Genomic DNA, 57,671 nt, shown 5'->3' with positions numbered 1-57,671 from the left:
GCAGCGTGGTGGGTTTTGATTTAGATCAGGTCTTTGATTATTTACTCAGTATTGATGCACCACTGCCAGCATATAATCTACTCAACGACCATTTACGTGGTCATCATCCCAATCTCAATATGATTAAAAAGTTACAACAGCTCGGCTATAGCGCCGATCAAATGAGTCTTAAAATTATTAATGATGTCGAATATCAGCAAAAACGTCCTGAAATTTATCAATATTTAAACAAGTCAAACTGATGGACTACTATGCCTACTATGAGCTTCATTTTAGCGTGTCACTTTTGATGAAAAAATACTATTCATGCACATATTTTGGCAGAAAAAATCAATTAACGCGAATTTAAGAATTTTATCAAGCTAAAATCTCTATTTTTAGCTTCTATATTCTTTCATGCAAACTCCCACACATTCCAATCCGCAACTCAAGCGGGCCATGACTTCACGTCATTTAATTATGCTGTCTTTAGGCGGTGCTATTGGTACGGGCCTATTCATGGGCTCAGGGCAAGTCATCTCTCAAGCTGGCCCTTTAGGTGCAGTCCTTGCCTATATTATTGGGGGCTTAATTGCCTATATGGTGATGTTGTGTTTGGGTGAATTAGCAGTTCATTTACCAGTTTCAGGGTCATTTGGTGCTTTTGCTGCACAATATATTGGCCCTGGTACTGGCTATATGGTGGCATGGATGTATTGGCTAGGCTGGTCAGCCACCTTAGGCACGGAATTTACTGCTGCGGCCATCTTAGTCCAAGAATGGTTTCCCCAAACTTCCATTTGGTTATGGACTTTAATTTTTGCCAGTGGGGTCTTAATTTCAAACTTAAGCTCGACCCGTGCCTTTGCCGAATCTGAGTTTTGGCTGTCTTTTATTAAAGTTGCCACAGTTTTGCTGTTTATTTTACTGGGCTTTAGCTGCATTTTTGGCATTGTACCTTTCCAAGGTTATGCATCTGCACCCATGTTTCATCATTTAACCGAATATGGTTGGCTACCCAACGGCTTAATTCCATTGTTTACTACGCTCTTAATTGTTAACTTTGCCTTTAACGGTACGGAAATGATTGGTATTGCGGCAGGTGAAACAGAACATCCTGAAAAAAATATTCCTAAAGCTATTCATGCTGCAGTATGGCGACTGATTATTTTCTTTGTTGGTACCATTATTGTCATCAGTTCTTTACTCAGCTATAGCGATGCTGGCTTAAATGTGGGTGGTCATGGCGGTTTAAGTAGTAGTCCATTTGTATCGGTATTTAATTTAATGGGCATTCCTTATGCTGAGGATATGATTCGTTTTGTGATTATTACCGCACTTTTATCTACCGCTAATTCAGGTCTTTATGCAGCCTCACGTATGATGTGGGCTTTATCTGCCAAAAAACAATTGCCACGCGTCTTTAGCAAATTGAGTCAATCGGGTGTGCCTTATGTAGCTGTTTTAGTCACCATGATTGGTGGCTTACCAGGTTTATTGTCTGAACAATTTGGCGCCGATGTCATTTTTAAAAATTTAATGGGCGTTGCCGCGTTTACCATGGTGATTGTGTGGATGAGTATTTGCTGGAGTCAGTTTAATTTTCGTCGCCAATGGCTTAAACAAGGACATACTTTAGCCGAACTAAAATTCCGTACACCGCTCTATCCTCTAGTTCCTATTTTAGGTTTTGTTTGCTGTAGCGCAACAGGTTTAAGTATGGCGGCTGACCCTGAAATGTGGTCTGGCTTTATTGGCTGCTTGTTGTTTATGGCAGGCTGTTATGCGGCTTATTATGCTTTTTACCATAAAAAAGACCACTAAATATGTTGAAATAAAAGGCACTACGGTGCTTTTTATTTCGATTATGTTTGAATTAGTTGATTGAAAATACATCACTTTTTAAAAAATATGCTATTTTTTAGGCAGTCAAACTTAAAATTAAACTTTATCGTAGATTTAAATTTGACAGCCTTTAAAAAAATCCATACTATAGCCATCACCTCAAAACGTCCCTATCGTCTAGAGGCCTAGGACATCGCCCTTTCACGGCGGTAACCGGGGTTCGAATCCCCGTAGGGACGCCATCTATCACGCTTGTGATTTATAAATAAAAGTTTTCTTATTCATTATTTTATTGCAGATTTGCAGTTTTACACTACAATAGCCCGTTCCTATTCTTTTTTATTTTTCTGTTATGCAGCCATCTATGCAGCAGGGCAATTCTGCGCCTTTAAAACGCGCTATGAGTACCCGTCATTTGGTCATGATCTCACTCGGTGGTGCGATCGGGACCGGCCTATTTTTAGGCTCGGGTGAAGTCATTGCACAAACTGGACCGATTGGTGCCATTCTCTCCTATTTTCTTGGTGGTATTATCGCCTACATGGTGATGCTATGTCTGGGTGAACTCGCTGTACACATGCCAGTGTCAGGCTCATTTGGGGCTTATGCCAAACAATATATTGGCCCCGGCACAGGCTATACCATCACTTGGCTGTACTGGCTGACATGGTCCGTAACCCTTGGAACCGAATTTACCGCAGCTGCACTCTTAATGCAGGAGTGGTTCCCTGACAGTTCTATGTGGATGTGGACCTTATTCTTTGGGGCATTCGTATTTAGCTTAAATATGATTTCCACCAAATGGTTCGCAGAATCAGAATTTTGGTTAGCTTTAATTAAAGTTGTTACCGTGGTTGCTTTCATTTTGCTGGGTTTATTGGCAATTTTTGGATTCATTGGCTATCAAGGTCAAGAAACTGCGCCATTATTCACCAACTTGACTGCACAAGGTTGGTTCCCTGAAGGTTTATTCCCTATCTTTGCAACCATGCTGATTGTGAACTTTGCCTTTTCAGGGACTGAATTAATTGGTGTTGCTGCTGGTGAAACCAAAGATCCTGCGAAAAATGTACCCAAAGCCATCAATACAGCGATCTTCCGTTTATTGATCTTCTTTGTTGGTACAATTATTGTTGTGACGTGTCTTTTGCCACATCAAGATGCAGGTCTTGGCGGTGGTGGCATCAGTAGTTCACCATTCGTTGCCGTGTTCCAGCATATTGGTATTCCATATGCTGAAGATGTGATTCGTTTTGTCATTATTACCGCACTTCTTTCTGCAGCAAACTCAGGTCTATTTGCAGCATCACGCATGATGTGGTCATTGTCTTATAACAAGCAACTGCCTGCGGTGTTCTCTAAAGTAAATAAACGCGGTATTCCCTATGTTGCTGTTTGTGTAACGATGATTGGTGGTATGCCGGGTCTATTATCTGAACAGTTTGCACCTGAAACCATTTTTACTAACTTACTGGGTATTGCCGCATTTACCATGGTGGTGGTGTGGATGAGTATTTGCTTAAGCCAATTTAACTTCCGTCGTCAGTGGTATAAACAAGGTCGTAAGAAAGAAGAGCTTGGCTTTGCCGCACCATTGTTCCCAGTCGTACCCATTTTAGGCTTTATGTTCTGTTTCATCACTTGTATGAGTATGGTGTTTGATCCAACATTACAAGTCAGCTTTGTTTTGTGTCTGCTTTTTATTGCGGCATGTTATGCAAGTTACTATGCCTTCTATCACAACAAAGCTTAATTTTAATTCAGATACCAAAAGAGCAACCTAGGTTGCTCTTTTTTATATGCTGAAAAAATATGCACCATCTTTAACACATTGCTTAAAAAAACCACAATCAAATATTGCAGCAGTTTTAATTTGAAAATTTAATTTGGATAAAAAATAGCTATTTTCGTATTATTTTTCAGCAAAAATAAGGATTTCGTTTTATTTTTATACGAACAGCAATAAAATACTTAAATAAGTGCTAAAAAGCGTTTGACACACCTCCTTTCTCACCCTATTATACGCCCACCTCTGAAACGTCCCTATCGTCTAGAGGCCTAGGACATCGCCCTTTCACGGCGGTAACCGGGGTTCGAATCCCCGTAGGGACGCCAATTTCAGAAGTAACTATTTTATTAAGTCCCTATCGTCTAGAGGCCTAGGACATCGCCCTTTCACGGCGGTAACCGGGGTTCGAATCCCCGTAGGGACGCCATAAAATTCTTTAAGAATCAAATGGTTTAAAATAGATTACTTCACACGACGTCCCTATCGTCTAGAGGCCTAGGACATCGCCCTTTCACGGCGGTAACCGGGGTTCGAATCCCCGTAGGGACGCCATCTTAATTTTAAGATGCTGAAATTGAAATGCTTTATCTGTCCCTATCGTCTAGAGGCCTAGGACATCGCCCTTTCACGGCGGTAACCGGGGTTCGAATCCCCGTAGGGACGCCATATTCGAGCGTCAAGCTCTAAAAAAAGCCCAAGCATTACGACTTGGGCTTTTTTATCTCTATACAATTTAGATTCATCACTTAGGTTTAAATGTTTAAATGATGAATCTAAGTTTTAATTGAGCGTATGAGCATATTGACTGGCTTGAATCAACGCTTGGCTATAAGTCGTTTTGGGCTGAGTAAATAAGTCCTCCGTGTTTTGCAGTTCCATGACTTTGGCATGTTGCAAAACCAAGACTTGCTGACACAGCGCCCGTACCACATGCAAGTCATGACTGATAAACAGATAACTCATGCCATATTCAGCCTGTAAGCGCCTAAGCAGCGCCACAATAGCGCGTTGGGTGCTACGGTCTAGGGCAGATGTTGGCTCGTCTAAAATGATCAGTTTTGGCTTAAGGACCAAGGCACGTGCCAATGACACGCGCTGGCGTTGTCCACCAGAGAGTTCATGCGGATAACGCTGTGCAAATTCAACGGGTAACTCAACCTCAGTTAAGGCATGCTGAATACGCTGCTGAATTTCATCATTAGATAAACGCTGCAGACTTAAACCCTCACCAACAATTTGCCCAATGGTCATACGCGGATTTAAGCTACTAAACGGATCTTGAAACACAATTTGTAATTGACTACGTAAGGGACGTAATTGCTTTTGACTATAACCATTTAAGTCTTGCCCCAATAATACAATTTTACCGTCACTGGCAATCAGGCGTGCAATCGCTAAAGCCAACGAACTTTTGCCGGAACCACTTTCGCCCACAATTCCCAAGGACACACCTTGTGCTAGGGTTAAATCTAAAGGCTCAACCGCAACCACATAGTCTTTGACGCGATTGAGTAAACCTTGCTTAATTGGAAATTTCACCGCGACTTGTTGTAGTTCAAGTAAAGTGTCTTGCTGGTTTACCTGTAAAGCCTGACCAAAATCGTGATTGAGTAAGTTTTGGGTATAGGCATGTTTAGGCTGCTGGAAAATATCCTGCACGCTGCCCTGTTCAACTACCTGACCCTGCTGCATCACCACCACTTGTTGGGCATAACGGCGCACCAAATTTAAATCATGGCTAATTAAAATCATCGCCATTTGGCGCTTTTGTTGTAAATGCTGCAGTAAATCTAGAATTTGTGCTTGTAAGGTCACATCGAGCGCGGTGGTCGGTTCATCGGCAATCAGTAGCTCAGGATCTTGCGCCAATGCCATGGCAATCATGACACGTTGTCGTTGTCCCCCTGAAAGCTCGTAGGGATAGCGTCTGAGCTTATCTTCAGGCTGCGGGATACCAACATCCTCTAAGAGCGCAATCACGCGCTGACGCGTCTGTATGGCGCTTAAACCTTGTAGTCTTAAACTCTCACCAATAATTTTTTCCACCCGATGCAGCGGATTAAGCGCGGTCATCGGCTCTTGGAAGATCATGGCAATTTTTTTGCCACGAATTGCACGTAATTGTGTGGCGTTTAATCTAAGTAAATCTTGCCCTTGAAACAGCGCCTGACCAGAAATGCTTAAGGTACTGGGTAACAAACCGAGCAGTGCCAAACTACTGATGGATTTACCCGAACCACTTTCACCTACAATCGCCAGCGTTTGTCCGCGTGCGAGCTGAAAGTTTAAGTCTTGTACTAACGTCTGCGTGGCCGTTTTAATGTGTAGGCCACGTACATCAAGTAAATTATTGACGTCTTGGGTCGAATGCATCGCGGGTTGCCTCGCCAATATAAATCAGTAGAGATAGCACAATCGCTAAAGTGAAAAAGCCAGACAGCGCGAGCCAAGGCGCATTCAGATTGTTTTTACCTTGTAATAATAGCTCGCCTAATGAGGCTGCATCTGGGGGTAAGCCATAACCCAAAAAATCCAGTGCCGTGAGTGCCGTAATATTGGCAGTGAGCATAAACGGCAACTGCGATAAACTTGAGCTCATGGCATTGGGTAAAATATGCCGCATCATAATGGTGTGATCGGATACGCCTAAACTGCGTGCTGCACGCACATAATCTAAATGTCGTGCCCGTAAAAACTCGGCTCGTACCAAACCCACCAACGTTGGCCAACCAAACAGCAGCATAATTAAAAACAACCAATACACATTGGGGGTAAACATACTGACCAAAATCATCACCATAAACAGCATCGGTAAACCGCCCCACACTTCTAAAATGCGTTGCCCAATGAGATCGACCCAACCGCCATAATAGCCTTGGATCGCACCCACCAAAATACCAAGAGCTGCCGAAGCCAAAGTTAAAGCAAAACCAAATAACAGTGACACACGTAAGCCATATAAGATTCGTGCCAGAACATCACGGCCTTGGTCATCTGTACCTAACCAATTATCGGCTGTGGGTTTGGATGGCACCGGCACGGTTAAATCTAAATTTGGAGTTTGATAGGAATAGGCAATCATCGGCCAAATCGCCCAACCATTGTTTTGAATTAAAGCCTGTACCGCAGGGTCTTTATAATCAGCTTCGGTTTCAAATACCCCACCAAAGGTGGTTTCGGGATAAGTTTTTAACACCGGTACATAGAATTCCTGCTGATATTTCACCAATAAGGGTTTGTCGTTGGCAATTAACTCTGCTGCTAAGGACAATACAAAGATCAAGCTAAAAACAATAAAGCAGCCAAAGCCCAATTTATTGGCTTTAAAACGTTGTAATCGCGCCTGCATGATGGGTGACATTATTGATCCCCTCGTGCATCAAAGTTAATCCGTGGATCAATCACTTGATACAGCACATCACTCAATAAGCGCAGCAATAAGCCCAATAAAGTAAATAAAAACAGCGTACCAAAAATCACGGGATAATCGCGTTGTACAATTGCCTCAAACCCGAGCAAGCCCAAACCATCTAAGTTAAAGATAATTTCAATAAATAGATTCCCCACAAAGAAAATCCCCACCAAAGCCTCGGGTAAACCGGCAATGACGATGAGCATGGCATTACGAAACACATGCCCATACAACACTCGCGATTCGCTTAAGCCTTTAGCACGTGCCGCCAATACGTATTGTTTAGACAGTTCTTCCATAAAAGAATATTTGGTCAGATAAGTTAAACCAGCAAAGCCACCAATCACCATCGCCAATAACGGCAAGCTCATATGCCAAAAATAGTCTTTGATTTTACCCAATAGACTCAGCTCGCTAAAGTTTTCCGATACTAAGCCTTGTAACGGAAACCACTGTAAATAGCTGCCGCCGGCAAAAAATACAATTAATAAAATTGCAAAGACAAAGGCCGGAATCGCATAACCAATGGCAAGCAGCATAGAAGTGGATTGATCAAACACGCTGCCATGTTGACGGGCTTTTTTAATGCCTAAAGGAATAGAAATGCAGTAAATCAGCAAGGTGCTCCACAGACCTAAGGACAACGACACTGGCATTTTTTCCCACAGTAATGTGGTCACCGGCTTGTCTTTAAAAAAGCTGGTGCCAAAATCAAAACTGAGATAGCTTTTGATCATCAGCAAAAAGCGCTCATGCATCGGTCGATCGAAGCCATATTGCGCTTCAATTTTGGCCACCATTTCATCGCTTAAACCTTTAGCGCCTTGATAAGCGGTATTGGTTACTGCGGTTTCGCCGCCGGTTTGCCCCATCCCTGCAAAACTTTGCGCCTGTTGAATCGCTTGCTCAACCGGCCCACCCGGTGCAATTTGAATCACCACAAAATTAAGTAGCAAAATAAAAAATAAGGTGGGAATGATCAACAGCAGTCGCTTTAAAATATAAGTGCCCATGTCACTCCTAGCTGTTTGTTATTTCTGACCTAAATATTGGCGTACTTTGCCGGCTTGTTGGGCATCGCTCCACCAATAATCAATGCCGGTTGATAATTTTGGTTTTTGTTTAGGTTGTTGATACATATTCCAATACGCCAACCAGTTTTCGCCTTTGCCATAGGTTGGAATTTGGTAAAAACCTGCCCGTAATAAACGATCCAGTACCTTAGTACGTAACACCAACTGTTCACGATTGGGTGCACGAATCAGCTGTTGCACCGCATCATCAATCACCGGATTTTTAATCCCTGCATAATTGTAATTACCCGGCTCATCGGCTGCTTTGGAACTCCAAAATTGCGCTTGCTCATTACCCGGATTTAAAGACTGCGGCAACACATTGGTGGTCATATCAAAATCGCTACGGCGCATGCGTTCGATATACTGCGGTACATCAACATGGCGAATATTGACTTGAATACCTAAACGCTTCAAATTGCGTACAAATGGCATTAAAGTGCGCTGCAAACCATCTTGATGAATTAAAAATTCTAAGACAATCGGCTGACCTTTCGGATCAAGCAGTTGACCGTTTTGGAAACGATAACCGGCTTTTAATAATAAGCTGCGCGCGGTAAGTAAATTATTGCGGTTAAAGCCACTCGCATCCGAAACCGAATAGCGCCAATTGGCAAGCACACCTTGGCGTTGAATAGGATGCAATTTGCTTAAATAGGGCTTTAAAATCGCAAGTTCTGCCGGACTTGGCGTGCCTTTGGCCTCTAACTCACTATTGCTAAAATAGCTTTGTAGTCGTTTATATTGCCCATAAAACAAGGCTTTATTTTGCCATTCAAAGTCATAGGCATAGGTAATCGCTTGACGGAAACGAATATTTTGCATGGCTTTACGGCGGGTATTAAACACAAAACTTTGCGTTGCAATGGGGTTTTGATGCTGAAAACGATATTTCACCACCATGCCTTGTTTGATGGCAGGAAAGTTATACTCTGTCACCCATTTACGCGCGGTATATTCTTCGTGCAAGGTATATTGACCGGATTTAAAACCTTCAAATGCCACATCTAAATTGCGGTAATAGACATACTTAATTCGGTCAAAGTTGTAACGGCCTTTATTGACGGCTAAATCTTTGCCCCAATAGTGCGGATTGCGTTTATAGCTAATACTCCGTCCAGCATCAATTTTTTCAATTAAATAGGGCCCTGAGCCTAAAATCGGCTGCATGGTAATGCGGCTAAAATCGCGTTTTTGCCAATCTTTAGCAGCATAAATCGGTAATTGCGCCAAAATCAGTGGCATTTCACTGTTATTTTTAGATTTAAGGTGCATGCGTACCTGATGCCGACCTAGCACTTCAACCCGTGCCAGATCCGACAAATACATCTGTAAACCGGGATTAGACTTGGTTAAATAGGCATCAAAGGTAAATTTAACGTCCTGCGCTGTTAAAGCTGAACCGTCACTAAATTTGGCTTTAGGATTTAAATCAAAAGTGACTGTGGTTAAATTTTTCGGATCAAAACTGACCCGTTCAGCAAGCAGTGGATACATCATCCCCGGCTCATCTAAGGATGAACTCATCAGGCTATCAAACAGATAGTTGACGCCATCTGCAGCACTGCCCTTACCATTCATGCTATTGAGATTATCAAAAGTGCCATTGGCAGCGGTGCTTAAGTAGCCACCTTTGGGCGCATGAGGATTGGCATAAGGCATGGCATTACGCCCGCTATATTGCGGCTGACCATGCAGCGCGATATAAGGTGTCGTTTGCATGGCAGCCTGCAACGGTGCTGCCATAAACACTGCCCAAAAGGCAAACAGACGCATGTTTAGCCCTTACAGGTTTGGAACTTGAATCACTTGACCAATACGCAACTGCGCATTTGGAGTCAAATTATTCAACTCAGCCAACGCCGATTGATCTAAACCATATCGCCCAGCCACACCAATTAAGGTGTCACCGCTTTTGACACGGTAATCACTGAATTTTTTCGGAATGTGAATGGATTGACCGACACGTAAACTGGCATTGCTGCTTAAATTATTTAAGCTCGCCAATTCAGATGCCGACATGCCTAAACGACTAGCAATGCCATATAACGATTCACCCGCTTTCACGGTATGGGTTTCAGTGTTGGCGCTTTTCACTACAGTTTTGCTTAAAGTTGGCGTTGCAGCTTTTTCGGCTTTGCTTTCAGTCTTGTTTTCTGCTTTCGCTTCAATCTCGCCATCTAACTTTAAGCGTTGTCCAACACGAACGCTGCTAGTCGTTAGATTATTGAGCTGCATTAAGTAGCTCACTTGTAGATGATATTTGGCAGCAATACTAGAGAGGTTATCACCTGCTTGCACCACATATACATCCGGCATTTTTACCTGACTTGAGGTTTTCGTCGCCACTGTAGTTTTGCTTGCAGTATCTACTTTTACAGGCACATCGCCCGTTAAAGCCAAACGCTGCCCGGCACGTAAACCACTGTTACGGTTAAGTCCATTCACATTGGCAATATAATCAATCGTCAGATTATAACGGCTAGCAATCGCACTTAAAGTATCACCTGATTGCACAGTATAGCTTTCAGGTACGCTATAACCTGCCGGTACTTTCAAGCTTTGCCCAACACGTAAACTAGTATTGGTAGCGATTTGATTTAAGGCTGCCAATTCAGTCACTGAAATTTTGGCTTGATTAGCAATGCTATATAAGCTGTCACCACGCTGTACGCTATAGCTTTCGACTTTATAGCTCGGCTCAAACTTGGCTTCTTTTGCAGCCTCTTTAAGCGTAGATTTATCTTCTTTGCCTGCTGTGACCACTTCATTCAGCGGTACATTAATTTTCTGACCTGCCATTAAACTACTGCTCGCAGTTAAGCCTGAGGTTAAGTTGGCAAGTTCTTGATTGGTTAACCCATAACGATCCGCCAATGCACCTAAGTATTCACCACGCTGCACGGTATAGACTTTGGTTTTGATGTTATTGCTTTTAGTGGCAAGTGCTTTTTCTACTTCTACTTTTTTGGTTTGCGCACTTGGTTTAAGTTGTAACTTTTGACCGGTATATACACCGCTGGTCACAGTCAAGTTATTGTAATCAGCTAGATCTTTAAGGCTCAAACCATATTCATTGGCAATACCACTTAAGGTGTCATTGGCACGGACGGTATAAGTATTTGGAATCGTTTTTGGCTTAGGCGCTTCTACCACTGGCGCAACAGGTTTAGCATCATATAAATAGATGGTTGTGCCCACATACAATACAGCGTTGTCAGCAATTTGGTTCCATTTCGCTACATCACGCCAATTCACACCATGCTTCATGGCAATCATTTGCAGGTTATCACCCGGCATCACCACATAAGTGGAACGCTGACCTTTTGGTGCTACAACAACCACATCAGACTCGGTCTTAATGATATTCTTGCCTTGGTTTAACTGTGCTTCTACAGAACTTGGACTGGTATTTTCGGCCACCCCTTTTGGATAAGAGAAACCTTTGGTCACCTCTTGCCCACTTTGTTCGGCAATTGATTGACTGGTTTGTAATGCAGTTAACTTAATTTTACCATCTACAGGATCGACGATTTCCGTGCCTTGTGGTGCCAGTTGTTTCAGCTCGGCAACCACTTGGGCTTGTTCAGCTTGTGAAGCGACAGGTTTTAACACCTCATCCACAGTTTTATTGTCACCTTCAGCGCGTACTGCCGCTAAGATTTGTTCACGCTCTGCTGCACTAATCGCAGGTTCGATACGCACTGGCTGCACATTGGCCGCAGGCGTCACCGCAACCGGAATACGTGGTGCGCTTGGAATATCCGTATTGCTCGCAAAAGCAGCCAATGCAGCTGCGCCTTGTGGCGTTACAGTACGCGTATTGGTGGTGACTGACGCTGTGGTACTTGGTTTAGGTGTAGCGGATGCCGTGACAACAGGTTTGCTTGGTGTGGTTGCAGCAATAACAGGCGGTGTGGTTTTGCTTGGCGTAACCACTTTAAATGAACCACTTGGTGTCGTTGATGACGTGCTGGCTAATAAACTGCCAGTATGTAAAGTTTTTAAACGTGCATCAACGGCCGGGCTTAAATCAGCTGGAATTAAAATCCGCATTGGGCTACTGGCATCAATATATTCCCCACGATGCCCTGGGTTTAATTGATACAGTTCAGCACGGCTTAAACCGGTAATACGGGCAATGTCATTTAAAGCCACAGGCCCCACTTGAATTTCTCTAAAGTGTGGACGGTTGGCAATCGGCGGTAAACTCACGTTATAGGCACTTGGATTTTTAATAATTTGTGCCACCGCGATAAAACGCGGTACATAATACATGGTCTCCTGTGGGAGCTTTAACGACCAATAATCGGTCGGCAAACCTGCTGCTTTGTTACGGTTAATGGCTTGCTGAATACGGCCTGGGCCTGCGTTATAAGAAGCTAATGCCAACTCCCAAGAACCAAACTGGTTATATAAGCTACCTAAAAATTCATAAGCTGCACGGGTCGACTCGACCACATCACGACGCCCATCATATTGGCTGGTTTGTTTTAAACCATAAATTTTACCGGTACTCGGAATAAATTGCCACAGCCCTGCTGCTGCTGCCGAGCTGGTGGCTGCTGGGTCGTAGGAACTTTCAATAATCGGTAGTAAAGCGAGTTCTGTAGGTAAACCACGACGTTCTGCTTCCTTCACCGTGTGGTACAAATAACGTGATGCACGCGCACTTAAACGATCAATGTAGGGTTGACGCGAAATAAACCAGCCACGCTGGGCATTAATACGTGCATCGCTACGGCTTAAATCCATTTTAAAGCCCACTAACATGCGCTTCCACACATCACCATGCTTGAGCACCAATAAACGGTCGCCCTCTACTGCACGCATGTCCGTCGCAGAGAGTAAATCTTCTAGGCCATCCATGCCTGTGGCACCAAGCAGCTGAGATTGTTGGTTTTTACTTGCTGATGCTACAGGTGACGATGAACAGCCGCTGATTCCCAATGCAACCAACGCTGAACCTAATACGGTCAGTTTAAAAAAAGGTCCTTTTGACTGCCACAGGTGCGTGGTTGCTTTATACATAAACAAGAATCCAAAACTACGACTAAAATTATTGTTGAGAGTGGTCATTGTAGAGGAGCATGTCCCAGACTCAAGCGGATAATTTAGCGCGATTTTAGGATTAATGTTACAAGAATTTAAAAAAACTCCGCTGAACTGTACACAGGCACAACATGCAGTGACTTTTCGGTTTACAATGCTGCTCTCGAAATTCTGCTGTTTTTGCCTACGGATCAAGTTATGACTGAAACAATCACCTTATATGTAGATGGCGCATGTCGCGGCAATCCAGGCCTTGGTGGCTGGGGTGCCTATCTCATTTATGCTGATCAATCAGAGCAAAAACTGTGTGGTGGCGAACACGATACCACCAATAACCGCATGGAACTCACCGCTGCCATTGAAGGCATTCGTGCCTGTCCCAAAGATGCCAAGCTGATCATGTGGACGGACTCGACCTATGTGCAAAAAGGCATAACTGAATGGATTGTGGGCTGGAAAAAGAAAAACTGGAAAGGCGTTAAAAACCCAGATCTTTGGCAAACGTTAGATCAATTGTGCCAAGGTCGTGATATTGAATGGCATTGGGTCAAAGGTCATGCTGGACATGCTGGTAACGAAATGGCCGATCAACTGGCCAATTTAGGTGCTGACCAAACTACACAAGCTAACAGCACTATAACGTCCACAACGCAAACAACACCTGCAGCTGAACAGGATTGGCTACTCGATGACCCTTTTGGCTTTGATTTAGCAGAAGATGCGTTTGATGCCGAAGACGAATTTGAGCCAGAAACCGAAACCGAAACCGAAACCGAAACCGAAACCGAAACCGAAACCGAAACCGAAACCAAAACCGAAACCGAAAACGAAACCGAAACCGAAACCGAGCCTAAAACAACTTTAGCCATTCATCCAATGATTGTAATGACTGAAGCAAAGTTAGACCTACATGGCCCGCGTCAGCTCATTCTAGATACCGAAACTACTGGTTTTTATTTCCAAGATGGCGACCGCATTGTCGAAGTCGGTGCGATTGAAATGATCAACCGCAAACTGACTGGTCGCTCGATTCATATCTATATTAATCCTGAAAAACCTGTAGGTGAATCTGAAAATATTCACGGTATCTCGGATGAGTTTTTACAAGACAAACCTAAATATGCCGAAATTGCCGATGTTCTGTATGACTATTTAAAAGGCGCAGAAATCATCGCCCATAACGCCACCTTCGATATGAACTTCCTAGATATGGAGTTTGAACGCGCAGGTTTAGGTAAGTTATCCAAGGTATGTAGCGTTACTGATACTTTAGCCATGGCCAAAGCCAAACATCCGGGGCAAAAAAACTCCCTCGATGCCTTGGTACGCCGTTATGAAATTCCAGAACGTGACCGTACTTTCCACGGCGCTTTACTGGATGCCGAAATTTTAGCAGATGTCTATTTGGCCATGACCGGTGGTCAAGTCTCTTTTGATATTGAAGCCTTGTCTCATAGCGAAGAATATAATGCCGGTGGTGGTCGCGTGGTAGAAGGTGATGGCTTAGCCGTGATTTTACCTTCTGCAGAAGAATTACAACAACATGAGAACTGGGTCAATAAATACCTAGAAAAACATGGCGAAAACTGCCTTTTTGCAAAATAAAACTGCAATATTTGTAACTCTTTTGTATTTAAATACAAAAGAGTTACGTTATAGTGAAAGCAATAAACAATCAGTATGTATACGCATACCTTTACGGATAAAACTTTTAGGATAGGTGCAGATCCATGTCTTACCAAACCTCTATTCACTTCGACCCAACAGCCCTACTAATAATAAAAAATGAAGTAGATAGCTCAATTGAGCTCGTTGAATCCGCTGTTAGTAGCTTAGTTGAAGATCAAAGCTTACCTTTTGGCATTGAAGATGCCCTGAATCAGTTTGAACAATGTGCCCAAGTATTAGCACTTATTGACATGCAAAGCGTGGCAAAAATGGCACAATACTGTGCCGAACTGATGCGCAAAATTATGCAAAGCCCACAAGATATTCATTTACCTGATGTTGTGGCATTAAGTGATGGCACCAGCTTACTTAAACGCTATATTGAGTTTATTTGCCTGCGTGAAGTACAAATTCCACAGTTTTTATTGGTAACGCTCAATCGTTTAGAAATTGCCTTAGGTCATCCTTTGACGCAAGAAGGTCATCAAATTGAACCCTTATTAGCCTGCGTGCAGCCTAACTTTAAACTGCCTGCTGCACCTGACTTAGAAAAATCGGGCTATGTACAGCATTTATACAAATTGTCTTTGGCTAAATTGCTGATGCAGCAACACACTGATTTGGATCTGCAAGCGATTAAAATTGTCGCGGCCTATATGGCCTCTATGAGCAGTCAAAGTCCAAGTCAACAATATTGGCAGTTGTTTGTGGTCGCAGTCAACCAGATCGAACAATTAGCGCTCACAGAACCACGTTTACGTAGCTTGATTCAAATTGAACGTAATATTGCTGCCTTCTTAGCTGCCCCTCAGCACTTTAAAGCAGCTCTAACTGATTTGGCGACGATGTTAAGTTTATGCATCAGCCAAGAAACCCAAATTGCGCAGCATATTCGCGAACAAATTGGCAGCAGCGAAGAGCTTTTAACCGATACACAACTTCAAGTATTTAGTCGCCATTTATATGGCCCAGACTTTGACACCATCCATACGATTAGTGAATTGCTCAGCCAAGAAATTAGCCAATTGCGTCATGATATTGAATACAACTATCAAAATATGTCGCCTGATAAAGCGCAAGAATTACTGGCTAAATTCCATGAGCTGGCCAATGTCTTTATGGTATTAAACTTAAAAGACGCAGCCCAAGAATTACGTCGTCAAGCACAAGCGCTTAATCCAAGCAACTTAAAAGATCCAAACTTTGCACAGCAAGTCATGAATTGTATTCAATCAACCATGAACTCAATTGGTATTTTAGAGCGCCAACATACCTCTAGCCGCTTACAACTGGGCGTCAACAATATGAACATCTCTTTAGATCGTTTAGATGAAGCGCATAGCGTGTTGCTCAATGAAACCAAAGCCTTAATTGATCTTACTAGTCAGACTTTAGTGCAGTATCTCAGTGATCCAGATGTGACGCTGCTGGAACCCATTGCATCACAATTACGCGAAATTGGCGGCGCTTTGTTGTTCTTAAATGCACAAGCGGGGCAACATTCATTAGCATTGGCAGCGGATTTCCTACACGCGCGTTTAAGCAAACAGCAAGCGATTACTGCAACTGAGATGGACCTACTACTTGAGCCTTTAGCAAGCGCAGATATGTTGATTGACAATTTGAAAAATAAGCAGCCTGTTATGCATGCGATGTTTGATGTAGCATTACAAAGTAGCCATAAATTGAAGAATGTTGCCTAATGTCAATCGCTTATATCTTTCATCAACAACAACTGTTAGTCGATCAAAACTTTCAATTGCCTGAGGTTGAAAGACTCAGCAGTGACTTAGATTTAAACACGGGCAAGGATGTGATTGCCCGTGATTTACTGCCCGATGAAGCCATTCCTGCAGGTTTGCAACTGGTGCCCATTCGCCAATTACTCACTGTTTGGAATAGCAAACAATTTGAAGATGCCAGTCGTGCAGTGCAATTGCTAGAATGGCGTCGCAATCATCGATTCTGTAGTCATTGTGGTGACAAAACCGTAGCCCACCACAATGAATTTGCCATGATTTGCCCAAGCTGCAATTATCATCAGTATCCACGGGTTCAGCCTTGTGTGATTACTATTATTACCCGCGGTGAGGATGAAGTTTTACTGGCGCGTAATGCACGTAATCCACGTCCTGTTTATGGTTTGATTGCAGGCTTTGTTGAGGTGGGTGAAACTTTAGAAGAAGCGGTACGTCGCGAAACCCGAGAAGAAGTCGGTATTCAGGTCAAAAACTTGCAATATTTAGCCAGCCAACCTTGGCCCTTCCCGAGCAATTTAATGTTGGCCTTTCGTGCAGAATATGCTGGCGGTGAGCTGCAATTACAAGAGGACGAAATTAGCGACGCAGCCTTCTTTAAATTTGAGCAACTGCCTGAAATTCCATTTGCAGGCAGTATCGCACATGCCATGATTATGCATGTGACTCAAGGTCAGCCTGTCGCAGACGATAGCAAAGCTTGGCTTTAAGCCAACGCCTCATCAATAGCCGCGAGAATTTGCTTTTTAGTGGCAAAGTAGCGGCTAAACAGATGTGCCACAGAACCCATTAAACTAATATGCCCGGTGCGGGCAATATTCACAATCACACTATGATTGCCTTTGGCTTTCAGCGCTTGGTCAAAATCGAGCGCATTTTTAGGATGCACAATCGTGTCATTGGCAGCCACAAACAAATAATGTTTAATGCTATTGGCTTCGACAAAGTAATACGGCATCACATGGCTGTAATGCAGACATTGATCAAAGGCATCGGCACATAAAGGATCACCTTTATAATCAAAATGATATGGCCCAGCCAAACCAATAGCAGCACGAATATTGGCTTTACAATCTAGCGCATAAGGTGTCGGGTGATACAGTGCCGACATGACATTAAATGCCCCTGCCGAATGCCCCAGCAACACGATATTTTGCGTCGAAATCTGATGCTGCTGTTGCTGGGCATGCAAATAGTTTAAGGCCAAGCTTAAGTCATCAATTGAACTTGGAAAAATATGAGATGGTGCGAGATGATAATTGATCACCGCCACATCAAAGCCTTCAGTGGCAAAGGCCTCTCCCACAAAGCGATAATCTTTTTTGTCGCCATGTGACCATGCCCCACCATGCACAAATACAATTAAAGGCTGTCCTTGACGTGGCTGTTCAGTTAAATATAAATCGAGACTATGCCGAGCAGCTTCACCATAGCTCACATCGTGTTGAATACGATAGCCTGTTTTGGCAATAAACCGATTAACTGCATAAGTACCCAAATCATAGACCCGAAATTCCTTGTAGCGTTCGCGTGCCACAGCAAGCTTGTGTTTGACTTGTTGTAAATTTAACTTAGAGCCCATAACTTGGCTCTTGCTGTTCAGGATCAATGGCCACTGGCGTCGCTACGCTTGGCTGAATCAGTGGTGTCGTTAAATTGGCATTATTCTTGGTATTTTCCTCAATATTATCCACCAAAGTCACAATTTTACTGACATTGCCCACTTGCTGTAAGACACGGTTTAAATCTGTAATTTCAGCGCTATTTAAACGTCCCATGACATACAACACACCATTTTCGGTATGCACACGCACTTTAGAATCTGCCACCACAGGGGCTTTCATCAGTAAGCCACGGGTATTGGCGGTCACGGTAGTGTCTTGCATAATGGTGCTATAACCAATTTGGCTTCCCACGCTGATAAAGTTATGCACGGTTTTAACATCAGTCATGGCACGGACATTGTCTTCTGCCAGTTGCTTTAAATGTTGATCTGGCACTTGACCAGTTAAAAGTACATTGCCATGAAAACTTTCGACATTAACGCGGGATTGATGAAAACGCGCATCGAGTTTATATAAATTGATCTTTGCTGTACGCTCAATTGAAGAGTCAATAAATACTTGACCCAATGAACGTGAACCGCTATCTATCCCCACAGGCGCAGTTCCTGTGCCTTGAGAAATAAAACTCGCACAGCCCGATAAACTGGCCACACATACTAAAGTTACAGCAATACGGCTAAACACGCGATCCGTCTCCTCGTTCACTTGTTATTGTTAACATTTTTAAAGCCTAATCAAGTTTGTATCAAAAGTAAAAGCATTTTCAATCCAGGCCAAATCATAAGCGCTGCCTAAAAATGACTGCTGTGGTATTTTTGCAAGCGGTTGTAAAAAGTCGATACAAACCACATCAAAACGCAGTGCATATAGGTTAAATTGTGGATATTGCTGTAAAAAAACCAAAGCCGTGTGCATAATTTTACGTTGTTTAGCCAAAGTGATTACTTCAGTGGCACGCCCCCATGCGTTCGGTTGACGCGCTTTCACCTCGACAAAAATCAGCTCATCTTGTCGCGTCATAATTAAGTCAATTTCACCAAAGCGGCTATGATAATTGCGCTGCAACATCTTAAAACTGTGCTGTTCTAAGTAAGTTTGGGCTTGTTGTTCGGCCCATTGACCCAGCATTTGGTTGAAGCTCATATATTGCTCCTTGGCAATTGCCTGTAATCTGCACCCTTTTTGGCTGGCTTTTCGGGTAAAATAGCCGATTGCCTGTATTTTTATTGTTGAGGAGAGTTCGATGAGTGCTCAGTTATTTGTGGTCGCTACGCCAATTGGGCATTTAGATGACATCACCTATCGTGCGATTGAGGTCCTCAAATCGGTGAGTATTATTGCCGCCGAAGATACCCGCACCTCAGCGCAACTGCTTAAACATTTTAATATTAATACGCCTTTGACCGCCTGTCATGAGCACAATGAAAGCAACAAGATTGATTTGTTGATTCAGCGCTTAGTGAACGGTGAAAATATGGCGCTCATTAGTGATGCAGGAACGCCTCTCATTAGTGATCCTGGTTTTAAATTGGTACGTGCCGCACAAGAAAACGGTATTCGTGTGATTCCTGTCCCTGGGGCATGTGCAGCTATTGCAGCCTTAAGCGCAGTAGGTTTACCAAGTGACCGTTTTAGTTTTGAAGGCTTTTTACCTTCAAAACAATCACAGCGTTTATTACATCTCAATCGTTTAAAAGATGAAACGCAAACTTTAATTATTTATGAAGCACCGCATCGTATTTTAGATTGTGTGCAAGATATGGCGGATGTGTTTGGTGCTGATCGCCCTGTGGGTTTTGCGCGTGAGATTACCAAAACCTTTGAAACCATTAAAAAAATGACTTTAGGTGCATTGGTTGAATTTATTAAAAATGATCACCATCAGCAAAAAGGTGAAATTGTTTTAGTGATTGGCGGTGCGACCGTTGAAAAAGATTTAGAACAAGAAAAACTTGATCAGTTATTAACGCGTTTATTACAAGATTTATCTGTAAAAGCAGCTTCGCAATTGGCAGCAGACTTAACGGGTATTAAAAAGAAAGTCGCTTATCAACGCGCTTTAGAACTGACCGATAAAGCTTAAAAAAAGGCCTCGCAATTGCGAGGCTTCTTTTTAGTCACGTACATTTTCATCGGCAGGCACTTCGGTAATACGACCACCGCGTGCTAAGAATGCTGCAACTTCGTCCTCTAAAGCTTGGCGTTGCTTTTGCTTTGCCGTTACCGTTAATGTTTCAGCTTCTGCAACATCGGTATCGCTTGGTGTATCTTCGCTTACGCTCGCGCCTTTTTCTGCTGCTTGCGCTTCGTCTTCATCTACTGCGGTTTCGTCTACTTCATCATAATCATTGGCATCAGTCATTATAATCTCCCCAGAATGACATCGTCTGTAAATTATGAAGAAATTTAGCAAGCAATTGGCGTTTCGCCTAGTACTATGAGTAACAAAATTGTGCTTTTTTTAATCAAAATCGTAACCATTTCTTGATGACTGCACAAAAAACGAGTGACTTAGGCTATATGGCATAACGGGTATTTTTCAAACTGTTTAAACCTGCCGCTTGTTGCATAAATAAATCTTTAGCCCAAGCAGATTGTTCTACCTGTTTAAGCCCAAAATTACGTGCCCAAACCACAGGCGTCAACTGGGTGGTTTCCAACCAACCTAGCGCAGACATGCTATGCATCATGGCTTCATTTTGGCCTTTACGGCTATGTTCATAACGTCTTAAAGTTTGCACATGCGCCCATACGCCACGCTCAGCATCGCGCAATAAGGCATCACACAGCACGGCAGCATCAAGGCAACCAATATTGACCCCTTGGCCTGCCAATGGATGAATCACATGCGCAGCATCGCCAATTAAGGCTAAACCATCACGCACATACGTTTGAGCAGCACGGGCTTTAAGTGGAAAAGTCGCGCGTGGGGTTGCTTCCAATACCTCACCCAACATATGCTGACTTTCTAAGCTAAGTAATTTGCAAAATGCAGCATCGTCTAATTGGGCATATTCTTCGGCATAATCCTCAGGCAAAGTCCAAACAATGGATTGCCAGTGACCATTCTGTTCAGGCGTTAAACTTGCCATAGGTAAATACGCCAAAGGGCCTGTTTCTAAAAAAATCTGCCGTGCGACATATTGATGCGGCTTTTGGGTACGAATCGCGCAGCTTAAACCAGCTTGCTTGTAATCTAAAACATCTAAGTCAATAAAGGCCTGTTCACGCACAAAAGAGTTGGCGCCATCGGCACCAATCACTAACTTGGTGGTAAGCTTTGTGCCATCTGCTAAATGAATAAACCATACCTCATTGGCCTGCTCAATTCGTAGCACCTTGACTTGCGTACGATAATCCTGCACCGCGCTTTGCATTTGGCTTTGAATCGCAAGGTTTAAAATGCTCGGTTCGACCATGGAACCTAAGATGTGTTCTTGCCATGGCGTACGTGTACTGGCCTGACCAAACATAATCTCGCCATAGCCATTTTTGTTCCACACCTGCATACCGCTATATGGCATTTGACGAGCGATATGCTGCCATACCCCAGCGGTTTTGAGTAGATGAATGCTGGCTTGGCTTAAAGCCAATACCCGTGAATTGGCTTGTGCCAACACTTGCTTGGCATCTAAGACAGGTGCTGCATCTAAAACTGTGACCTGTACCCCGCCCTGCGCCAATAATAGCGCAGTTAAACCGCCGACCAGACCACCGCCAATAATGACAACGTCTAAGACCTGATCTGTCATGCTTTAAGCCCCATCGCATAATTAGCGACCAAAGGTTTAAAGCCCGGAATAGTTTCAAATGCAACCAGACCAGTATTGCGAATCAGTTTTAAAATGATGTTTTGATTGCTAAAACCGCGCACTACTAGATCACAAAAACGAATCACGCGCTGTTGATCTTTAATACGCGCTTGCTCATAAGCTTTGAGCATCTCTGGCTCACCAATATCTTGCTGCTCGGCCAACTGCTCCATCAAGAAGCGGCGTAACACATGCGCATCACGTAAGCACAAGTTAAAACCTTGTCCGGCAACAGGATGAATGGTATGCGCTGCATTACCCATGAGTACCACACGCCCCACCGCTTGTTTTTCCGCTAACACTTGTGACAATGGATAAGTAAAGCGTTTACCCGTTTTTTCAAATTTACCAGCACGATCGCCATAGGTATTTTGTAATGCGCTTAAAAAATGCTGATCATTTTCTTCACCGAGCCATTCATGTTCGGTGCCTTTTTTCACAGGCCAAACCACAGAACGACGATATTCGCCCGGTAAAGGCAACAATGCCAAAGGCCCTAATGCACTAAAGCGTTCAAAACCAATATGTTGATGCGGTTTTGACGTTTGCACGGTAGTCACAATCGCGACTTGATCATACTCATGGGTTGAAAAACCAATACCTAAGGCTTTACGACAAAAGGAATCACGGCCATCTGCAGCAATCACCAAAGGGGCTTCGATGTTTAACAGTTCATCACCGCGTTGAGCTGTAAGATAAGCCATCTGTTGATCTTGCGTTAATGAGGTCACTTGTACCCCATCAATCAGTTCAATATTTGTATGCTGACGTGCTTGGCTGAGTAGAATACGACCAAGCCATGCGTTTTCAATCACTTGACCAAAGCTTTCGACTTTTTCTTTTTCAGCAATTAAACGCGCCTTACCAAAACTGCCTTGCTCAGTAATATCCACTTGTAAAATTGGGGTGGCATATTGTTGCAACACATCCCATAAACCCAATTCTTGATAAATTTGTACGCTACGACGTGACAATGCCGTATTTCGGGCATCAAAACTTGAATGGTATGGGGCTAAATTGGCATCGTCATAATTTGGATATGAGATCGCTTCTAACAGCTTCACTTGAATACCGGCTTTGGCCAGCATGAGTGCCAAACTTAAGCCCACCATTCCACCACCAACGATGACAACCTGTTGTTGCAACATATGCATTCCCTAAAATAAAAAAGTCTTGTTATGCTTGCGCCATCAGCGCTTCGATATCTTCTACTGTTTTTACCACAGCTTGCGTGAGTACCACAGGCCCGTTACCTGTTGCCACCACATCATCTTCAATGCGAATACCAATACCACGCCATTTTTCATCGACTGTCTCATCGTCTGGCGCGATATACAGTCCCGGCTCTACTGTGACCACCATACCTTCTTCGTAGTTACGCCATTCACCATCGACTTTATAACGACCGACATCATGCACATCCATGCCCAGCCAATGCCCCGTACCATGCATATAAAATTGACGATAGGTTTCTTGGGCAATAATTTTTTCTTTGTCGCCTTGCATAATGCCTAGATCAAGTAAGCCTTGCACCAAAATATCGACTGCAACATGATGTGGCTCTTTATAAGAATTGCCAATTTGCACTGCATTAATTGCGGCAATTTGCGCATCTAAGACAAGGTTATACAGGGCTTTTTGTTCTGGGCTAAATTTACCATTCACTGGGAAGGTACGTGTGATATCTGAGGCATATAGCTCATACTCACACGCTGCATCAATTAAAACTAAGTCGCCGTCTTTGAGTTCTTGGTTATTTTCCACATAATGCAAAATACAGCCGTTTTGACCACCACCGACAATACTATTATATGACGGCACACAGCCATGCTGACCAAAAATATAATTCAATTCTGCTTCAAGCTGATATTCCATCATGCCCGGTTTCACCGCTTGCATGGCACGGGTATGTGCTTGGGCAGAAATATCTGAGGCTATTTGCATCAGTACAATTTCTTGCGCGTCTTTATGTAAACGCATTTCATCCAAAATTGCATCCAATTGCATAATTTGCTCTGGGGCACTGGTGCCACGGCGCGATTCACCGTTGGCATTGGCAATCCATTTGGCAACACGCGCATCAAAATCTGCATTTTGCCCAATACGATAAAACAATTGGTCTTTATCGAGTAACTTCTCAATGATTTCCTCATCAAGCAGATCAATGGCATAGGCTTCATCCGCCTCAAAGTCATCGATCGCGCCATCTACACCTGCACGGTAACCATGCCAAATTTCCATTTCACGATCGCGTTCACGGCAAAATAAGCTATAGCTATAGCCTTCTTCTGCATCGTCAAAGGTTTCAATCACTGCCACAGCTTCAGGTTCAGCAAATCCGGTGAGATAGAAAAAGCTACTATCAGCACGGAATTTGTAATCCGCATCACGGTTACGCATATACACCTGATTGGTGGCAATAATCGCAATACTACGTGGCCCCATCTGTTCGGCTAAACGATCACGACGGGCTTGAAAATCAGCTTGAGTCAGTTTTGTCATTGAAAAGTTCTTCTTAAAAAGTAGGAATTGCCTTAGCTTGGACGATGTGGGGTAAACATTTCCACCACGTCTTGTTGCGTTTCACCGTTCATGGCTGCAGCAATACGCGATTTTGCTTGGTAATTTTGTAACAAAGAACTTTCAGCCACTGCAACCTTTTTACGACCCATCGACAAGCTAATTGGAATTAAACGTACAAATTCGTATAACTCTTGATAGCTTTGCTCACCTTCTTCGTCATTATCTGATTCATCAAATTCAACTGCCGCAACATCTTGTAAATGTTCAATCAGTTCTAATTCGTCAGGACGGATATGACCTGAAGCCAAACCAAAGCCAAGTACTACACCTGCTGCCCAATCTGCCAAAGCCTGTACGCGTTCTGCGAGTGGATGCTCGTCATCTGGTAATAAAGGCAAGTAATCTAGCTCTTCTTCCGATAAAGCATGCGCGATATCTTCACCTTCTTGAGCCAATAACTCTAAACCTTCCTCATCCAGTGGCGGTACATTCAATGTGGCTAAGATTTGCTGCCACTCATCCGCTGTTGGCGCTTCAGTCACACAGATCACGCCAGTTACTAAACCATGTAATTCGCTTGGGCTTGAAATTTCTTCAATCTCAGCAAAATTACCGTCCCACTCGTTCCAACCTGAAATATCGTCTTGCATTCGCTTATCCAATCTCTATACTTCGTATATATTACCTTTGTTTGCAATACTGTGCGACTCCGTTATGTTAGAAGAATTACAGCGTCTTCAGGCGCATATTAGTGCGTTAAAGACGCGCCTTGATCACTATGAGCAAGAAAATCAACTGCTGCATAGCGCCAAAGCAACTGAGGCCGAGCAACATCATGCCGAAATTGCGCAAAAAATTGGCATTATCACGCAAAAGCAGCAAGAAATTGATCAGCTCACTGAAAAAGCCAGCCAAAGCAATAAGCAACTGAAGCAGATGACACACGATGCTGCAGCGCTTGCTGATCGATATAATCGTTTAGAAAAAAGCTGTACTGATCTAAAAAACCGCTTTCAAGAAATTTTATCTGAGCGTAATGAGTTACGTACGCTACAAGAAAAGTTACAAAATGAACAACGCCAAAGCCAGTTAGAAATTAACGCGTTACAACAAGAACGTGGACGTTTATTACAAAAAAATGAACTGGCACAAGCCAAAGTTGAAGCCATTATTCAACGCTTAAATATTTTGGGCACCCCTCAAGATAAAAATGCTGAAGAAATTGGCAAGCTTGCTGAACTTAGCGATCAGAATGAGGGTGTATAAATGAGTGAACAAATTCCAGTAGAACTACGAGTACTTGGACATAGCTTTCGTTTAGCGACAACCGCAGAAAAACAGCCTGAGCTTGAACATGCCGTTGAACTCCTAAATGAAAAATATGAAGAGTTTCGTCGTAAAGCACCTCGTATGGAACCTAGCAAGCTGATCATTATGGTGGCTTTAGAGCTAATGCAAGAGGTTTTATCACTCAACAAAAGTGTACAAGAGTATGAGCATTGCGAAATTTTACTTAGCAATGTGTTAGCAGAACTAGATCAATATGTTGCAGAAAAAAATCCGCTGCCGCAGACAGATTAATTTTGTACAAAGTCTAAACAGTTGCAATCTAAGTTTACATTGTTAGCGCGACAAAAAGTTGCCAAGCGCCTAAGTTCAGTTATACTTGCCCTACGTCTGAGGTGTACGCCAGCGGGTCTATTCCCCTGAGCCGATACTTAAACTTACGGATTGCGTTCTGCATATTTAGAGCGTATGCCCACCTCGAGTGGGAAACCCAGCAAGTATGCGTCGCGTCCACCTTGAACTCTTCGGGTTCAAGGGTAATGACATGCAGCGGCACCGTCGGATAAAAAATTCTATAAAAATCCCAGTACGAGATACTGGGATTTTTTTGTCTCAAAGGCAAGTTCAACTTGCCTTTGACGTTTATGCTACCTTAACGACCCATCATACGGTGCTGCTGCGCTTCTGCTTGGCGTAGCTCATCGTAATACACTGGATTGAAACTACATGCGCTAACCAATGCCGCTAATAATGCAACGCAAATTACTTTTAACATAGCTCGAACTTTTTACTTAATTGGGGAGAAGTTTCTTCAATGCGCTTACTATAGCGAGCGATTTAAAATAGGTAAAACTGATAAATTTAATACTTACAATCTAAAAATCAGATAAATTTTTTGCTACATTTTTTTGACGTCATTGCAGCCTCGCATAGCTTAAGATAATAGATCTCTGTAAACACAGCAGAGTATGGAAGGGCGAGGATTGCCTAACCTTAGCCACAACACACAACAACAATCAAACGCTCAATTTCTTACTCTTTACTCAATCAACTTTATAACCCTTGCTATGCTTTGAGCGCTCTTGATACCAACTGTACAGGTGGATCTATGTTGAATTATAAAGCAGCCTTTGTCACAGCAATTATGCTGGCTTTAGTCGGCTGTCATAAACAAGCCAAAGTGCCTTCGTATATTGAAGTACAACCTACTAAACCAACAAAACCGATGCAACCAATGCCACAACCCGTGGAATACATTAACTTAACTTCAGACACCTTATTTAGATTTAATGGTTCAAGCAGCAGTGACTTATTGCCTGCTGGACGTGCGAAGTTAGATGAAATTGCCCAAGGTCTAAAAGCACGCTATGTTTCTATTCAAAGTATTGAGTTAGTGGGTCATACCGACCGCTTAGGTCAAGCTGAATATAACTATACTCTAGGGATGAAACGCGCCAAAACTGTGTATGATTATTTACGCAGTCGTGGTATTCCTGCCAACATCATGTCGTATAAGAGCGCTGGTGAAAATCAACCCGTAACTGATGGCTGTCCAAATGTCAGCCCACGTGCCAGTCTGATCCAATGTTTACAACCTGATCGTCGGGTAAGTATTGGAATACAAGGGAATAAACGTTAATTTTCATATAAAAACTCAGCTATTTTGGCTGAGTTTTTATTTCAATTTTCAAGTAAAGTATTTCACAGCAAACAAACAAAACTGCTTAGCCCATCACAAAAACAACCTTCTTTTTGCATTTTTTGAAATTTTATTAATCAAAATACAATTTTTTTCTTAAAATATTTTTTTATTTTACAGCTACTTATTTAGCCATCTGCACTTTGTTAATCTTTCAGGAGTGTTCATAATTTATACATTGTTCTAGAATAATCCCAAGGTCATCAGACTCTAATCTTACGAGAGCATTTTGTTCAGCCAAGAGCGAGAAAAAATCATTTAAATAATTTAACCATACTTGGCTATAAAATGTACTAAACAACTATAAGCGAATGCGCGCAGCATTGCAGTGTATTCAAGTGAAAATAACAACTATAGGTTGAACTATGTTAAATAAAATCATCATTGCTTCAGCGCTCGTCGTGGGACTGTCTGCCTGTACGAGCAAGCCTTATGACTATAGCCAGCCCCCTAAACCGGCTGATTATAGTAAGCCGGCCAATATCTATCCACCCTTTCAAGTACAACATGCTGGTGCTAAGCCACTTTATGTACAGCGTGATAGTAAACTTTGCCCGCCAGATACTTTAGATAAGCAAAAATGTCCAACTTATTTTTATATCAATGATCACAAAGTTGCTGACTTCTATGCTAACAACACCGGTTCTTTCTACGTAAAACCAGAAACTTACACCTTAAAGGTACGTAATTGTAATACCGGCAAATGCTTGGTTGATGAAGTTAAAATCTGTGTCAATGATGGCCTACGTGACAATAAATTAGTGTTGTCTTTGGACGAAAATAACCGTCCGATTATCAACCATAGCAGTGGTCGTAAAAATATTAACTGTGAAAAACCAGTACCACCGCCACCGCCACCACCAGAGTTCATTAACCTTGCAGCCGATACGCTGTTTAAGTTTGATAAGTTTAAAACTGAAGATTTACTTCCAGCCGGACGTGCTAAACTTGACGAAGTTGCTGATGTAATTCGTAATGGTTATGTGTCTGTGAATTCTATTGAATTGATTGGTCACACTGACCGTCTAGGTTCAGATCAATATAACTATACATTAGGTATGAACCGTGCCAAGACTGTACGTGAATACTTAGTTACTCGCGGTGTGCCTGCCAACATCTTAAGCCACTCAAGTGCAGGTGAAACTCAACCTGTAACCAATGGCTGTCAAGGCGTTACACCTCGTGCGAAGTTAATTGAATGCTTGCAACCAGATCGCCGTGTAACTGTTGCAATTAGCGGTGTGAAAAAAGTGAAATAATACAAAAATCCTGAGTTTAAAGTTAAGCTCAGGATTTTGATTTTACGGATATAAGTTTATATTGCCTTATATCCGTATTTTTATGCGCTTCTTTATGTCTTCATCCTTAGCACAATTACGGCGCCAACTGCGTCAACAACGTCGTCGTGTTTCTAGCTTTAAACAGCGCCAATCTCAGCAGCTCATCTTTGCACGGCTACGTCACCACCCTATTTTTAAACAGCAGCAACGTATTGGGTTGTATTTACATGCCTTTGGTGAAATCCATACCCGTCTATTGATCCTTGAATGCTTTCGTTTAGGGAAACAGGTGTATTTACCGATGATTTGCAATATGAACCAGCATTTGCACTGGGTAAAGATCAACCAACAACAATATTTAACTCGTCGTTTTGCTCAGCATCGTTTGGGCATGCAACAGGCCATGCAAAGCCGTGCCTATTCTGTGCGCCACCTTGATTTGCTGATTATGCCGCTATTGGCCTGTGACCATACGGGTACACGCTTAGGCATGGGCGGTGGTTTTTATGATAAAACTTTATCACGGGCCCATAAAAAACCCTATCGTTTGGGTCTAGCGCACGATTTTCAGTTATTGGATCAACCCTTGGTGCGTGAGGTTTGGGATCAACCGCTAGATGCGTTACTAACACCACAGCATTTTTTAAAGTTTAAGCGCCACACTTCAGCCTAATACGAAGATAAATGTACAATTTTTCTAGTTTTCATAGAAATTATTGGTTTTTACACTTGTATTTTTAAAATTACCCATCACTATTAAATCATGGCAACACCGTTGTCACCTAGGAGTGCCCATGTCTGAAATTATGATGAATGAAGAAACCTTAGCACTAGAGGTGCCAAGCATATTACCTCTTTTAGCGCTACGTGATGTTGTGGTGTATCCACACATGCAAATTGCGCTGTTTGTTGGTCGTGAAAAATCGATCAATGCAGTTGATGTGGCGCGTAACAGTGACAATCTTGTATTTGTAGTTGCACAAAAAGATTCGCTTACAGAAGAAATTGATCACGATAATTTATATCAATACGGTACTGTCGCGAAGATTGTGCAAGTTGTAAATCACGAAAATGATGAAAACTGTATTAAGGTCCTCATAGAAGGCCTACACCGCGCCAAACTAGAACGCATTATCGACCAAGACAGCTATTTAACTGCTGAGCATAGTTTAAGCCCAATGAGCGTGACGCTTGAGCAAGAAACTCAAGAAAACCGCCTGCTTGAATTACGTGCTTTATTTGCCCAATACGCTGAAGCTAAATTACGTAATGCGCGTGAATTGATTGCAGCTGCGAATAAAATTGATGACTTATTGCAGTTATTGTTCTTTGTTGCGACTCGTGTTCCACTGAATATTGATGTAAAACAAAAGTTCTTAGAACATGACGAGTTTGAAGCACATTTAACTGAACTCATGACCTATTTGCTGCAACAATCTGAAGAACAACAGATTGAGCAAACTTTGCATGATTCAGTCAAACGCCAAATGGAAAAGAATCAGCGCGAATACTTCTTAAATGAAAAAATGAAGGTGATTCAGCGCGAACTTTCTGACATGAATGGTGGTGCCGAAGATGATGTTGCTGAAATTGAGCGTCGTTTAAGCGAAGCTGATTTACCTGAGCATGTACGCAAAAAAGCTGAAAACGAATTCCGTAAGTTAAAAGCGATGCAACCCGCTTCAAGTGAAGCAGCTGTCGTGCGCAATTACTTAGAAGTGATTTTGGATACGCCTTGGAACAAAGCCAGCAAGGTCAGTATTAACTTAAACAAAGCCCAAGATATTTTAGATTCAGATCACTATGGTTTAGACGATGTCAAAGACCGTATTGTCGAATATCTCGCAGTGCAATCACGCGTGAAAAAATTACGTGGTCCAATTCTATGCTTAGTTGGTCCTCCTGGTGTGGGTAAAACCTCATTGGGTGAATCGGTTGCTAAAGCAACAGGTCGTGAATTTGTGCGTATGGCGCTTGGCGGCGTGCGTGATGAAGCGGAAATTCGTGGTCATCGTCGTACTTATATTGGTGCGATGCCAGGTAAAATTGTGCAGTCACTCAGCAAAGTTGGGGTAAAAAACCCACTATTCTTGCTCGATGAAATCGATAAGATGGCGCAAGACTACCGTGGTGATCCTGCTTCTGCATTACTTGAAGTACTTGATCCATCACAAAACAGTAAGTTTAACGATCACTATCTTGATCTAGATTTAGACTTATCTGAAGTGATGTTTATCTGTACTGCCAACAGCATGAATATTCCTGAAGCGCTGCTTGACCGTATGGAAGTGATTCGTCTACCAGGTTATACCGAAGATGAAAAAGTCAATATTGCTGAACGTTACTTAGTACCAAAAGCTATTAAGAACAATGGCCTACGTGCTAAAGAATTGACTGTGCATGAAGAAGCGATCCGTGACATCGTACAACGCTATACGCGTGAAGCGGGTGTACGTAGCTTAGAGCGTGAAGTATCTAAAATTGCGCGTAAAGTAGTTAAAGAAGCGGTCAGCAAAAAAGCCAAAAACCTACAACTTGAAGTGACCTCGGCTAATCTGCCTGATTACTTAGGACCACATAAATTTGACTTTGGTATGGCGGAAGAAACGCCAGAAGTGGGCCGTGTTAATGGTTTAGCATGGACCTCAGTTGGCGGTGAATTACTCACTATTGAAGTGGCTGCAGTACCGGGTAAAGGTAAATTTATTACCACGGGTTCTTTGGGCGATGTGATGAAAGAATCCATCACTGCTGCCATGACCGTGGTACGTACACGTGCTGACGAACTTGGCATTGAAGCATCACGTTTTGAAGAAACTGATGTACATGTGCATTTACCAGAGGGTGCGACACCTAAAGATGGTCCATCAGCCGGTTTAGCATTAACCACTGCCCTTGTTTCAGCATTTACCAAAATTGCGATTCGTCCAGATATCGCGATGACGGGTGAAACTAGCCTTGGTGGCCGTGCGATGCGTATTGGTGGTTTAAAAGAAAAACTACTGGCTGCACATCGTGGTGGCGTAAAACTGGTGTTTATCCCGCAAGACAACGTGCGTGATTTGGCTGAAATTCCAGAAAATGTCAAAGCAGGTCTAGAAATTAAAGCGGTGAAATCGATTGATGAAATTTTACCATTGGCTTTAGTGGAACAACCTAAACCTTTGAGCAAAACACCTTTAGTTAAAACCAGCAGTGAAGAAAAAGTTGCGCGTCATTAATTGAGGCAAAACTTAAAGCAAAAAGAGCGCCACGGCGCTCTTTTTTATGTAACTTTTTATTGGTTAAACTTGCAATCTCAGTCATTTAACCGCACTTTATACAAGATACTGACAATACATTTAGCTATTGTTTTGGTCATCTGTGTCTCCAGACGGATGATCTTTTTAATCGCAGTCCTTTGGCTTTTAAGGACTGCGTTTTTTATATCTATTGACTGATACTATTGACTACACCATTGATCACTGCTGCCATTTTTTTATAGTCTAAACGTTGTATTTCTACCTCAGGGCGGTATTGATTGGTATTACGATAAGCGCCTGTATCGGTAATTAACACAGCAGGTAGATTGTATTTCCAATAACTTAAATGATCAGAATCTGCAAAAACGTTTAATACAGGCAAACTAAAGCGCTCACAGTCCAATTGATCTAATGCTTGCATGTTTTGACAGTACTGCGCTGCAATCTCGCGCGAGGCCATATTGCTGACCACCGCCACAAAATTGGCATGTTCTGGATATAACCATTTTAACCCAATCGGATACTGTTGTACGGCAGCATGATCATAAAAGCCAATTTGATCAAATATATAGACTGCTTTAACAGGTTCTGCTGCATTAACTAAGCTTTTGGCATGTCGAATACTGCCCATGTGTTCGCTATTTAAATAAGGAGCGCTGCCTAAGGTATAAAACACAAATTCTACATTATGTTTTAAGCTGTTTTTATGTTGACTCAGCACATGCGCTGCTTCAACCACACCCGCCACACCCGAGGCATTATGGTTGATGCCGCGACTCTCCCCTTCTACATCATAATGTGCGCCAAGCACGACTTTGTCCGAATGACCTGCATTCAAATGACACACTACATTACGATACTGCTTTTGATTCAAATTAAAATTCTGATATTGGCAAGGAATTGAAAATAAACGCATTTGTTCCATGAGCCATGCAGCGGTGCGATTTAACTCCTGTGGATTTTTATAATTGCGTGCATATTGCATTGGCCCCAGTACTTGTGCCAAAAATAACTTAATATTGTCCGCCTCTGCTTGAGCGGGTGCAGCGTTGACGGTGCTTGCTAATGTGAGCACAACCCCAATAAAACCGCCAATAATCAAACGCATTTATTTTTATTCCATCATCAATGATTGTTGCTTTTTTCTTCTATAAACCATAAATCCAGCCTGCTTTTCAAGAGGCTTTTTCCTAAAGTCGCACGCGCAGTATATACTGAGCGCTTGATTGACAGGCAAGCATTCGTTATGAAAATTCGTATTTTGACCATTGGGCAAAAAATGCCAGCATGGGTATTAACTGGTTTTGAAGACTATTTCAAACGTATTCAACCCTTTGTACAAACCCAAATTATTGAGTTGCCGATGGCTAAACGCGGTAAAAATGACTCCGAAGCCGATATTTTAAAATACCGTAATCTTGAAGGTGACAGCATTTTAAATGCCATGAAACACAATGAAGTGCTGATTGCTTTAGAGGTGGGTGGCCGTGAATTTAGCACCGAAAAACTGGCTGAAACCATGAAAGCTTGGATGCTCGAAGGCAATGATATTGTACTGGCGATTGGTGGGCCTGATGGTCATTCTGAGGCGGTGCGTAAAGCCGCAGCATGGCACTGGTCTCTCTCTAAACTCACTCTACCGCACCCGATGGTACGTGTCATGCTGATTGAGCAGCTCTATCGCGCCATGAGCATTAACCACAATCATCCCTATCATCGCGCTGGATAACGTTTTATATTTGCAACAATACGTTGAACAACTCAGACTTTATCGCAACACTGACATTTGACACAATCATGTTCTTGATTGAATTTGGTATTAAGGTATGAAGCTACAGACTCTTCCCGGCTTATTTATCTCGCATGGCTCTCCGATGCTTGCAATCAACCCTGAACAAGTCGGGCCAGCCTTACAGCGTTTAAGCCTTAATTTACCCAAGCCACAAGCCATTATCGTGATGTCTGCGCATTGGGAAAGTCAGGCCTTAGAAGTCAGTACAGCCACACGTCCTGATACATGGCACGACTTTCGTGGCTTCCCTGCCGAACTCTACGAGATTCGCTATCCAGCTGCAGGTGCGCCTGAATTAGCTGAACGAATCTTAGATCGTCTGAATCAAGCAGGTCTGCATGCACATGCCAATAGTAGTCGTCCGCGTGATCATGGCGTATGGATGCCGCTGTTACATATGTACCCAGATGCCAATATTCCAGTGGTGGAAATCTCTTTACCCATGCAAATAAGCAGTCATGAAATTTATCAAATTGGACAAGTGCTGGCAGCATTTCGCCAAGAGCAAATTTTATTGATTGGTTCTGGCAGTATCACGCATAATTTACGTGAATTGGCTTGGGATGGACGCCCTGCGAGCGTACCCACATGGGCTTCGACCTTCCGTAATTATGTGGTGCATAAATTACAGCATAGCGATATCGAGGCGATTTTAGATTACGCCACAATTCCTTATTTGCAAAACAATCACCCAACCCTTGAACATTTTGCCCCGCTGTTTTTTGCCATGGGCACAGGTCCGCGTTTTAGCATTGTACACAGTAGCTTTACAATGGGTGCTTTAGGAATGGATATTTATCGCTTCGATTAAAAAAATTAAACAATCTCAGCGGATACATTTTGCTACTAAATCTAGCGAAATTATCCGTTTTTTTTAATTATATTAAAGGCTGTATTTTCAATAAAATAGAAGACGTATCTCATGCGCTTATCTTATATTGCTCTTGTTTTATTGCCTCTATCATTGGCAGCTTGTCAAACTCATGATATTCAAAATGTACGAGATCAGGCCGTGCAACTGCTACAACAAAAAAATCCAACCAAAACCCTTGCGGCATATACTTGGCAAACCGATACAGGTGCGCCTAAGCCACTCATCTTAAACTTTGCTCAAGATGGGCGTCTTGCTATCAGCACCAGTTGTAATACCATTGCCACCTCATGGCAAGTGGATGGTCAAGACTTAGTCACAGGTAATAGTATGATGACACAAATGGCTTGTCCAACTGCTGCCATGCGCCAAGAAGCATTTGCGGCGCAGCTGTTTGATCAGGCCAAGATCCCTTTTGTGATTGATGCTAGCGACTCTCAAAAACCCACCCTTACCTTAATGGATAATACAGGGAAACGTTATGTGTTTACGGGCAGCATGACCGCAGAAACCCAATACCAAGGCGAAGGTCAGGTGATGTTCTATGAAATTCATCCACAAACCAAAACCTGTACGGGCATGATGCGTCAGCAATGCTTACAGGTCAAAGAGATCCGCTATAATCAACAAGGGCTGAAAATCCATCAGGATGCTAACTGGAGCTTATTTTACGGTCAAATCCAAGGCTTTGAGCATAATCCCAAAGAACGCCAAGTGATTCGGGTCAAACGTTATGACATCAAAAATCCTGCTGCAGATCAATCTAAATACGCCTATATCTATGATATGACCATTGAGCGTGGCATGCTGAAATAATCAGACATAAAAAAACCGCTCAATAGGAGCGGTTTTTTTGAGTGAGAACTAACTTAAAATTAGTAAACACCTTGCGCTAGCATTGCGTCAGCCACTTTTACGAAGCCTGCAATGTTGGCACCGTCTACATAGTTTACAGTACCGTCTTCTTTAGTACCAAACTTCACGCAGTTACGGTGAATTTCTTTCATGATTGCGTGTAAACGCTCATCTACTTCTTCAAATGTCCAACCTAAACGCAATGCATTTTGTGACATTTCAAGACCAGAAGTCGCAACACCACCGGCATTTGATGCTTTACCTGGTGCATAAAGAATCTTCGCTTCTACGAATTTTTCTACTGCGCCTAAAGTTGATGGCATGTTAGCGCCTTCAGCAACACAGATAACACCGTTAGCAAGTAATTTTGCTGCATCATCAGCATCTAACTCATTTTGAGTTGCACATGGCAATGCGATATCACATTTGATACCCCAAGGACGTTGACCTTCTAGGTATTCAAAACCATGTTTAGACGCGAATTCTGAGATACGACCACGTTTTACGTTTTTAAGTTCCATCACTTCTTTCAGAAGCTCTTCTGTGAAACCGTCTTTCACATAAACAGTACCCGCTGAGTCAGACAATGACACAACTTTAGCACCTAAATACAGTGCTTTATCAGCAGCAAATTGCGCAACGTTACCAGAACCTGAAATCGTTACAACTTTGTCTTTAAAGCTTTCGCCACGGGTTTTAAGCATTTCTTCAGCAAAGTAAACTGTACCGTAACCTGTTGCTTCAGGACGTGCCAATGAACCACCGAAAGTTAAACCTTTACCTGTGAATACGCATGAAGTGTCATTGCTGAGCTTCTTCATCATACCCGCCATGTAACCCACTTCACGGCCACCTACACCAATATCTCCCGCTGGGATATCTGTGTTTGAACCTAAGTGACGGTATAATTCGATCATTAACGCTTGGCAGAAACGCATGATTTCGCCTTCAGACTTACCTTTAGGGTCAAAGTCTGAACCGCCTTTACCACCGCCCATCGGCAATGTTGTTAAGGCATTCTTAAAGGTTTGTTCGAAACCTAAGAATTTTAAAATTGAAAGGTTTACCGATGGATGGAAACGCATACCACCTTTAAACGGACCAATTGCTGAGTTGTACTGTACACGGAATGCACGGTTTACATGAGTTTGACCTTGGTCATCTACCCAAGAAACGCGGAACTGAATCGCACGTTCTGGCTCTACTAAACGCTCAAGCAAACCATGGTCTGCGTATTGAGGGTTCTTTTCAATAAATGGCCAAAGACTGGTCATTACTTCTTCAACGGCTTGAAGAAACTCTGGTTGATGTGCGTCACGTGTTTTAACGTAATCTAGGAAGTCGTTAAGGCTGTTGTATTTCAACGCTTAATCCTCAGCAGATAAATGGATCAAAATTGGTCAAAATTTCAATCAATGATGTATTTTGGCGCAGACAATTTAATATCTTTTGTTAACAATCAGCAATAGTTTTTTGAAAAAAACTTTTTTTTAGATTTAATAACAACCATTTAAATTAATTTTCCCTACTTTTTATCATAAGTTAAATAACTTTTTCTTATGATTTTTTCAGCTCAAATCGCGCAGTTATAAGGCAAGACTTGAACCATTTTTGCGCAAAACATTTCATTTAAAAACATGCTAATATGCTTAACTTTATCCTCCCAATTAATTCTTGTTGCGCCGATGGGCAAGATCACTTTATGAACGCTCAAATTTCTCTGATTCAACAGCTTGATGCTCAATTACCGCAAACTCAATGTGGACTCTGCGGTCACCGTGATGGCTGCTTGCCTTATGCCAAAGCCATGGCTGAAGGCGAAGCTACCAACAAATGTGTGCCTGGTGGTCAGCCTGTGGCAGATGCTTTGGCGCAAATTTTGCAACGTCCTGCCCTACTTGCCGAACCAAGTGTTTGGCCGATTCAAAACGATGGTCGTCCACAGCAAATGAAAGCCGTGATTCGTGAAGATGAGTGTATCGGCTGCACCAAATGCATTAGCGCTTGTCCTGTGGATGCAATTTTAGGTGCAGGCAAACTCATGCACAGCGTTTTAAGTGATTTGTGTACAGGTTGTGAACTGTGCATTGCACCGTGCCCCGTCGACTGTATTGATCTAATCCCTGACCCTAAACCTGTGCCGAGCAAGCGCGAGCGTGAGCAACAACAAAACGACCTACGTTCACGCTATTATGCGCATATTCAACGTGAAGAACGTCGTCGTTTAGACCGTAAAGGCCCTGTGGTACGTGCCGAAATTGATACGCAACTTTTTGCCCAATTCTCGCAAGCCAGCGACCAAGTACCTACGATTGAAGTGATTGAAAAGAAAAGTGATTTAATAGCAGACCTAGATGCAAAAACCACCATCGAACTGGCCAAATTACGCACCCAAATTAAAAAATTAGAAAAACAACTCAGTGTACGCGAAGATGCCCATAAACGTGCTTTATTAGCTGATTTAAGTCAACAGCTTATTGTATTACAGGGAGAATAATATGCTCAGTACCAGCGGTAAAGCTGTAAAAAAGATGAGCAAAAAGCAAGTGCAAACTTTCTTTGAACGTTTACGCGAACAACGCCCAAATCCGACTACTGAGCTTAATTTTTCCAGTCCGTTTGAACTTTTGGTGGCAGTCACTTTATCTGCTCAAGCGACTGACGTGAGTGTTAATAAAGCCACCGACAAATTATTTCCTGTCGCCAATACACCCGAAGCGATTTACGCCTTAGGCGTGGATGGTTTAAAGGAATATATTAAAACCATCGGCTTATATAACTCCAAAGCCGAAAACGTGATTAAAGCCTGTAAGATGCTGATTGAGTTACATGGCAGTCAAGTCCCCAATAACCGTAAAGATTTAGAAGCGTTGCCCGGCGTGGGGCGTAAAACCGCCAATGTGGTGCTGAATACCGCTTTTGGTCAACCGACTATGGCAGTCGATACGCATATTTTCCGTTTGGGTAATCGTACTGGTTTAGCCATAGGTAAAGATGTACTTGAAGTCGAGCAGCGTTTACTCAAGGTTATTCCCAAAGAATTTATGTTAGATGCCCATCACTGGCTGATTTTGCACGGACGTTATTGTTGTATAGCACGCAAGCCTAAATGCCATGAATGTGTGGTCAGTGATGTATGCAACTGGCCAGATCGTTTTGATTTTGGTGCCAATAAACCCATTTTAGTGAAAAATATCGATGCATAAGCATCGATATTTTTTTGAAGCTTATTTTTTGTTATTTTTATCTAAGTCTTCTTGTAACTTGGGATGGAGTTGATAGTCTTTTTTGACGCCTTGCTCACGCTGTTGTTGTTGCGTTTGACGTAACATTTTAAAACTGATGTAGATTAGGCCCAACACTAAAATCGCACCGACAATCACCAATAAAATCGCGCCAACTTTTAGCACATCCAATTCTCAACACAAAAAAAGAGCCCTAATATGACTTAGGACTCTTTTAATGTCAAAACAAGTCAAAAACTTATTTTGCTTCGCCTAAAATCGCAAAAAGATCAGCTTGAACTTCGTCGATTGGGCGTAGACCATTTAATTTGTCATAGGTTGGTGCATTTTCGCCAGACGCTGCACGACCTTGGTAGAAACCAACCAGTTGTTCAGTTTCAGCATGGTATGAACCTAAACGCTTACGAATTGTCTCTTCTTGGTCATCGGCACGTTGTACAAGATCTTCACCTGTTTCATCGTCTTTACCTTCCACTTTTGGTGGGTTGTAAACGATATGATAAACACGACCCGATGCAGGGTGCTGACGACGACCCGATAAACGTTGTACGATTTCTTCATCTGGTACATCAATTTCGATCACATGGTCGATGTTGATGCCTTCTTTTTCTAACGCTTCAGCTTGTGGAATCGTGCGTGGGAAACCATCAAAAATACAGCCATTCACGCAATCAGGTTGCGCAATACGTTCTTTTACTAGGCCAATGATGAGTTCATCTGAAACTAAACCACCACTTTCCATCACGCTTTTAGCTTGTAGGCCAAGTTCTGATCCTTCACGAATTGCAGCACGGAGCATATCACCGGTTGAAATTTGTGGGACATTGTAGCGCTTACAGATCAACTGAGCTTGTGTACCTTTACCTGCTCCAGGTGGTCCGAGTAAGATAATGCGCATAATAAAAACATCCTCATGTTTAACATGTATATGACACTTCAAGCGATTGGCCTGTCAGCATCGATTTTATAAGAAAGCCACAAACAAATGTATTAAACCGGCCAAGAATCCGGTCACTCCCCCCAATACAATCAAAATCCATTCGTCTTCCTGAAAAGCAGGACGTAACAAATTCTGAAACTCTTGTGGCGTTAGGTCTCGAATACGATCACGGAACATTTGATAGATTTTCTGTGCACGGCTCGCATTAAAGGCTGGGTCGCATACAGGCACCATCGTAATTTCAATTGAGCGATCAATCAAGTCTGTCTTGAGTTTTGCGTACTCTTTTGGCCCCAACGACAGCTGTAAGGTGGTGCGTACCAGCGGAGTGTCCATAATTTGATTAATATGACGCTTTACAATACGGCGCGTGCGATCCTTGCGACTACCATACATCATTTCGGTCATGATGGTTTTTAAAGTAATGAGCTCTTCGGTCACAATTTTGGCAAACACCGTCGAGACTTCGTCTTGGCGTTTCATAAACGCGCCTTGAATATTATAAGTACCGATACGGGGTACAATAGGCTTGATCCAAGGAAATGCGTGATCTTGCGTGCGTTGAAAAAATTGTGGGTAACGCACAGGATGCGGCAGCATCGGATTAAAGACCATCCAAATCGCAATCCAGTTGGTCAGCAAGCCCCAAATGGCCGCCCAAAATGGTACTGTCCAATGCCATGGCACCACAAACCAAACAATCATTTGTACAAGACCAAATACCATGCCAATCAAGGCGCTAATATGCCAAATAAAATTAATTTCTTTTTGACCCACAGTTAAAAACATGCGCACCATTAAACGTCGGTCACTTTCCATACGACGCACAATCATTTCCCGCATATCGACTAAACTTTCCACATTCATGGTCAGTTCAGTGACTAATTGTTTTAAAATGGCAGGCAGCTGTTTATGTGCTTGGGCAAAGATACGCCGCTTAATTGCATAAGGTACGTTTTCCCATAAAATAGGATTACGCTCCATCATCACTTCTTCAATAAGGTTTTCTAGGTCAGCATCAACCTGCACACCAATAATTTCTGCCATTTCTTCGGGGTCCATGGCTTGTAAAAATTCTTGCAATGAACCTAGTTTAGATAAGGCATTATCGGTAATGACCCCAGAAATATGACCTGCCTTACGCGGCACAATGCCCTGCCAACCGACTGGAATTGGCCCAAGATGGAAGCCCCAAAAATTAACGGGGAAAAATACCATCTTTAATGCCATCCAGACATGCGCCCAGGTCACAAAGGCGGTGACTGGCACAATACTCAGTACTGCCCAAAAATCGGGTCGATTTAAAAACGCAAGCCACAATTCATGGATGTACTCAAGCATGTAAGGATTCCAACGATGGTTTGGGGTGGTTTAAGCCAAAAATTGCGCCAATATTCTGGGTGATTGCATTAAGCTGCTCTATCATAACCATTTTTTTAAGCAGTCGTCACCTAGCTATGTTGCGAAAATGTATAACACGACACTCTCATCAGCGCCAAGTGACTTCAGAAAAAGTCAACAATCTGGTGCTTTTTTGAGGTTGGTCGGCGCAAACGGCATGGATATGCGTTAGAATATGCCTCTTCGTTTTTTCGATCTCCATTTCAAAGCCGATTGCGTATGAAACAGCACTTGCCCCTTAAAGATGTTCAACTAGAAAAGCGCATTTTTCGCAATCGCGTTTTTATTTCTATGGGGATTGTGCTGTTCTTTTTAATCCTGTTGGTTTCACGTTATGCCTACTTGCAGATTATCAGCTATGAAGAATTTAGTACTGCGTCTGACAAAAACCGCATTCGTTTACAGCCTTTAGCTCCCGCGCGTGGCTATATTTACGACCGTAATGGGATTTTATTGGCCGATAACTATCCTGTATTTTCAGCCACCTTAAGTCGTGCCGATGTAGATGATATAGACGCAACCTTAGCGCGTTTAACCCCAGTGTTAAATTTAACCGAAGACGATATTAAAGGCTTTCAAAGCCGCATTAAGACCTCACGTAAAACTGAACGTGTAGCAATTAAACTGAATTTAACCGAACAAGATATTGCCCAATTTAGTGAAATTAAATATCAATTTCCGGGGGTGAATATTGAAACACAAATGACGCGCTATTATCCGCATGGCGAATTGTTTGCACATGTGATTGGTTATGTCGGGCGTATCAACGATAAAGAATTAAAAAAGATTGATAAAGATGCCTACGCGGGCACCAACCTGATTGGTAAAATTGGCGTCGAGAAATCCTATGAAGATTTATTACACGGCGTACCGGGAAATGAATCCGTCGAAGCCGATGCCTTTGGTAATGTATTACGTCATTTAGGCCGTAAAGATCCGATTCGTGGTAATGATCTATTTTTATCTTTAGATTATGGCTTACAAATGGTGGCATCGGAACAATTGGCAGGTCGTCGTGGGGCAATTGTGGCCATGGATCCCAATACAGGTGAAGTGTTAGCTTTAGTGTCTAGTCCAAGTTTTAACCCCAATTTATTTGTAACTGGGATTAGCACCACCAATTATGCCGCGTTACGCGACAACCTCGATCAGCCTTTGTATAACCGTGCTGTACAGGGGGTATATCCACCTGGTTCAACCATTAAACCCATGTTTGGTTTAGGCGGGATTCATTATGGTTATGTCGATTGGCAAACTGCCATTTCAGATCCAGGTTACTTTACTTTACCGGGCGATAGCCACCGTTTCCGTGACCATAAAAAATCTGGTCATGGCAGTGTCAATATGCATAAAGCACAGGTAGTTTCTTGTGACACCTATTTTTATGTGTTGTCGTATCGCATGGGCATTGAGAAAATGAATACATGGATGCGCCAATTTGGCTTTGGTGAGAAAACTGGTATTGATTTACCGAGTGAGAGTAGCGGCTTATATCCAAACCCAGAATGGAAAATGCGTACCCGCGAGGCTAAATGGCTCAAAGGTGAAACCATTTCGGTGAGTATTGGGCAAGGTGCCTTTACTTCGACCCCATTACAGCTTGCTATGGCCACCGCTATTACCGCCAACCAAGGCTCTAAAGTTACCCCGCATGTCTTACGTGAAAGTCGCGGTGCCAAAAACTTTAAAGTCCATAATGGGACGCATGGCAAAATTGACTTTAATGGCAAACCCGAAGATTGGATTAAAATGCGTGCCGCAATGGTGGATGTGATTCAGTCGGGTACAGGTAAAGGCATTAAATCAGGCTTACAATACCAAATTGCAGCTAAAACAGGGACTGCACAGGTAAAAAGTATTGCCCAAGGTAAACGCTATAACGAAGCACTACTCACCGACCGACAGCTTGATCATGGTTTATTTGTCGGCTTTGCCCCTGCTGAAAAACCTGAAATTGCCATTGCTGTCATTTTAGAAAATGGTCGTGGCGGTAGCGCCGCCACTGCCCTGGCCCGTCCTGTGTTTGACTATTGGTTACTCAAGCGCGAAAAAGATCCGATTCGTCCAAGTGCCGCTCAAATTAGTGGTGGTTTAATGACCGCGGGTCTTAAACCAAGTGAATTACCAAGTGGCAACAACATCTTACAAGCAGATCAAAGTGCGCTGCCAACTGCGACACAACGAGATTAAGTTTTATGAAAAATCAACTGCGTATTATTGGCGGTGATTGGAAACGTCGCCAATTGCCTTTTGCGAGTATTGAAGGACTACGCCCCACCCCAGATCGTGTGCGCGAAACCTTATTTAACTGGTTAATGTGGGATGTACAAAATGCGCATGTGCTAGACCTATGTGCGGGCTCTGGCGCTTTAAGCTTTGAAGCCTTATCACGCGGTGCTGCTTCGGTGCTGATGATTGAGCCAAATGCAAGCCAAGCTAAATTTTTAAAAGATAATTTAGAGCTGCTTAAAGTCACCAATCAACGTGCCAAACTTAAAATCAGCACGGCGCAGCAGACTTTAACCAGCTTAAAAGAACAGTTTGACTTGGTATTTTTAGATCCACCTTATAGCTTAGATTTATGGACAGAATTGGCCACGCTCGCCGATCCGCTCATCAGTGATCAAGCTTTGATTTATGTTGAAGCAGACCGTGATTTAACGCAGTTACAGCTACCAACTTCTTGGCAACTCATCAAAAATACTAAAGCGGGCACCGTACGTGCTGGTTTATATAAAAAACAACTATAAAAAAAGGCTGCGTCATGCAGCCTTTTTTTAACGTCGATAATCGCCTTGACGCTGCTCATAACGTCGCTCTGAACGATTCCACTCACGTTTATGCGCATTTTTATAACGTCCTTCGCCATGCCTTTTAGCATCATATTTTTGATGATATTGACCACGCGGATGATCATCATAAGGCCCAATGATACAACCACTAAGCATAGTGCCCATGACTACCACAATAAAGAATTGTTTTAACATGACAACTTCCTTTTGCTGATGTTAGCTCCTTATTATTCAAGAAAAAATGCTAGATTCTAAGCAGCTTGTGTTGTGATCTAGTGCAAAAATTGCTGCTTTATATGTTTTCGTGCTGAGCATGTTCACAATTTGCTTAAACACGACAAGTAAACTCTATTACACTCAGCGCTTTTCATGAGCAGACACAATGCTATACAGCTTATTTATTGTGGGCGCCTTGATAGCTGGCTTTATTCAGGGCTTAACTGGCTTTGCCTTTGCCTTAATTGCCATGTCGTTTTGGATTTGGGCGCTACCACCGCAATTAGCAGCACCTTTGGTGGTGTTTGCTTCAGTATGGTGCCATATCATTTCTATGCTGCAAGAAAAAACCAGCTTACAACTGAGTAGAAAAATCGTTTTACCCTATATGCTAGCTGGTTTAGTTGCCGTGCCTTTGGGGACTTATTTACTAGATCTCGTGAATGCACAGGCCTTTCGCTTAACCTTAGGGATCTTTTTATTACTCTGGACACCCATGATGCTGATTAATCCAAAAATACAAGCTTTACAAAAAAGCGGACGGATTGCTGATAGCATAATTGGCTTTTTAGCAGGCATTTTGGGTGGTTTAGGCGGATTTTGCGGTGCTTTACCATCGGTTTGGGTGATGCTCAAACAACTGCCTAAACTTGAGCAGCGTTATATTTTAAGACATTTTAATTTTGCTATTCAGGTGTTTACCCTAACAGTTTATCTTATCCAAGGTACATTAAGCAGCACCCATCTGCCTTATATAGCAGTGTTATTATTGACAGTGAGTTTACCAGCCATTTTAGGCGCACGTTTATTTTATCAAATCTCGGAACAACGCTTTAAACAAGTCGTATTGGGTTTATTGTTTTCTTCGGGGTTATTCTTAACGATGACCAGTTTAAGAAACATGCTTTAACATAAATACGCCGTGAGATTGCTCACTGACTTGATGTATTTTATCTTAAAATTTTGGCACTTTTAAACGAGGATGGATTTTGCAAAAAATATGCAAAATCAACCATTTAAAAAAAATAAGAGTTATTTATATTTTTCTCCCTCTAAAAGAATCCATAAAAAGAGAGAGTTCCCAGAACAGCTATTCATTTATTACGCAGATGTCACAGATCAAGTACAAGTTAAGGCTTTTATTTGCCACAGCCAAACAGCATTTTGGTCAGGTGATCACTTCAGTGATCGACAATACTTTACATCAATTTTAGTTTGAATACTGATGCAGTGTGCAGCACCCACCCCACGACAAAAGCTCCCCATACCTCAGGATTTTGCTGTAGCCATAGTGATATTTTTAGCTCCCTCTGCACAAGCGGTGATGGATCAAAATTTGCTTGCAGATGGTGATTGAGTTAAATATTAAAGACAAATGTCAGTTTTATGTGAATAACATCTTATTTTTTGACCAATTGATAAACTAAAGCCACTTTTTCAGCTGTATTTGTTTATACAATTGCAGCCATCATTTTGTTTAAATATTGCTCATGAAACTTAGCTTTATATTCAGCATTGCCCTGCTGCTGAGTGGCTGCATATTTGGCACATCACAAGAAATTCAACGTGCAGAAGCGTTATTGGCGCAGTTTCAATGCCAGAATGTGGAAAATCATCAAATTGCGCATAGTGCGATTACCACTTACCACGAGCAAAGTTTAGCACTTAGCCGTAAAAAGGCTGAGCAGTATATTGCTGCTTATAAAAATGGTGACTATGATTTGCATCTGTCTTTGTCTAACGTGGTTGAGGAACAATACAAGAAGTATCACAGCGCCTGTCAGGCCTTAGGTGGTATTCCTCTACAAACAGATTAAAAAAACAGGGCTTATCAGCCCTGCTTTTTTATAAATAGCGCTGATCAACACTAAAATCTTGTGGGAATTTTGGAGAGATTTGTGCATAAAATTGCATAATTTCGCGCATATCTTGCTGCATATCACCACTTGGGTAAATAATCTTGCCTACCCCAGTTTTTTGCTTGGCGTAATCCATATAGGCCAGCGCAATCGGCACACCTGCATTCACTGCAATATGATAAAAACCAGTTTTCCAATGCTCTTGGCGTGAACGTGTGCCTTCTGGAGTCACCAACATCACCAATTTGGGATGGGTTTTAAATAAATCAGACATAACTTGAACCATGCTGGGGCGTTGCTCACCTGCCCGCTTTGGCGCACGGTTAATGCCAATCCCACCCATTGCCCGCACAAAAGGTCCAAATGGTAGTTTCATATAACTGTCTTTAATGGTAATGCGTACATTGACGCCTAGCGCTTTTAAGGCTAGGCGTGCATAGAGTGCATCCCAATTACTGGTATGCGGTGCTGCAATCATCACACATTGTTCTAAATCGAGTGGCCAATGATTGTCTATTTCCCAGCCTAGCGCATTTAAACTACGTTCTGCTAACTTTTCAAACATGATCCTACCTCAATTTTAATCGCGCCGATTCTAGCAAGCTTCAATAGGAGATACAGCTTTTATTTTTTAGCATCTTTTACCAATATACGGCTTATTTAATCACGCTATAACAAAGTTTGCACAAAAGCGCTGTTTTATATTGCCAACCTTCAAGGCAAGCTAAATGGGCTACAGACACTTTAAATTAGGAATATATTATGAAAACTAAAATAACTCTGTGTGCATTGGCGCTCTCTGCATTTGCACTTACTGCTTGTTCAAAACCGGCTGATAAGGTCGATCCAGCTGCGGATGCTACGACCACGACAGCTACAACCACTCAAAATCAACCCGCAAGTATGCCTACTAGTGCCAATGACTTAAATTGGGTCGGTGACTATAAAGGGCTTTTACCGTGTGCCGATTGTGAAGGCATTGAGACTGAACTTGAGCTGAAAGCCAATAATACTTATGAACTGACTGAGGAATATTTAGGCAAGCAAGGCAATGAGTTTAAGGCCAAAGGCACATTTAGCTTTGATGCTGATCAAAGCAATATCATTACTTTAGACGAGCAAGGCCAAAAACGTAAATTCTTTATTGGTGACAATTACATTGAGCTACGGGAGATGCAAACTGGTCAAGCATTAGATACCAAGCTCAATTATAAACTGATGAAAGAGATGTAATTTTACAACACCCATTAAAAAACCCAGCCTAGGCTGGGTTTTTTGGGTCCATCAAAGCTTAAAATTAAGCAGAGAATTGGTTCATTGTGTTTTTCGCATCGTCACCCGCTTTAAGCGCGTTGTCACCAGCGAAGATTTCTTTGTGGTCGTCACCGATGTCAGAACCCGCCATTGCTTGGTGTTTCACACAAGCGATACCGCCACGGATTTCTTTACGTTGTACGCCAGCAACATAAGCCAACATACCTTCAGAACCGAAGTAACCTTGCGCAAGTTCGTGAGTAGAAAGTGCTGCAGTGTGGTAAGTCGGAAGTGTGATCAAGTGGTGGAATACACCTGCTTCACGAGAAGCATCTGCTTGGAATGTACGAACTTTTTCGTCAGCTTCAGCAGCTAATTCAGAGTTGTCGTATTCAGCGCTCATTAACTTAGCACGGTCGTATGCAGATACGTCTTTACCTTCAGCAACCCAACGGTCGTACGCTTGTTGACGGAAGTTTAGAGTCCAGTTGAACGATGGAGAGTTGTTGTAAACAAGTTTCGCATTTGGCACAACTTCACGTACACGGTTTACCATGTGAGCGATTTCAGCTACGTTAGGCGTCGCAGTTTCGATCCAAAGAAGGTCAGCACCGTTTTGAAGGCTTGTTACACAGTCAAGTACAACGCGGTCAATTTGCGTACCTTCACGGAATTGGTACAAGCCAGAAGCAAGACGTTTAGGACGGTGAAGTTTACCATCACGCTTGATCAGGATTTCGTCTTCAGTTGCTTCAGAGATGTCAATTTCTTGAGTGTCTAAGTAGCTGATGTATTGAGAAGCGATGTCGCCTGGCTCTTTAACCACTGGGATTTTTTGAGTCAAGTCAGCGCCTTCAGAGTCAGTACGCGCAACGATGATACCGTCGTCTAGACCCATTTCTAAGAATGCATAGCGAAGTGCGTGGATTTTTGCGATGAAGTCTTCGTGTGGAACTGTTACTTTACCCGCTTGGTGACCACATTGTTTCGCATCAGAAACTTGGTTTTCGATTTGTAGCGCACAAGCACCCGCTTCGATCATTTTCTTAGCTAAAAGGTAAGTCGCTTCTTCGTTACCGAAACCAGCGTCGATGTCGGCAATAATTGGTACAACGTGAGTTTGGAAGTTGTCGATTTGAGAGGTGATTTCAGCAGCTTTTGCTGTGTCGCCCGCTTCTTGCGCTTTTTTAAGTGCGCGGAATAAGTCGTTTAATTCTTTTGCGTCAGCTTGACGTAAGAAAGTGTAGATTTCTTCGATCAATGCAGGAACAGAGGTTTTTTCGTGCATAGATTGGTCTGGTAAAGGACCGAATTCAGAGCGAAGTGCTGCAACCATCCAACCAGAAAGGTAAATGTAGCGACGTTCAGTTGTACCGAAGTATTTTTTGTTGGCAATCATTTTTTGCTGAGCGATAAAACCGTGCCAGCAGCCTAGTGATTGTGTGTATTTGCTAGAGTCAGCATCATAAGCAGCCATATCACGACGCATAATCGCAGCTGTGTATTTCGCGATGTCTAAACCAGTTTTAAAACGGTTTTGAAGTTGCATACGAGCCGCATCTTCAGGAGAGATGTCTGCCCATGTGTTGCCGAATTTTGCTTTTAATTCGCGGATTGCATCAATCGCTGTTTGATATGTAGTCATGATATTTCCCTGTATTAATTTTAGGACTTTTCTCAACGATTTGCTAAAATCTTACCCTCATGTACTTGTTTAGATTATGAGCGCTTCGTTGCATTGAATACAGATTAGATTGCTTAAAAAATTTAATCCAATAGTCTGCAAGAATTATCATTATTTATTTAAAAAATATGTAGCTAAAAGTCGTATATTTTGCGTGATAATACAAAATAAGTAATTGTTTTATATAATTTTTATTTTTAAGATATTTTATTTTATTGGCTTTTTTTTAATCATTAGACCTAAGTCTTAAAGGGCTTTTTTAGCTCTTGTTTTGGCTTTTTATTCAATTTTTTAAACATAATTTTGCTTTCTGAGCCCGCTTCGCTCGGGGTATTTTTTCAGCAAAATAAATAGACCAAATTGATTTATTGCTCAGTTGCTGTCATGCGACACAGCTCTTTTAGGCTTAGGTTACAGCATGTAAATTCATGCAAAAAACATGGCTTTTTTTTCAGCATTTTTTTACACAAATTAAGCTGCTTATGGCATAATCTTAGTTAATTTCATAATTTTATTCTCGGTATTTTTTTTATGAATCTGGAGCGGGTCGACCTCAACCTACTGATTTATCTTGATGTACTTCTTCGTGAAAAAAATGTCACCCGTGCTGCAGAGCAACTTGGCGTTACCCAACCCGCCATGAGTAATATTTTACGCCGTTTGCGTAACTTATTTAATGATCCCTTACTCATTCGTTCATCTGAAGGAATGACACCAACTGAACGTGCTTTAGAATTGCAACCGCGTATTCGTGATGCTTTGGCTGATCTGTCCATGATCTTAGAGCCACGTACCGAATTCCGTCCTTATACCTCTAATCGTGTATTTAGAATTATGACTTCAGATTATGCTGAGGCGACTTTAGTACCCCGTTTAGTCAAGGCATTACGTTCTGAAGCACCCAATGTGGTTTTGGACTTTTTAACCCCAAGTGATGTGTCTTATCGTGACATGGAACAAGGCAAAGTTGATCTCGCCATTAACCGCTTTAATGAAATCCCACAAAGTTTCCATCAAGTTTTGGTATGGCGCGATAGTTTCTCGTGTTTACTGAATCAAAAACATCCTGCTGCGAATAACTTAAACCTAAAGAGCTATTTAGATGCCCAGCATATTTGGGTTTCTAAAACGGGTATGGGTGTCGGCTTTGGCGTGAATCCTGAAAAACAAGCAGGTTTAGGTTGGATTGATCAAGCATTAGAGCGTATTGGACAAAAACGCAAGATTTCGGTGTTTACCCGTCATTATCAAATGCCAGGGCTATTAGCATCCAATGTTGATCTGGTGGCGACCCTACCTAGCCGTATTGCACGCTTACAAGCCAAAAGCCAAAACTTACTGATTAAAGACCCACCGTTTTATATTCCAGAATTTGAGTTAAAAATGGCGTGGTGTCCTTTATTGCACCATCATCCTGCGCATCGTTGGTTACGCCAATTGATTCTGTATGTGGCGCGTCAGATGATTGAAGAAGAAAACCGTGAGTATTTAATCAACAATTCACAATTTTCACAGTATTAAACTGTTTTCAAACAGCATTTTTTAATGCTTGCATTTTTTTAGCCGCGTAAAGAAAATGTTCTGCGCGGCTATTTTTGTGTTAAAACTAGCAGTATAGATAATAATATTCTTATCACAGGTGGACCCGTGAGCCTCTTTCAAAACATCGTCATCATCATGCTCTTAATTGTTGGGGCAGGATTTTTGTCGTTAACCGAGATTGCCTTAGCAGGTGCTCGCAAGGTAAAACTCAAAATTTTGGCGGAATCAGGCGACACACGTGCACAGCGTGTTATGGACCTCCAAGAAAACTCAGCCGACTTTTTTGCTGCGTCGCAAATCGGTCTAAATGCGGTGGCAATTTTAGGCGGTATCTTAGGTGAAGGTGCTTTTCGTCCTTATTTTATGGCCTTTGTAGCACAATTTTATAACGGGCCGTGGGCAGAAAGCATTGGCTTTGCCTTGTCTTTTACCTTAGTCACTTCACTGTTTATTTTATTTGCCGATTTAATGCCTAAACGCTTGGCGATGATTGCCCCTGAAAAAATTGCGTTCAGCGTCATTGATCCGATTCAGATTTTTATTAAAGTCTGTCGCCCTTTAGCGTGGATCATTAACGCCATTGCCAACTTATTGTTTCGCTTATTTAAGGTCAATACCAAACGTGACGACAACATCACCTTTGATGATATTTCTGCGGTGATGGATGCGGGCGCACAAGCGGGTGTGTTACTTAAACAAGAACATCACTTTATTGAAAACGTATTTGAGCTTGAAGAACGTAACGTACCGTCTAGTATGACCACGCGTGAAAATGTGGTGTACTTTACCTTAAATGAAGCAGAAGACAGCATTCGGCAAAAACTGGCTGAATATCCTTATTCTAAGTTTTTAGTCTGTAATGAAGATATTGATAGCGTGATTGGCTATGTAGATGCCAAAGATATTTTGGTGCGTATTTTAAACAATCAGTCGCTTTTACAACTCAATGAATCCACCATTCGTACTGTTCTCACCATTCCTGATACCCTCACTTTATCTGAAGTATTAGACCGTTTTCGCTCTACCAAAGAAAAATTTGCCGTGGTGATTAACGAATATGCCTTAGTAGTGGGTGTCATTACTCTGTCGGATATTATGATTACCGTAATGGGCGATTGGGTGACCCCAATTGATGCGGACCAACAAATCATTAAACGTGATGAAAACTCATGGTTGATTGAAGGCAGCACACCAATTGAAGACATTAAACACGCGCTCGAAATTGATGAAATGCCCGACGAAGAAAACTATGAAACCTTAGCTGGCTTTATGATGTATCGTCTACGTAAGATTCCACGCCCTGCGGATTCCGTAGAGTATTTAGGCTTTAAATTTGAAGTGGTGGATGTCGATCATTTTAAAATCGACCAACTGTTAGTGACACGTTTAGCAGCTAAAGTTGCGGCTGATATCCTCCAAGGTGATGGCTAACAATATGTCATTTTCGGCAATCATGGCCTGTCTATGTGTTTATTCAGCGCTGTATTGTGGCTATTTTTTCTTTGCACATGCCAATCATGGTTTATTGTTGGTTGCTGCAATTGCCTTACTAATTGTGGCTGCCAAAATCAGTCCCTATGCGTATGAGCGAAAATCAAAACGCTTTAATGACACCTTAATGTGGGGTGATACTTGGTTTTGGCCACTGTTTACGTGGTGGCGTTTATTTATTTTGCCTGCCAAAGTCTTACTACGTTATTTCTTTGATTAAAAAAAGCCCCATATGGGGCTTTTGATGACGCGAACTTAGCTTAGCGACCGTATAACTCTAACAGTTTTACTAATGTCGCTTGATAATGGATATTAATATCTTCCGATAAGATCTTATAGGCACTATCAAATTGCACCATTGGCCAACCTTCTTTCCAAAATGGGAAGATATTGTGTAAATCTGCTGTAACGGTTGCATCTTCACGGGTAATAGCTTGAGCAATTTGTGCCAAGACAAACGCAGTTTCTGCACCATCAATGGCTAAATAGTCGATGCCACGCGCTTTTAAAATACGCACACGGTCTTTTTTATAACGAATTTTCTTGGCCTGACCCGCATTTAAGCCTAAAGCCAAGACTACCGCTTCAACAAATTTTTCTTCAAAAGTTTGGTTTAGTGCCACCAACGCTTGTTTATGCGCTTCTTGACGACCCGCTTTACCACCAGCACGAATGACTTGTTGTGCCGTGGTATCTAGCTCATCGCTTTTCATAGACTGTAAAATGTCTAAAATTTCGATATCGCTTAAATCTGCAGGAGATTGTTCAGTCATAAACTGCCTTTGAAGAATAAGAAAACTAAAGCGCTATTTTCGCATAATTTACGCATGAAATATATCTTGTGCACAGATAAGCCCAAAATAAAAAATCCTCCACTATGGAGGATTTTGGCTTTTTAAGCAGCGATGACCTCAACCACGACTTTGCCGACATGCTCACCAGTATCGAGTGCCGCATGCGCATCTTGGATCTGATCAAAGTTAAAGGTTTGATAAATCATCGGTAAACATTCACCTTTGGCAAGTAATGGCCAAACAGTTTCTTGCAAACCACGCGCAATTTCTGCTTTTTCTGCACTATTTCGCGCCCGCATAGTTGAACCTGTAATGGTTAAGCGCTTCATCATGATTTGACCAAGCTTCACGTCTTTCGCTTTAGCTCCACCTAAAAATGCAATATAGACTAAACGGCCATCACGGCGTAATAGATTCAGGTTTTGCTCTAAATAAGGTGCACCCACAATATCTAAAATTACATCTACACCGGCATTTTCGGTTGCCGCTTGAATGACTTCTTCAAAGTTTTGAGTTTTATAGTTAATTGCTGTAGTTAAATCGGCAATTGCTTGCACTTTTTCATCCGAACCCACGGTGGCAAAGGTTTTTAGACCTAATGCTTTTGCCAACATTAATGCAGTGGTACCAATACCACTGGTGCCGCCATGTACCAATAAAGTTTCGCCTGCTTTGGCTTTGCCCATTTGGAACACATTTGCCCATACGGTAAAGAAAGTTTCAGGAATTGCAGCAGCTTGTACAAAGCTTACACCTTCAGGAATGGTTAAAGTTTGGCTTTCTGGCACCACGCAATATTCAGCATACCCCCCGCCATTGGTTAAACCACAGACTTGATCACCGACTTTAAATTGGCTGACTGCACTGCCTACAGCCGCAACTACACCTGATACTTCAAGCCCCGGCACAGGTGTGACCCCTTTTGGCATAGGATATAGACCTTGACGCTGTAAAATATCTGGGCGGTTGATTCCAAAAGCATAGACCTTGACCAACACTTCATCTTGTTTAGGTGTTGGAATCGAAACGCTTTCATAGGCCAACTTATCCACACCACCCGGTTCAATAATCATTACTTGTTGCATGCTATTTGACATAAGTCATCCTTTTCATTTGATTTGTAATGCGACTTGATTGAGCAACATAAGATAAATAGCTCAAAAAACCAAGTCTCTCTTGCATGTTTTGTACGATACAGCCCATACCAAAACCGGCACAGCAACATGACAATATGATGTATTTCATCAAAATTTAATATGTAAGATTTCTTTTCCTTTATGACAAATCCATCACCTTGTAATACAGCCAACCTATGTTTCAAGCTTTATATATCAACCACTTGAGAATAGAGACGCATGAAACGCGCTTATTTATACAGCACCATTTTACTTTGCCTAAATTTAGCTGCTTGTTCAGACGACGATGACAATAGCGTCAGCACAGCGCCTCCAATCACTGTGCCAGATAGCAAGCCAGAGCCGAGCTTACCTAGTGAACCTGTACCTGTACCTGAAGTACATTTGGATGAAAATTTCGACCAAATGAGCGCGCTGCCTACCACTTGGATGCTGCCTAAAAACAATGCTGGCAGTGTTTATATTGAAAATGGCGACTTATACCTCGATGGCCGTGCCCACGACACACAAATGACCTCTGTTATGCTGCCAAAAGAGTATCAAAACCTACGTAACTATCGTATTGATATGGAGTTTAGCTATCTAGAAAGCAACAATGCGGGGCGCTGGGCCAGTATTATGTACCGTGCTGCAGACGAATTTGCCGATCCTGCCTTTAGTCCTTATTACCAATTTGCGATGCGTAGTCAGACCACCAGTGCCAATGGCTTAGAGTTTTCATTACGTATGCCAACCAACACATGGAATGTATTACAAAAAGCCGCCTATAGTGAAGATATTGGCGTAAATACCACCCATAAAGCCAGTGTAGTCGTGCATGGTAAACGCGTGCGTCATTATTTAGATGATCAATTGGTGTTTGACACCACGCTCCCTTATCCACTTGATCAAGGCGGGATTGGCATCTCTACTGCAGGCTTACTGATGAAAGTCAGCCATTTTAAAGTAACTGAACAGTTAGAGCCCTTACCTGAAGCCAATAAAGTCACCGAATTGGTTGATCAAGCCTTACCTGTGTCAATGGCACCGACTTTAATTCAATCGGCAGGTACCAACGCGGTTGCCAATAGCGTCAGCCATGTGGCCTATCATTTAGATGCTGGCTTGAATTTACTGGATCAACAGCAACAAAAGCTCATGCATCTGACACAATATTTGCAAGATCATCGTCGTCAAAGCTTGCCGTTATTGCATATCCAAAATGCGGCCACTCTTGAAGCTTTAAAAGCCATCAGTAGCAATTACGATTTAGCTGATATGACTTTATTGTCTGATGATGTAGATCTGTTACGTCAAGCCCGCATTGCCCTACCGATGCTACGCACCGCTTTAGACTATTCAAACAAAACCAGTCTAACTGATAGTAAACAAGATCTCATGACTTTGGTGCATAACACCAATGCGTCTTTATCTAAAATTGTGATTTTACCAGCGCAACTGACCACGCGTGACACCGTCAGTCATTTGCAGCGTTTATTGATTACGCCATGGGCCAAAACCGACACAACGACACCATTACAAGCTGCACAAGTTTTAAGCACAGGTGTCAATGGCATCTGGAGCCAAAATCCAGCGCTGTATCACACGATTATGCAAAGTATGGCGCCAAACACCTTATTACGTAAGCCACTGTTAACCGGTCACCGTGGTATTCCAGCACTAGATGATGAAAACACCCTTGAAGGCACCCTTAAAGCGATTGAAGTGGGTGCTGATGCAGTTGAATATGATGTGTATTTAAGTAAAGACGGACATGTATTTTTAATGCACGATGCGACGACTAAACGTACGACAGGGATTGACCGTAACACTGAAGATCTCACTTTAGCCGAAATTCGTGAGCTACGCACCCTAGGCTATAACCGTGCAGTGCCAACTATGGATGAAGTGTTAGCTGCAGTTAAAAAATATCCGCATGTCACCAATTTTATTGAAATTAAGAGTTCTAATCCTGAGATTGTGCCTAAAATTAAAGAACTTTTAGACAAACATGATGCCTATGATCAATCAATTGTAATTAGTTTTAATGGCGAACAAATTCTACATATGAAGAATATTTTGCCGGGGGTGTCTACAGGCTTTTTAACCAGCACGCCAGCTGCGCAAAGTGATCTGGTCAATACGCGTCGTATTTTAGATGCCACACAAAAGTATTCATCGACCTTTAATCCCTCTTTTAGTGGCTTAAGCAAAAACCTTATGCAAAATGCCACACAGCGTGGCGTCACTTTCTGGCCTTGGACATTCCGTCTCAATAAAGACGACTTTAACCGCATGTATGTGCAAGGCACTCATGGTTTAACCACCGATTACGCGCATGATGCCTCACAATTTGTGGTTAAACTTGATGTACCCAAACAAGCCACAGCCAAAGTTGGCGAGCCATTTGGTGTTGCTGGTCAATTACACACCCAAATTGGGCAAAAACAAGACTATGTCTTTAAACGTATGCTAGTACTACCAAACTCAGCCAAATATAACCAAAGTGGACAAGCTGTTACCTTTAGTGAAAAAGGCACAGCCTATGTGATGCCAAGTTATCAGTATCAAATTGCACCAAATTACAGTTACACTCTGTATGCTGAACCTATCACTGTAAGCGTACAGTAAGTTTTAGCTTATTTAGAAGGAAAGTTTTAGGACTTTCCTTCTATTATTTAGGCTGTTCTACAAATTGCATGAGAAATTTACGCACCAACGGCAGCACAATCATAATTAATGGAAATGCCATCAGCCATGATAGGCTCCATGCATGTAACCATATACTTATAAAACCTTCTGCTGCACCAATTTTTAAATAAATGTTAAAGCATGAAATAGCTCCACTCATAATGCCTGAAAGAATAAGTGGCATCAGCCATGTGAGATGTTTGGGATGAATTTTTATGCTCATTGGCTGACCTCTTGGTTGGCTAAATGGGTAATTTCTACTGCGGCTTGATCAATTTTTTCTGCAATTGTGCGCACTTGTGCTTGGGTTAAATTTTCATGTTGAATTTTAAGGCGTAAGGCAACTTTCAAGTTTTCCATAGCACGTTTTATATCTAGAAATTCGCTATTGTTTTGAATTTGGCTACGGGTATTAAAACGCTCGAAAATTTTATCTAATTCGCTTTGATGATCTTGTAAATGTATTAAACCTTGCGGTGTAATGTGATATTGCTTACGCTCATCTGGGCTTATTTCCACGCGTGTATATTGTTGTTGTTCTAAGTAATTTAGGGTTGGGCAAATTGTGCCTGTACTGGGTTTATAGTTGCCACCTACTAAATTTGCTACGTCTTTAATAATGTCATAGCTAAATTTAGGTGCTTGAGCAATCAAGTGCAACACTAGAATTTTCATCTGTCCTGCTTCAAATAAGCGTTTGCGAGGTGCTGCTTCGGACATCCTAAGATATACCTTAAATTTAATTAAGATATATCTTATATATAGGAAAACATATATTCAAGTTTTATAAAGATTATATAATTAACCCGAATCATGGATAAGAAATTCAGTTGAAAAAAAAGATGACTGAGTTAATAAGAGAGTTACCACACACTTTTATTAACCAGCCATCCTATGTTCGAGTTTACAACTTTATTCTGCACGATTGATGATTTTTTTCAAAAAAATGAAGCGGTCTATTGGCAGTATCTAAAACAAGAAAATCCGAAGATCAGACAGCGATCAGGTGTTCTATGCTTATCTGAAATCATCTTTATTGCTGTTTGGTACAAGAACTCTCAACTTCATCATTTCAAAGCCTTTTATGGAATGATAAAGCGCTTTTATTCCAAGCTTTTTAAAGCATTACCATCCTATCAACGGATC

Annotated in this window: 53 protein-coding genes, 5 tRNA genes, 1 other RNA gene and 1 pseudogene (1 of these 60 running past the window's edge); 34 read left to right on the top strand and 26 right to left on the bottom strand. The window is 42.2% G+C overall.

Annotation, left to right across the window (positions count from 1 at the left end; genetic code table 11):
- From CYK47_RS01560 to CYK47_RS01525, 8 genes are all read left to right on the top strand, one after another.
- Positions 1-242: the 3' end of a hypothetical protein gene (locus CYK47_RS01560; RefSeq protein WP_122898252.1), read on the top strand. Its footprint begins 571 nt before the window's first position; only the last 242 of its 813 coding nucleotides appear in the window; the start codon falls outside the window, past its left edge; its stop codon occupies positions 240-242.
- A gap of 154 nt (positions 243-396) precedes the next feature.
- The gene (locus tag CYK47_RS01555; RefSeq protein ID WP_122898250.1) at positions 397-1,803 is read left to right on the top strand and encodes an amino acid permease; all 1,407 of its coding nucleotides are present in this window, start codon (positions 397-399) and stop codon (positions 1,801-1,803) included.
- A 187-nt stretch (positions 1,804-1,990) separates the two neighbouring features.
- A tRNA-Glu gene (locus tag CYK47_RS01550) sits at positions 1,991-2,066 on the top strand.
- A 110-nt stretch (positions 2,067-2,176) separates the two neighbouring features.
- A complete protein-coding gene (locus CYK47_RS01545; RefSeq protein WP_164709128.1) occupies positions 2,177-3,577 on the top strand; it encodes an amino acid permease in 1,401 nt (466 codons plus the stop codon).
- A 286-nt stretch (positions 3,578-3,863) separates the two neighbouring features.
- Positions 3,864-3,939 (top strand) — tRNA-Glu (locus CYK47_RS01540).
- 25 nt (positions 3,940-3,964) lie between these two features.
- Positions 3,965-4,040: transfer RNA gene (locus tag CYK47_RS01535), tRNA-Glu, on the top strand.
- Positions 4,041-4,089: 49 nt separating this feature from the next.
- Positions 4,090-4,165: transfer RNA gene (locus tag CYK47_RS01530), tRNA-Glu, on the top strand.
- Between the two features lie 38 nt (positions 4,166-4,203).
- Positions 4,204-4,279: transfer RNA gene (locus tag CYK47_RS01525), tRNA-Glu, on the top strand.
- A 114-nt stretch (positions 4,280-4,393) separates the two neighbouring features.
- On the opposite strand, the gene CYK47_RS01520 is transcribed toward CYK47_RS01525, so the two are convergent.
- From CYK47_RS01520 to CYK47_RS01500, 5 genes are read right to left on the bottom strand one after another with little or no spacing between them, the layout of a single operon-like run.
- Positions 4,394-5,986 (bottom strand): ABC transporter ATP-binding protein, encoded by a 1,593-nt coding sequence (locus CYK47_RS01520; protein ID WP_122898245.1) that lies wholly within the window; start codon positions 5,984-5,986, stop codon positions 4,394-4,396.
- Positions 5,961-6,974, bottom strand: a complete 1,014-nt coding sequence (locus CYK47_RS01515; protein ID WP_122898243.1) for an ABC transporter permease — start codon at positions 6,972-6,974, stop codon at positions 5,961-5,963. The genes CYK47_RS01520 and CYK47_RS01515 overlap by 26 nt, the downstream gene beginning before the upstream one ends.
- Positions 6,974-8,038, bottom strand: coding sequence for a microcin C ABC transporter permease YejB (locus tag CYK47_RS01510; protein WP_122898242.1), 1,065 nt, complete (start codon positions 8,036-8,038; stop codon positions 6,974-6,976). Before CYK47_RS01510 ends, CYK47_RS01515 begins: the two co-directional genes overlap by 1 nt.
- Positions 8,039-8,056: 18 nt before the next feature.
- Positions 8,057-9,874 (bottom strand): extracellular solute-binding protein, encoded by a 1,818-nt coding sequence (locus CYK47_RS01505; protein ID WP_122898240.1) that lies wholly within the window; start codon positions 9,872-9,874, stop codon positions 8,057-8,059.
- A gap of 9 nt (positions 9,875-9,883) precedes the next feature.
- A complete protein-coding gene (locus tag CYK47_RS01500; RefSeq protein WP_122898238.1) occupies positions 9,884-13,129 on the bottom strand; it encodes a LysM peptidoglycan-binding domain-containing protein in 3,246 nt (1,081 codons plus the stop codon).
- Positions 13,130-13,348: 219 nt separating this feature from the next.
- Here CYK47_RS01500 and dnaQ point away from each other — a divergent pair, with 219 nt between their 5' ends.
- The 3 genes from dnaQ to nudC all read left to right on the top strand — a co-directional run bounded on the left by dnaQ (position 13,349) and on the right by nudC (position 17,285).
- Complete coding sequence (gene dnaQ, locus CYK47_RS01495; protein ID WP_122898236.1) at positions 13,349-14,755, top strand: DNA polymerase III subunit epsilon; 1,407 nt, start codon at positions 13,349-13,351, stop codon at positions 14,753-14,755.
- A 125-nt stretch (positions 14,756-14,880) separates the two neighbouring features.
- Positions 14,881-16,521 (top strand): chemotaxis protein, encoded by a 1,641-nt coding sequence (locus tag CYK47_RS01490; protein ID WP_122898234.1) that lies wholly within the window; start codon positions 14,881-14,883, stop codon positions 16,519-16,521.
- Complete coding sequence (gene nudC / locus CYK47_RS01485) at positions 16,521-17,285, top strand: NAD(+) diphosphatase (RefSeq protein ID WP_122898232.1); 765 nt, start codon at positions 16,521-16,523, stop codon at positions 17,283-17,285. Before CYK47_RS01490 ends, nudC begins: the two co-directional genes overlap by 1 nt.
- Here nudC and CYK47_RS01480 read toward each other — a convergent pair.
- From CYK47_RS01480 to CYK47_RS01470, 3 genes are read right to left on the bottom strand one after another with little or no spacing between them, the layout of a single operon-like run.
- The gene (locus tag CYK47_RS01480) at positions 17,282-18,157 is read right to left on the bottom strand and encodes an alpha/beta hydrolase (RefSeq protein ID WP_122898230.1); all 876 of its coding nucleotides are present in this window, start codon (positions 18,155-18,157) and stop codon (positions 17,282-17,284) included. The genes nudC and CYK47_RS01480 overlap by 4 nt on opposite strands.
- Complete coding sequence (locus CYK47_RS01475) at positions 18,147-18,824, bottom strand: BON domain-containing protein (RefSeq protein ID WP_122898228.1); 678 nt, start codon at positions 18,822-18,824, stop codon at positions 18,147-18,149. Before CYK47_RS01475 ends, CYK47_RS01480 begins: the two co-directional genes overlap by 11 nt.
- A gap of 39 nt (positions 18,825-18,863) precedes the next feature.
- Positions 18,864-19,283 (bottom strand): YraN family protein, encoded by a 420-nt coding sequence (locus tag CYK47_RS01470; protein WP_122898226.1) that lies wholly within the window; start codon positions 19,281-19,283, stop codon positions 18,864-18,866.
- A gap of 100 nt (positions 19,284-19,383) precedes the next feature.
- On the opposite strand from CYK47_RS01470, the gene rsmI reads away from it, so the two are divergent.
- Entirely contained in the window at positions 19,384-20,223 is an 840-nt protein-coding gene (rsmI, locus tag CYK47_RS01465) for a 16S rRNA (cytidine(1402)-2'-O)-methyltransferase (protein WP_122898224.1), read from the top strand.
- Between the two features lie 30 nt (positions 20,224-20,253).
- Here rsmI and CYK47_RS01460 read toward each other — a convergent pair whose 3' ends face one another.
- The 5 genes from CYK47_RS01460 to CYK47_RS01440 all read right to left on the bottom strand — a co-directional run bounded on the left by CYK47_RS01460 (position 20,254) and on the right by CYK47_RS01440 (position 25,125).
- Positions 20,254-20,502 (bottom strand): hypothetical protein, encoded by a 249-nt coding sequence (locus CYK47_RS01460; RefSeq protein WP_122898222.1) that lies wholly within the window; start codon positions 20,500-20,502, stop codon positions 20,254-20,256.
- A gap of 154 nt (positions 20,503-20,656) precedes the next feature.
- Positions 20,657-21,892, bottom strand: a complete 1,236-nt coding sequence (locus CYK47_RS01455; protein WP_122898220.1) for an FAD-dependent monooxygenase — start codon at positions 21,890-21,892, stop codon at positions 20,657-20,659.
- Positions 21,889-23,097 (bottom strand): FAD-dependent oxidoreductase, encoded by a 1,209-nt coding sequence (locus CYK47_RS01450; protein ID WP_122898457.1) that lies wholly within the window; start codon positions 23,095-23,097, stop codon positions 21,889-21,891. Before CYK47_RS01450 ends, CYK47_RS01455 begins: the two co-directional genes overlap by 4 nt.
- Positions 23,098-23,128: 31 nt before the next feature.
- A complete protein-coding gene (gene pepP, locus CYK47_RS01445) occupies positions 23,129-24,454 on the bottom strand; it encodes a Xaa-Pro aminopeptidase (RefSeq protein ID WP_122898218.1) in 1,326 nt (441 codons plus the stop codon).
- Positions 24,455-24,486: 32 nt separating this feature from the next.
- Entirely contained in the window at positions 24,487-25,125 is a 639-nt protein-coding gene (locus CYK47_RS01440; protein WP_122898216.1) for a UPF0149 family protein, read from the bottom strand.
- Between the two features lie 64 nt (positions 25,126-25,189).
- Between CYK47_RS01440 and CYK47_RS01435 the strand changes: the two genes are divergently transcribed.
- The 3 genes from CYK47_RS01435 to ssrS all read left to right on the top strand — a co-directional run bounded on the left by CYK47_RS01435 (position 25,190) and on the right by ssrS (position 26,331).
- The gene (locus CYK47_RS01435) at positions 25,190-25,741 is read left to right on the top strand and encodes a hypothetical protein (RefSeq protein ID WP_122898214.1); all 552 of its coding nucleotides are present in this window, start codon (positions 25,190-25,192) and stop codon (positions 25,739-25,741) included.
- Positions 25,742-26,056, top strand: a complete 315-nt coding sequence (locus tag CYK47_RS01430) for a cell division protein ZapA (RefSeq protein ID WP_122898212.1) — start codon at positions 25,742-25,744, stop codon at positions 26,054-26,056. It abuts the gene before it with no gap.
- A gap of 90 nt (positions 26,057-26,146) precedes the next feature.
- A non-coding RNA gene (gene ssrS / locus CYK47_RS01425) (6S RNA) lies at positions 26,147-26,331 on the top strand.
- A gap of 83 nt (positions 26,332-26,414) precedes the next feature.
- Here the strand turns inward: ssrS and CYK47_RS15765 are convergent.
- Positions 26,415-26,537: a hypothetical protein gene (locus CYK47_RS15765; RefSeq protein ID WP_267313879.1), complete on the bottom strand. Its 123-nt coding sequence runs from the start codon at positions 26,535-26,537 to the stop codon at positions 26,415-26,417.
- 333 nt (positions 26,538-26,870) lie between these two features.
- On the opposite strand from CYK47_RS15765, the gene CYK47_RS01420 reads away from it, so the two are divergent.
- The 4 genes from CYK47_RS01420 to lon all read left to right on the top strand — a co-directional run bounded on the left by CYK47_RS01420 (position 26,871) and on the right by lon (position 31,962).
- Positions 26,871-27,401: an OmpA family protein gene (locus tag CYK47_RS01420; RefSeq protein WP_122898210.1), complete on the top strand. Its 531-nt coding sequence runs from the start codon at positions 26,871-26,873 to the stop codon at positions 27,399-27,401.
- A gap of 425 nt (positions 27,402-27,826) precedes the next feature.
- Positions 27,827-28,720: an OmpA family protein gene (locus CYK47_RS01415; protein ID WP_122898208.1), complete on the top strand. Its 894-nt coding sequence runs from the start codon at positions 27,827-27,829 to the stop codon at positions 28,718-28,720.
- A gap of 94 nt (positions 28,721-28,814) precedes the next feature.
- Complete coding sequence (locus CYK47_RS01410) at positions 28,815-29,414, top strand: 5-formyltetrahydrofolate cyclo-ligase (protein ID WP_122898206.1); 600 nt, start codon at positions 28,815-28,817, stop codon at positions 29,412-29,414.
- Positions 29,415-29,535: 121 nt separating this feature from the next.
- Positions 29,536-31,962, top strand: a complete 2,427-nt coding sequence (gene lon / locus CYK47_RS01405) for an endopeptidase La (RefSeq protein ID WP_122898204.1) — start codon at positions 29,536-29,538, stop codon at positions 31,960-31,962.
- A 208-nt stretch (positions 31,963-32,170) separates the two neighbouring features.
- Here the strand turns inward: lon and CYK47_RS01400 are convergent, their stop codons facing one another.
- Positions 32,171-33,091 (bottom strand): M28 family peptidase, encoded by a 921-nt coding sequence (locus tag CYK47_RS01400; RefSeq protein WP_252150236.1) that lies wholly within the window; start codon positions 33,089-33,091, stop codon positions 32,171-32,173.
- Between the two features lie 138 nt (positions 33,092-33,229).
- Here CYK47_RS01400 and rlmH point away from each other — a divergent pair, with 138 nt between their 5' ends.
- From rlmH to CYK47_RS01385, 3 genes are all read left to right on the top strand, one after another.
- Complete coding sequence (rlmH, locus tag CYK47_RS01395; RefSeq protein WP_122898202.1) at positions 33,230-33,712, top strand: 23S rRNA (pseudouridine(1915)-N(3))-methyltransferase RlmH; 483 nt, start codon at positions 33,230-33,232, stop codon at positions 33,710-33,712.
- Positions 33,713-33,809: 97 nt separating this feature from the next.
- On the top strand, positions 33,810-34,586 hold the full coding sequence (locus CYK47_RS01390) for a DODA-type extradiol aromatic ring-opening family dioxygenase (RefSeq protein WP_122898200.1): 777 nt from the start codon (positions 33,810-33,812) through the stop codon (positions 34,584-34,586).
- Between the two features lie 111 nt (positions 34,587-34,697).
- Positions 34,698-35,462, top strand: coding sequence for an META and DUF4377 domain-containing protein (locus CYK47_RS01385; protein WP_122898198.1), 765 nt, complete (start codon positions 34,698-34,700; stop codon positions 35,460-35,462).
- 59 nt (positions 35,463-35,521) lie between these two features.
- On the opposite strand, the gene gdhA is transcribed toward CYK47_RS01385, so the two are convergent.
- Positions 35,522-36,865 (bottom strand): NADP-specific glutamate dehydrogenase, encoded by a 1,344-nt coding sequence (gene gdhA / locus CYK47_RS01380; RefSeq protein ID WP_122898196.1) that lies wholly within the window; start codon positions 36,863-36,865, stop codon positions 35,522-35,524.
- Positions 36,866-37,203: 338 nt separating this feature from the next.
- Between gdhA and CYK47_RS01375 the strand changes: the two genes are divergently transcribed.
- Entirely contained in the window at positions 37,204-37,998 is a 795-nt protein-coding gene (locus CYK47_RS01375) for an RnfABCDGE type electron transport complex subunit B (protein WP_122898453.1), read from the top strand.
- Position 37,999: 1 nt separating this feature from the next.
- Positions 38,000-38,707 (top strand): endonuclease III, encoded by a 708-nt coding sequence (gene nth, locus CYK47_RS01370; RefSeq protein WP_122898194.1) that lies wholly within the window; start codon positions 38,000-38,002, stop codon positions 38,705-38,707.
- Between the two features lie 21 nt (positions 38,708-38,728).
- Here nth and CYK47_RS01365 read toward each other — a convergent pair whose 3' ends face one another.
- The 3 genes from CYK47_RS01365 to CYK47_RS01355 form a co-directional block, all read right to left on the bottom strand.
- Positions 38,729-38,911, bottom strand: a complete 183-nt coding sequence (locus tag CYK47_RS01365) for a hypothetical protein (protein ID WP_164709127.1) — start codon at positions 38,909-38,911, stop codon at positions 38,729-38,731.
- Between the two features lie 73 nt (positions 38,912-38,984).
- The gene (gene adk / locus CYK47_RS01360; protein ID WP_122898190.1) at positions 38,985-39,644 is read right to left on the bottom strand and encodes an adenylate kinase; all 660 of its coding nucleotides are present in this window, start codon (positions 39,642-39,644) and stop codon (positions 38,985-38,987) included.
- 66 nt (positions 39,645-39,710) lie between these two features.
- The gene (locus CYK47_RS01355; RefSeq protein WP_122898188.1) at positions 39,711-41,027 is read right to left on the bottom strand and encodes a DUF445 domain-containing protein; all 1,317 of its coding nucleotides are present in this window, start codon (positions 41,025-41,027) and stop codon (positions 39,711-39,713) included.
- 279 nt (positions 41,028-41,306) lie between these two features.
- On the opposite strand from CYK47_RS01355, the gene mrdA reads away from it, so the two are divergent.
- Together mrdA and rsmD are read left to right on the top strand one after the other, a co-directional pair.
- Positions 41,307-43,277 (top strand): penicillin-binding protein 2, encoded by a 1,971-nt coding sequence (mrdA, locus tag CYK47_RS01350; protein ID WP_122898186.1) that lies wholly within the window; start codon positions 41,307-41,309, stop codon positions 43,275-43,277.
- A 5-nt stretch (positions 43,278-43,282) separates the two neighbouring features.
- On the top strand, positions 43,283-43,837 hold the full coding sequence (gene rsmD / locus CYK47_RS01345) for a 16S rRNA (guanine(966)-N(2))-methyltransferase RsmD (protein WP_122898184.1): 555 nt from the start codon (positions 43,283-43,285) through the stop codon (positions 43,835-43,837).
- A 27-nt stretch (positions 43,838-43,864) separates the two neighbouring features.
- Here the strand turns inward: rsmD and CYK47_RS01340 are convergent, their stop codons facing one another.
- On the bottom strand, positions 43,865-44,074 hold the full coding sequence (locus CYK47_RS01340; protein WP_122898183.1) for a hypothetical protein: 210 nt from the start codon (positions 44,072-44,074) through the stop codon (positions 43,865-43,867).
- Positions 44,075-44,261: 187 nt separating this feature from the next.
- Here CYK47_RS01340 and CYK47_RS01335 point away from each other — a divergent pair, with 187 nt between their 5' ends.
- Both CYK47_RS01335 and CYK47_RS01325 read left to right on the top strand, forming a co-directional pair.
- Positions 44,262-45,005 carry a sulfite exporter TauE/SafE family protein gene (locus CYK47_RS01335; RefSeq protein WP_122898181.1) on the top strand — a complete coding sequence of 248 codons (744 nt, stop codon included), beginning with the start codon at positions 44,262-44,264 and terminating at the stop codon, positions 45,003-45,005.
- Positions 45,006-45,585: 580 nt separating this feature from the next.
- Entirely contained in the window at positions 45,586-45,912 is a 327-nt protein-coding gene (locus tag CYK47_RS01325) for a hypothetical protein (protein ID WP_122898177.1), read from the top strand.
- Between the two features lie 28 nt (positions 45,913-45,940).
- On the opposite strand, the gene CYK47_RS01320 is transcribed toward CYK47_RS01325, so the two are convergent.
- Positions 45,941-46,519, bottom strand: coding sequence for a 1-acyl-sn-glycerol-3-phosphate acyltransferase (locus tag CYK47_RS01320; RefSeq protein ID WP_122898175.1), 579 nt, complete (start codon positions 46,517-46,519; stop codon positions 45,941-45,943).
- 197 nt (positions 46,520-46,716) lie between these two features.
- Here CYK47_RS01320 and CYK47_RS01315 point away from each other — a divergent pair, with 197 nt between their 5' ends.
- On the top strand, positions 46,717-47,187 hold the full coding sequence (locus CYK47_RS01315; RefSeq protein ID WP_122898173.1) for a copper resistance protein NlpE: 471 nt from the start codon (positions 46,717-46,719) through the stop codon (positions 47,185-47,187).
- A 64-nt stretch (positions 47,188-47,251) separates the two neighbouring features.
- Here the strand turns inward: CYK47_RS01315 and CYK47_RS01310 are convergent, their stop codons facing one another.
- On the bottom strand, positions 47,252-48,853 hold the full coding sequence (locus tag CYK47_RS01310) for an isocitrate lyase (RefSeq protein WP_122898171.1): 1,602 nt from the start codon (positions 48,851-48,853) through the stop codon (positions 47,252-47,254).
- A 570-nt stretch (positions 48,854-49,423) separates the two neighbouring features.
- Here CYK47_RS01310 and CYK47_RS01305 point away from each other — a divergent pair.
- The 3 genes from CYK47_RS01305 to CYK47_RS01295 all read left to right on the top strand — a co-directional run bounded on the left by CYK47_RS01305 (position 49,424) and on the right by CYK47_RS01295 (position 52,145).
- Positions 49,424-50,413: a LysR family transcriptional regulator gene (locus CYK47_RS01305; protein ID WP_122898169.1), complete on the top strand. Its 990-nt coding sequence runs from the start codon at positions 49,424-49,426 to the stop codon at positions 50,411-50,413.
- 126 nt (positions 50,414-50,539) lie between these two features.
- Positions 50,540-51,865: a polyamine export protein PaeA gene (paeA, locus tag CYK47_RS01300; protein ID WP_122898167.1), complete on the top strand. Its 1,326-nt coding sequence runs from the start codon at positions 50,540-50,542 to the stop codon at positions 51,863-51,865.
- A gap of 4 nt (positions 51,866-51,869) precedes the next feature.
- Positions 51,870-52,145 (top strand): hypothetical protein, encoded by a 276-nt coding sequence (locus tag CYK47_RS01295; protein WP_122898451.1) that lies wholly within the window; start codon positions 51,870-51,872, stop codon positions 52,143-52,145.
- A 40-nt stretch (positions 52,146-52,185) separates the two neighbouring features.
- Here the strand turns inward: CYK47_RS01295 and CYK47_RS01290 are convergent, their stop codons facing one another.
- Both CYK47_RS01290 and CYK47_RS01285 read right to left on the bottom strand, forming a co-directional pair.
- Positions 52,186-52,698, bottom strand: a complete 513-nt coding sequence (locus tag CYK47_RS01290) for a hypothetical protein (protein ID WP_122898165.1) — start codon at positions 52,696-52,698, stop codon at positions 52,186-52,188.
- 122 nt (positions 52,699-52,820) lie between these two features.
- Complete coding sequence (locus CYK47_RS01285) at positions 52,821-53,816, bottom strand: NAD(P)H-quinone oxidoreductase (protein WP_122898163.1); 996 nt, start codon at positions 53,814-53,816, stop codon at positions 52,821-52,823.
- Positions 53,817-54,074: 258 nt separating this feature from the next.
- Here CYK47_RS01285 and CYK47_RS01280 point away from each other — a divergent pair, with 258 nt between their 5' ends.
- The gene (locus CYK47_RS01280; protein WP_122898161.1) at positions 54,075-56,465 is read left to right on the top strand and encodes a glycerophosphodiester phosphodiesterase family protein; all 2,391 of its coding nucleotides are present in this window, start codon (positions 54,075-54,077) and stop codon (positions 56,463-56,465) included.
- 43 nt (positions 56,466-56,508) lie between these two features.
- Here the strand turns inward: CYK47_RS01280 and CYK47_RS01275 are convergent, their stop codons facing one another.
- The gene (locus CYK47_RS01275) at positions 56,509-56,748 is read right to left on the bottom strand and encodes a DUF2798 domain-containing protein (RefSeq protein WP_122898158.1); all 240 of its coding nucleotides are present in this window, start codon (positions 56,746-56,748) and stop codon (positions 56,509-56,511) included.
- Positions 56,745-57,245 carry a PadR family transcriptional regulator gene (locus CYK47_RS01270; RefSeq protein WP_122898156.1) on the bottom strand — a complete coding sequence of 167 codons (501 nt, stop codon included), beginning with the start codon at positions 57,243-57,245 and terminating at the stop codon, positions 56,745-56,747. The genes CYK47_RS01275 and CYK47_RS01270 overlap by 4 nt, the downstream gene beginning before the upstream one ends.
- A gap of 174 nt (positions 57,246-57,419) precedes the next feature.
- Between CYK47_RS01270 and CYK47_RS15605 the strand changes: the two are divergent.
- Positions 57,420-57,671: pseudogene (locus CYK47_RS15605) on the top strand (IS982 family transposase); the annotation flags it as partial.

Source organism: Acinetobacter sp. B51(2017) (assembly GCF_003711395.1).
In the GTDB taxonomy this organism is placed as follows: Bacteria; Pseudomonadota; Gammaproteobacteria; order Pseudomonadales; family Moraxellaceae; genus Acinetobacter.
Note: the sequence above shows the minus strand (reverse complement) of the source record. Positions and strands in the feature narration are given on the sequence as shown.

Coding starts and splice junctions, on each gene's coding strand:
- CYK47_RS01500 (WP_122898238.1), bottom strand. CDS start 13,129: ATGTATAAAGCAACCACGCACCTGTGGCAGTCAAAAGGACCTTTTTTT.
- CYK47_RS01520 (WP_122898245.1), bottom strand. CDS start 5,986: ATGCATTCGACCCAAGACGTCAATAATTTACTTGATGTACGTGGCCTA.
- nth (WP_122898194.1), top strand. CDS start 38,000: ATGCTCAGTACCAGCGGTAAAGCTGTAAAAAAGATGAGCAAAAAGCAA.
- CYK47_RS01505 (WP_122898240.1), bottom strand. CDS start 9,874: ATGCGTCTGTTTGCCTTTTGGGCAGTGTTTATGGCAGCACCGTTGCAG.
- CYK47_RS01470 (WP_122898226.1), bottom strand. CDS start 19,283: ATGAGCTTCAACCAAATGCTGGGTCAATGGGCCGAACAACAAGCCCAA.
- CYK47_RS01285 (WP_122898163.1), bottom strand. CDS start 53,816: ATGTCAAATAGCATGCAACAAGTAATGATTATTGAACCGGGTGGTGTG.
- lon (WP_122898204.1), top strand. CDS start 29,536: ATGTCTGAAATTATGATGAATGAAGAAACCTTAGCACTAGAGGTGCCA.
- rlmH (WP_122898202.1), top strand. CDS start 33,230: ATGAAAATTCGTATTTTGACCATTGGGCAAAAAATGCCAGCATGGGTA.
- CYK47_RS01310 (WP_122898171.1), bottom strand. CDS start 48,853: ATGACTACATATCAAACAGCGATTGATGCAATCCGCGAATTAAAAGCA.
- CYK47_RS01440 (WP_122898216.1), bottom strand. CDS start 25,125: ATGCAAGACGATATTTCAGGTTGGAACGAGTGGGACGGTAATTTTGCT.
- CYK47_RS01325 (WP_122898177.1), top strand. CDS start 45,586: ATGAAACTTAGCTTTATATTCAGCATTGCCCTGCTGCTGAGTGGCTGC.
- CYK47_RS01410 (WP_122898206.1), top strand. CDS start 28,815: ATGTCTTCATCCTTAGCACAATTACGGCGCCAACTGCGTCAACAACGT.
- CYK47_RS01275 (WP_122898158.1), bottom strand. CDS start 56,748: ATGAGCATAAAAATTCATCCCAAACATCTCACATGGCTGATGCCACTT.
- CYK47_RS01400 (WP_252150236.1), bottom strand. CDS start 33,091: ATGCGTTTGATTATTGGCGGTTTTATTGGGGTTGTGCTCACATTAGCA.
- mrdA (WP_122898186.1), top strand. CDS start 41,307: ATGAAACAGCACTTGCCCCTTAAAGATGTTCAACTAGAAAAGCGCATT.
- adk (WP_122898190.1), bottom strand. CDS start 39,644: ATGCGCATTATCTTACTCGGACCACCTGGAGCAGGTAAAGGTACACAA.
- CYK47_RS01280 (WP_122898161.1), top strand. CDS start 54,075: ATGAAACGCGCTTATTTATACAGCACCATTTTACTTTGCCTAAATTTA.
- pepP (WP_122898218.1), bottom strand. CDS start 24,454: ATGACAAAACTGACTCAAGCTGATTTTCAAGCCCGTCGTGATCGTTTA.
- CYK47_RS01340 (WP_122898183.1), bottom strand. CDS start 44,074: ATGTTAAAACAATTCTTTATTGTGGTAGTCATGGGCACTATGCTTAGT.
- CYK47_RS01490 (WP_122898234.1), top strand. CDS start 14,881: ATGTCTTACCAAACCTCTATTCACTTCGACCCAACAGCCCTACTAATA.
- CYK47_RS01545 (WP_164709128.1), top strand. CDS start 2,177: ATGCAGCCATCTATGCAGCAGGGCAATTCTGCGCCTTTAAAACGCGCT.
- CYK47_RS01305 (WP_122898169.1), top strand. CDS start 49,424: ATGAATCTGGAGCGGGTCGACCTCAACCTACTGATTTATCTTGATGTA.
- rsmD (WP_122898184.1), top strand. CDS start 43,283: ATGAAAAATCAACTGCGTATTATTGGCGGTGATTGGAAACGTCGCCAA.
- CYK47_RS01515 (WP_122898243.1), bottom strand. CDS start 6,974: ATGTCACCCATCATGCAGGCGCGATTACAACGTTTTAAAGCCAATAAA.
- CYK47_RS01385 (WP_122898198.1), top strand. CDS start 34,698: ATGCGCTTATCTTATATTGCTCTTGTTTTATTGCCTCTATCATTGGCA.
- nudC (WP_122898232.1), top strand. CDS start 16,521: ATGTCAATCGCTTATATCTTTCATCAACAACAACTGTTAGTCGATCAA.
- CYK47_RS01270 (WP_122898156.1), bottom strand. CDS start 57,245: ATGTCCGAAGCAGCACCTCGCAAACGCTTATTTGAAGCAGGACAGATG.
- CYK47_RS01295 (WP_122898451.1), top strand. CDS start 51,870: ATGTCATTTTCGGCAATCATGGCCTGTCTATGTGTTTATTCAGCGCTG.
- CYK47_RS01290 (WP_122898165.1), bottom strand. CDS start 52,698: ATGACTGAACAATCTCCTGCAGATTTAAGCGATATCGAAATTTTAGAC.
- CYK47_RS01435 (WP_122898214.1), top strand. CDS start 25,190: ATGTTAGAAGAATTACAGCGTCTTCAGGCGCATATTAGTGCGTTAAAG.
- CYK47_RS01480 (WP_122898230.1), bottom strand. CDS start 18,157: ATGGGCTCTAAGTTAAATTTACAACAAGTCAAACACAAGCTTGCTGTG.
- dnaQ (WP_122898236.1), top strand. CDS start 13,349: ATGACTGAAACAATCACCTTATATGTAGATGGCGCATGTCGCGGCAAT.
- CYK47_RS01555 (WP_122898250.1), top strand. CDS start 397: ATGCAAACTCCCACACATTCCAATCCGCAACTCAAGCGGGCCATGACT.
- CYK47_RS01375 (WP_122898453.1), top strand. CDS start 37,204: ATGAACGCTCAAATTTCTCTGATTCAACAGCTTGATGCTCAATTACCG.
- CYK47_RS15765 (WP_267313879.1), bottom strand. CDS start 26,537: ATGTTAAAAGTAATTTGCGTTGCATTATTAGCGGCATTGGTTAGCGCA.
- CYK47_RS01430 (WP_122898212.1), top strand. CDS start 25,742: ATGAGTGAACAAATTCCAGTAGAACTACGAGTACTTGGACATAGCTTT.
- CYK47_RS01455 (WP_122898220.1), bottom strand. CDS start 21,892: ATGACAGATCAGGTCTTAGACGTTGTCATTATTGGCGGTGGTCTGGTC.
- CYK47_RS01355 (WP_122898188.1), bottom strand. CDS start 41,027: ATGCTTGAGTACATCCATGAATTGTGGCTTGCGTTTTTAAATCGACCC.
- CYK47_RS01420 (WP_122898210.1), top strand. CDS start 26,871: ATGTTGAATTATAAAGCAGCCTTTGTCACAGCAATTATGCTGGCTTTA.
- CYK47_RS01510 (WP_122898242.1), bottom strand. CDS start 8,038: ATGGGCACTTATATTTTAAAGCGACTGCTGTTGATCATTCCCACCTTA.
- CYK47_RS01320 (WP_122898175.1), bottom strand. CDS start 46,519: ATGTTTGAAAAGTTAGCAGAACGTAGTTTAAATGCGCTAGGCTGGGAA.
- CYK47_RS01460 (WP_122898222.1), bottom strand. CDS start 20,502: ATGACTGATGCCAATGATTATGATGAAGTAGACGAAACCGCAGTAGAT.
- CYK47_RS01335 (WP_122898181.1), top strand. CDS start 44,262: ATGCTATACAGCTTATTTATTGTGGGCGCCTTGATAGCTGGCTTTATT.
- CYK47_RS01390 (WP_122898200.1), top strand. CDS start 33,810: ATGAAGCTACAGACTCTTCCCGGCTTATTTATCTCGCATGGCTCTCCG.
- rsmI (WP_122898224.1), top strand. CDS start 19,384: ATGAGTGCTCAGTTATTTGTGGTCGCTACGCCAATTGGGCATTTAGAT.
- CYK47_RS01315 (WP_122898173.1), top strand. CDS start 46,717: ATGAAAACTAAAATAACTCTGTGTGCATTGGCGCTCTCTGCATTTGCA.
- CYK47_RS01415 (WP_122898208.1), top strand. CDS start 27,827: ATGTTAAATAAAATCATCATTGCTTCAGCGCTCGTCGTGGGACTGTCT.